At 55.2% G+C, this 57,671-nt stretch carries 53 protein-coding genes (1 of these 53 running past the window's edge); 18 read left to right on the top strand and 35 right to left on the bottom strand.

Annotated features, from left to right (window positions below; translation table 11 throughout):
• The 3 genes from iscS to trmJ form a co-directional block, all read right to left on the bottom strand.
• Positions 1–379 carry the 5' end (the start) of a cysteine desulfurase gene (iscS, locus tag IAE27_RS19455; RefSeq protein ID WP_004134936.1) on the bottom strand. It extends 836 nt beyond the left edge of the window, so the window shows 379 of its 1,215 coding nt (coding positions 1–379); it begins with the start codon at positions 377–379; its stop codon lies off the left edge, out of view.
• A 175-nt stretch (positions 380–554) separates the two neighbouring features.
• The gene (gene iscR / locus IAE27_RS19450; protein ID WP_004104510.1) at positions 555–1,046 is read right to left on the bottom strand and encodes a Fe-S cluster assembly transcriptional regulator IscR; all 492 of its coding nucleotides are present in this window, start codon (positions 1,044–1,046) and stop codon (positions 555–557) included.
• 251 nt (positions 1,047–1,297) lie between these two features.
• Positions 1,298–2,035, bottom strand: a complete 738-nt coding sequence (gene trmJ, locus IAE27_RS19445; RefSeq protein ID WP_004114430.1) for a tRNA (cytosine(32)/uridine(32)-2'-O)-methyltransferase TrmJ — start codon at positions 2,033–2,035, stop codon at positions 1,298–1,300.
• Positions 2,036–2,155: 120 nt separating this feature from the next.
• Here trmJ and suhB point away from each other — a divergent pair, with 120 nt between their 5' ends.
• From suhB to IAE27_RS19430, 3 genes are all read left to right on the top strand, one after another.
• On the top strand, positions 2,156–2,959 hold the full coding sequence (gene suhB, locus IAE27_RS19440; RefSeq protein WP_004104514.1) for an inositol-1-monophosphatase: 804 nt from the start codon (positions 2,156–2,158) through the stop codon (positions 2,957–2,959).
• 116 nt (positions 2,960–3,075) lie between these two features.
• Complete coding sequence (locus tag IAE27_RS19435; RefSeq protein WP_108704690.1) at positions 3,076–3,732, top strand: hypothetical protein; 657 nt, start codon at positions 3,076–3,078, stop codon at positions 3,730–3,732.
• Positions 3,733–3,914: 182 nt separating this feature from the next.
• Positions 3,915–4,799 carry an alpha/beta hydrolase gene (locus IAE27_RS19430; protein WP_115239318.1) on the top strand — a complete coding sequence of 295 codons (885 nt, stop codon included), beginning with the start codon at positions 3,915–3,917 and terminating at the stop codon, positions 4,797–4,799.
• Here IAE27_RS19430 and IAE27_RS19425 read toward each other — a convergent pair.
• From IAE27_RS19425 to IAE27_RS19415, 3 genes are all read right to left on the bottom strand, one after another.
• Positions 4,789–5,475, bottom strand: coding sequence for a hypothetical protein (locus IAE27_RS19425; RefSeq protein WP_083307714.1), 687 nt, complete (start codon positions 5,473–5,475; stop codon positions 4,789–4,791). The two genes, IAE27_RS19430 and IAE27_RS19425, sit on opposite strands and share 11 nt — an antisense overlap.
• Before the next feature lie 250 nt (positions 5,476–5,725).
• Positions 5,726–6,706, bottom strand: a complete 981-nt coding sequence (locus tag IAE27_RS19420) for a nickel/cobalt transporter (protein ID WP_070555721.1) — start codon at positions 6,704–6,706, stop codon at positions 5,726–5,728.
• Positions 6,697–7,335: a DUF1007 family protein gene (locus tag IAE27_RS19415; RefSeq protein ID WP_049592885.1), complete on the bottom strand. Its 639-nt coding sequence runs from the start codon at positions 7,333–7,335 to the stop codon at positions 6,697–6,699. Before IAE27_RS19415 ends, IAE27_RS19420 begins: the two co-directional genes overlap by 10 nt.
• A gap of 124 nt (positions 7,336–7,459) precedes the next feature.
• On the opposite strand from IAE27_RS19415, the gene csiE reads away from it, so the two are divergent.
• A complete protein-coding gene (csiE, locus tag IAE27_RS19410; RefSeq protein ID WP_154022962.1) occupies positions 7,460–8,737 on the top strand; it encodes a stationary phase inducible protein CsiE in 1,278 nt (425 codons plus the stop codon).
• On the opposite strand, the gene IAE27_RS19405 is transcribed toward csiE, so the two are convergent.
• The 4 genes from IAE27_RS19405 to IAE27_RS19390 form a co-directional block, all read right to left on the bottom strand.
• Positions 8,734–9,867 (bottom strand): 3-phenylpropionate MFS transporter, encoded by a 1,134-nt coding sequence (locus IAE27_RS19405; RefSeq protein ID WP_004104522.1) that lies wholly within the window; start codon positions 9,865–9,867, stop codon positions 8,734–8,736. The genes csiE and IAE27_RS19405 overlap by 4 nt on opposite strands.
• Positions 9,868–9,944: 77 nt before the next feature.
• On the bottom strand, positions 9,945–10,781 hold the full coding sequence (locus IAE27_RS19400) for an aldose 1-epimerase (protein ID WP_115239317.1): 837 nt from the start codon (positions 10,779–10,781) through the stop codon (positions 9,945–9,947).
• Positions 10,781–12,217, bottom strand: coding sequence for a sugar porter family MFS transporter (locus IAE27_RS19395; RefSeq protein WP_016809513.1), 1,437 nt, complete (start codon positions 12,215–12,217; stop codon positions 10,781–10,783). Before IAE27_RS19395 ends, IAE27_RS19400 begins: the two co-directional genes overlap by 1 nt.
• Positions 12,218–12,287: 70 nt before the next feature.
• Positions 12,288–15,563 carry a DUF5107 domain-containing protein gene (locus IAE27_RS19390; protein ID WP_200092791.1) on the bottom strand — a complete coding sequence of 1,092 codons (3,276 nt, stop codon included), beginning with the start codon at positions 15,561–15,563 and terminating at the stop codon, positions 12,288–12,290.
• 112 nt (positions 15,564–15,675) lie between these two features.
• Here IAE27_RS19390 and IAE27_RS19385 point away from each other — a divergent pair, with 112 nt between their 5' ends.
• Together IAE27_RS19385 and IAE27_RS19380 are read left to right on the top strand one after the other, a co-directional pair.
• Entirely contained in the window at positions 15,676–16,872 is a 1,197-nt protein-coding gene (locus tag IAE27_RS19385) for an ROK family transcriptional regulator (protein ID WP_017145536.1), read from the top strand.
• A gap of 73 nt (positions 16,873–16,945) precedes the next feature.
• Positions 16,946–17,368, top strand: coding sequence for a DoxX family protein (locus IAE27_RS19380; RefSeq protein WP_070555753.1), 423 nt, complete (start codon positions 16,946–16,948; stop codon positions 17,366–17,368).
• Positions 17,369–17,423: 55 nt separating this feature from the next.
• On the opposite strand, the gene glyA is transcribed toward IAE27_RS19380, so the two are convergent.
• Entirely contained in the window at positions 17,424–18,677 is a 1,254-nt protein-coding gene (gene glyA / locus IAE27_RS19375; RefSeq protein ID WP_004104543.1) for a serine hydroxymethyltransferase, read from the bottom strand.
• Positions 18,678–19,002: 325 nt separating this feature from the next.
• Between glyA and hmpA the strand changes: the two genes are divergently transcribed.
• Entirely contained in the window at positions 19,003–20,193 is a 1,191-nt protein-coding gene (gene hmpA, locus IAE27_RS19370; protein ID WP_154022964.1) for an NO-inducible flavohemoprotein, read from the top strand.
• A 58-nt stretch (positions 20,194–20,251) separates the two neighbouring features.
• Here the strand turns inward: hmpA and glnB are convergent, their stop codons facing one another.
• From glnB to purL, 5 genes are all read right to left on the bottom strand, one after another.
• Positions 20,252–20,590: a nitrogen regulatory protein P-II gene (glnB, locus tag IAE27_RS19365; RefSeq protein ID WP_002914032.1), complete on the bottom strand. Its 339-nt coding sequence runs from the start codon at positions 20,588–20,590 to the stop codon at positions 20,252–20,254.
• A gap of 65 nt (positions 20,591–20,655) precedes the next feature.
• The gene (gene glrR / locus IAE27_RS19360) at positions 20,656–21,993 is read right to left on the bottom strand and encodes a two-component system response regulator GlrR (RefSeq protein WP_014230390.1); all 1,338 of its coding nucleotides are present in this window, start codon (positions 21,991–21,993) and stop codon (positions 20,656–20,658) included.
• On the bottom strand, positions 21,980–22,684 hold the full coding sequence (gene qseG, locus IAE27_RS19355; RefSeq protein WP_004114463.1) for a two-component system QseEF-associated lipoprotein QseG: 705 nt from the start codon (positions 22,682–22,684) through the stop codon (positions 21,980–21,982). Before qseG ends, glrR begins: the two co-directional genes overlap by 14 nt.
• Before the next feature lie 13 nt (positions 22,685–22,697).
• The gene (locus IAE27_RS19350) at positions 22,698–24,134 is read right to left on the bottom strand and encodes a sensor histidine kinase (RefSeq protein WP_094298922.1); all 1,437 of its coding nucleotides are present in this window, start codon (positions 24,132–24,134) and stop codon (positions 22,698–22,700) included.
• 671 nt (positions 24,135–24,805) lie between these two features.
• Positions 24,806–28,693, bottom strand: coding sequence for a phosphoribosylformylglycinamidine synthase (purL, locus tag IAE27_RS19345; RefSeq protein ID WP_200092789.1), 3,888 nt, complete (start codon positions 28,691–28,693; stop codon positions 24,806–24,808).
• Between the two features lie 174 nt (positions 28,694–28,867).
• Here purL and mltF point away from each other — a divergent pair, with 174 nt between their 5' ends.
• The gene (gene mltF, locus IAE27_RS19340; protein WP_032705131.1) at positions 28,868–30,484 is read left to right on the top strand and encodes a membrane-bound lytic murein transglycosylase MltF; all 1,617 of its coding nucleotides are present in this window, start codon (positions 28,868–28,870) and stop codon (positions 30,482–30,484) included.
• Here mltF and tadA read toward each other — a convergent pair.
• Both tadA and yfhb read right to left on the bottom strand, forming a co-directional pair.
• On the bottom strand, positions 30,481–30,987 hold the full coding sequence (tadA, locus tag IAE27_RS19335; protein ID WP_016809506.1) for a tRNA adenosine(34) deaminase TadA: 507 nt from the start codon (positions 30,985–30,987) through the stop codon (positions 30,481–30,483). The two genes, mltF and tadA, sit on opposite strands and share 4 nt — an antisense overlap.
• A gap of 58 nt (positions 30,988–31,045) precedes the next feature.
• The gene (yfhb, locus tag IAE27_RS19330; RefSeq protein ID WP_004104558.1) at positions 31,046–31,681 is read right to left on the bottom strand and encodes a phosphatidylglycerophosphatase C; all 636 of its coding nucleotides are present in this window, start codon (positions 31,679–31,681) and stop codon (positions 31,046–31,048) included.
• A gap of 209 nt (positions 31,682–31,890) precedes the next feature.
• Between yfhb and IAE27_RS19325 the strand changes: the two genes are divergently transcribed.
• Together IAE27_RS19325 and IAE27_RS19320 are read left to right on the top strand one after the other, a co-directional pair.
• On the top strand, positions 31,891–32,739 hold the full coding sequence (locus IAE27_RS19325) for a MurR/RpiR family transcriptional regulator (protein WP_004104559.1): 849 nt from the start codon (positions 31,891–31,893) through the stop codon (positions 32,737–32,739).
• A gap of 164 nt (positions 32,740–32,903) precedes the next feature.
• The gene (locus IAE27_RS19320; RefSeq protein ID WP_004114478.1) at positions 32,904–33,164 is read left to right on the top strand and encodes a YfhL family 4Fe-4S dicluster ferredoxin; all 261 of its coding nucleotides are present in this window, start codon (positions 32,904–32,906) and stop codon (positions 33,162–33,164) included.
• 45 nt (positions 33,165–33,209) lie between these two features.
• Here IAE27_RS19320 and acpS read toward each other — a convergent pair whose 3' ends face one another.
• From acpS to rseD, 12 genes are all read right to left on the bottom strand, one after another.
• Positions 33,210–33,590 carry a holo-ACP synthase gene (acpS, locus tag IAE27_RS19315; protein ID WP_004104568.1) on the bottom strand — a complete coding sequence of 127 codons (381 nt, stop codon included), beginning with the start codon at positions 33,588–33,590 and terminating at the stop codon, positions 33,210–33,212.
• Positions 33,590–34,321 (bottom strand): pyridoxine 5'-phosphate synthase, encoded by a 732-nt coding sequence (gene pdxJ / locus IAE27_RS19310; RefSeq protein WP_004104569.1) that lies wholly within the window; start codon positions 34,319–34,321, stop codon positions 33,590–33,592. The genes acpS and pdxJ overlap by 1 nt, the downstream gene beginning before the upstream one ends.
• Positions 34,322–34,332: 11 nt before the next feature.
• Positions 34,333–35,061 (bottom strand): DNA repair protein RecO, encoded by a 729-nt coding sequence (gene recO, locus IAE27_RS19305; RefSeq protein ID WP_024274566.1) that lies wholly within the window; start codon positions 35,059–35,061, stop codon positions 34,333–34,335.
• A 198-nt stretch (positions 35,062–35,259) separates the two neighbouring features.
• Complete coding sequence (gene era / locus IAE27_RS19300) at positions 35,260–36,165, bottom strand: GTPase Era (RefSeq protein ID WP_004104571.1); 906 nt, start codon at positions 36,163–36,165, stop codon at positions 35,260–35,262.
• A complete protein-coding gene (gene rnc / locus IAE27_RS19295; RefSeq protein WP_004104573.1) occupies positions 36,162–36,842 on the bottom strand; it encodes a ribonuclease III in 681 nt (226 codons plus the stop codon). The genes era and rnc overlap by 4 nt, the downstream gene beginning before the upstream one ends.
• Positions 36,843–37,066: 224 nt before the next feature.
• Positions 37,067–38,041 carry a signal peptidase I gene (lepB, locus tag IAE27_RS19290; protein WP_004104575.1) on the bottom strand — a complete coding sequence of 325 codons (975 nt, stop codon included), beginning with the start codon at positions 38,039–38,041 and terminating at the stop codon, positions 37,067–37,069.
• A 15-nt stretch (positions 38,042–38,056) separates the two neighbouring features.
• Entirely contained in the window at positions 38,057–39,856 is a 1,800-nt protein-coding gene (lepA, locus tag IAE27_RS19285; protein ID WP_004104577.1) for a translation elongation factor 4, read from the bottom strand.
• 185 nt (positions 39,857–40,041) lie between these two features.
• Positions 40,042–40,521, bottom strand: coding sequence for a SoxR-reducing system protein RseC (gene rseC, locus IAE27_RS19280; RefSeq protein WP_004104579.1), 480 nt, complete (start codon positions 40,519–40,521; stop codon positions 40,042–40,044).
• Positions 40,518–41,474, bottom strand: coding sequence for a sigma-E factor regulatory protein RseB (rseB, locus tag IAE27_RS19275; protein WP_004104581.1), 957 nt, complete (start codon positions 41,472–41,474; stop codon positions 40,518–40,520). Before rseB ends, rseC begins: the two co-directional genes overlap by 4 nt.
• Positions 41,474–42,124 carry an anti-sigma-E factor RseA gene (rseA, locus tag IAE27_RS19270; protein WP_004104582.1) on the bottom strand — a complete coding sequence of 217 codons (651 nt, stop codon included), beginning with the start codon at positions 42,122–42,124 and terminating at the stop codon, positions 41,474–41,476. The genes rseB and rseA overlap by 1 nt, the downstream gene beginning before the upstream one ends.
• Positions 42,125–42,156: 32 nt before the next feature.
• Positions 42,157–42,732: an RNA polymerase sigma factor RpoE gene (rpoE, locus tag IAE27_RS19265; protein WP_004104583.1), complete on the bottom strand. Its 576-nt coding sequence runs from the start codon at positions 42,730–42,732 to the stop codon at positions 42,157–42,159.
• 39 nt (positions 42,733–42,771) lie between these two features.
• The gene (gene rseD, locus IAE27_RS29990) at positions 42,772–42,870 is read right to left on the bottom strand and encodes a rpoE leader peptide RseD (protein ID WP_148720832.1); all 99 of its coding nucleotides are present in this window, start codon (positions 42,868–42,870) and stop codon (positions 42,772–42,774) included.
• A gap of 285 nt (positions 42,871–43,155) precedes the next feature.
• Between rseD and nadB the strand changes: the two genes are divergently transcribed.
• Entirely contained in the window at positions 43,156–44,775 is a 1,620-nt protein-coding gene (gene nadB / locus IAE27_RS19255; protein ID WP_070555730.1) for an L-aspartate oxidase, read from the top strand.
• Here nadB and trmN read toward each other — a convergent pair.
• Complete coding sequence (gene trmN / locus IAE27_RS19250; protein WP_004104592.1) at positions 44,760–45,500, bottom strand: tRNA(1)(Val) (adenine(37)-N(6))-methyltransferase TrmN; 741 nt, start codon at positions 45,498–45,500, stop codon at positions 44,760–44,762. The two genes, nadB and trmN, sit on opposite strands and share 16 nt — an antisense overlap.
• A 131-nt stretch (positions 45,501–45,631) precedes the next feature.
• Here trmN and srmB point away from each other — a divergent pair, with 131 nt between their 5' ends.
• Positions 45,632–46,963 carry an ATP-dependent RNA helicase SrmB gene (gene srmB, locus IAE27_RS19245; RefSeq protein WP_070555732.1) on the top strand — a complete coding sequence of 444 codons (1,332 nt, stop codon included), beginning with the start codon at positions 45,632–45,634 and terminating at the stop codon, positions 46,961–46,963.
• Between the two features lie 45 nt (positions 46,964–47,008).
• Here srmB and grcA read toward each other — a convergent pair whose 3' ends face one another.
• Positions 47,009–47,392, bottom strand: a complete 384-nt coding sequence (grcA, locus tag IAE27_RS19240; protein WP_004104596.1) for an autonomous glycyl radical cofactor GrcA — start codon at positions 47,390–47,392, stop codon at positions 47,009–47,011.
• A gap of 311 nt (positions 47,393–47,703) precedes the next feature.
• Between grcA and ung the strand changes: the two genes are divergently transcribed.
• Positions 47,704–48,393, top strand: coding sequence for a uracil-DNA glycosylase (ung, locus tag IAE27_RS19235; RefSeq protein ID WP_004104597.1), 690 nt, complete (start codon positions 47,704–47,706; stop codon positions 48,391–48,393).
• Positions 48,394–48,498: 105 nt separating this feature from the next.
• Here ung and IAE27_RS19230 read toward each other — a convergent pair whose 3' ends face one another.
• Positions 48,499–49,572 carry a tRNA/rRNA methyltransferase gene (locus IAE27_RS19230; RefSeq protein WP_004104598.1) on the bottom strand — a complete coding sequence of 358 codons (1,074 nt, stop codon included), beginning with the start codon at positions 49,570–49,572 and terminating at the stop codon, positions 48,499–48,501.
• Between the two features lie 203 nt (positions 49,573–49,775).
• Between IAE27_RS19230 and trxC the strand changes: the two genes are divergently transcribed.
• The 5 genes from trxC (at position 49,776) to IAE27_RS19205 (ending at position 55,499) form a co-directional block, all read left to right on the top strand.
• Positions 49,776–50,201 (top strand): thioredoxin TrxC, encoded by a 426-nt coding sequence (gene trxC, locus IAE27_RS19225; RefSeq protein WP_004104599.1) that lies wholly within the window; start codon positions 49,776–49,778, stop codon positions 50,199–50,201.
• 69 nt (positions 50,202–50,270) lie between these two features.
• Positions 50,271–50,969: a tRNA-uridine aminocarboxypropyltransferase gene (locus tag IAE27_RS19220; RefSeq protein ID WP_154022969.1), complete on the top strand. Its 699-nt coding sequence runs from the start codon at positions 50,271–50,273 to the stop codon at positions 50,967–50,969.
• A gap of 35 nt (positions 50,970–51,004) precedes the next feature.
• Positions 51,005–53,683 carry a bifunctional acetate--CoA ligase family protein/GNAT family N-acetyltransferase gene (locus IAE27_RS19215; protein ID WP_108704681.1) on the top strand — a complete coding sequence of 893 codons (2,679 nt, stop codon included), beginning with the start codon at positions 51,005–51,007 and terminating at the stop codon, positions 53,681–53,683.
• A 93-nt stretch (positions 53,684–53,776) separates the two neighbouring features.
• Positions 53,777–55,132, top strand: coding sequence for a CDP-diacylglycerol--serine O-phosphatidyltransferase (gene pssA, locus IAE27_RS19210; RefSeq protein ID WP_064398091.1), 1,356 nt, complete (start codon positions 53,777–53,779; stop codon positions 55,130–55,132).
• Between the two features lie 40 nt (positions 55,133–55,172).
• Positions 55,173–55,499, top strand: coding sequence for a YfiM family lipoprotein (locus IAE27_RS19205; RefSeq protein WP_004104604.1), 327 nt, complete (start codon positions 55,173–55,175; stop codon positions 55,497–55,499).
• Between the two features lie 2 nt (positions 55,500–55,501).
• Here the strand turns inward: IAE27_RS19205 and IAE27_RS19200 are convergent, their stop codons facing one another.
• Complete coding sequence (locus IAE27_RS19200; RefSeq protein ID WP_004104606.1) at positions 55,502–56,800, bottom strand: MFS transporter; 1,299 nt, start codon at positions 56,798–56,800, stop codon at positions 55,502–55,504.
• A 273-nt stretch (positions 56,801–57,073) separates the two neighbouring features.
• Positions 57,074–57,529 (bottom strand): DUF4385 domain-containing protein, encoded by a 456-nt coding sequence (locus tag IAE27_RS19195; protein ID WP_004114495.1) that lies wholly within the window; start codon positions 57,527–57,529, stop codon positions 57,074–57,076.
• Positions 57,530–57,671 lie beyond the last annotated feature (142 nt).

The following is a 57,671-nucleotide window of genomic DNA, read 5'->3' as shown; positions in this document are numbered from 1 at the left end:
GCGGGGCGAGGTAGGTCACTTCAAACCCTTCGCGCTCCAGCTGACGGCAGGTATCCAGCACGGCTTTGTGTTCGGTTTTGCTGGTGATGATGTGCTTGCCTTTTTTCTGATAAAAGTTGGCTGCACCTTTAATCGCCAGGTTATCGGATTCCGTCGCGCCGGAGGTAAAAACGATTTCGCGCGGGTCAGCGCCGACCAGCTCGGCAATCTGATTACGGGCGATATCTACCGCCTCTTCAGCCTGCCAGCCAAAACGGTGTGAACGAGAGGCCGGGTTACCAAAGGTCCCGTCCAGGGTCAGGAACTGCATCATTTTCTCGGCAACACGCGGGTCCACCGGCGTGGTTGCGGAGTAATCGAGATAGATCGGTAATTTCATTGCTCTATAAACTCCGTACATCGCTTCAATGCAAGGAATCAGGCAACCGGCTGGATGTACGACCGAGTACACAGGATGTCGGAGCATCCCGGCCTGATTCGAAAATCTTTTTATCTTTTTTACTCAGTTCGTTTCAGCTTGCAGCACCTCGCTGCAAGATGAAACTGAACGAGAACTACGCGCGCAGTTTGACGTCGATAGCGTCCTGAGCACGGGTATTACGCTGGGATTCATGGTTGTGCTGACGACCGGAGACATCGAGGATTTCCTGGTTATTCACCAGTTCGCCCAGCGTGATGTTATTCAGAAAACCGGTCAGTCGCTCGCTCAGATCGCGCCACAGCGCGTGAGTAAGGCACTTATCGCCGCCCTGGCAGCCGCCTTTACCCTGACAACGGGTGGCGTCAACGGATTCGTCTACTGCGCTGATAACTTCGCCAACCGCGATGCTACCCGCTTCTTTACCTAACAGATAACCGCCGCCTGGACCACGTACGCTGGAAACCAGACCATTTTTGCGCAGGCGAGAGAACAGCTGTTCCAGATAGGAAAGCGAAATTCCCTGACGCTCTGAAATATCAGCCAACGGAACCGGACCCGATTCAGAGTTGAGCGCAACGTCAAGCATCGCGGTCACGGCATAACGCCCTTTAGATGTCAGTCTCATGTCTTACTTAACCTCAAACTCGCCCCTGCCCGGGCTTTTTATTAATATGGGTATTGCATAGCAAGGGCAAGTCTGACATTCCCGAGTAAATTGGTCAACTATTTACTTGACTGTTTTAGTCAGGTATTTGGCTTTCCGTGCCGTTTCACTTCAGCGCGGCCTGACGCCCTCACTCCGCCCCTCTTCCACAGGGAGAGGGGAACCCGCAACGACCGTGCCAGCATCGCGCCGCCGGGCAACGGCGGGCACTATTATTCTTTATTTTTCTGCTGCTGCTCAATTGACGCCAGCATACCGCGCAGGATGTTCAGCTCCTGGCTTTCCGGACGGGCGCGAGTAAACAAACGGCGCAGTTTGTTCATCACCTGACCCGGGTGGCTGGCGCGAATAAATCCGGTTGCCAGCAGCGTCTGCTCCAGATGACCGTAGAAACGCTCTAAATCATCCACTAGCGGATACGGGGTTTCCTCATGCTCAACGACAGGTTCATTTTGTTCCTGCGCCGCCAGCCAGGCCATCCGGACTTCATAGGAGATAACCTGTACCGCCATCGCCAGGTTCAGCGAACTGTATTCCGGATTCGCGGCAATTGCCACGTGGTAGTGACACTTCTGCAGCTCTTCGTTAGTCAGGCCTACGCGTTCGCGGCCAAATACCAGCGCGATCGGCGCATGCTTCGCTTCAGCAACGCTTTTCAGACCGCATTCACGCGGATCGAGCATCGGCCACGGCAGCGTGCGGGAACGCGCGCTGGTTCCCACGACCAGGCTGCACCCCGCCAGGGCTTCATCGAGGGTATCAACGATGTTGGCATTGCCAATCACGTCGCTGGCTCCGGCCGCCAGAGCGATGGCCTGAGAATCAGGTTTAACCAGAGGATTGACCAGCCAGAGGTTGGTTAACCCCATGGTTTTCATTGCGCGGGCGACGGAGCCCATATTGCCGGTGTGTGAGGTTTCTACGAGTACGATTCGAATATTTTGCAGCATTATGGTTCTTCGGCTAAAGATTATTCGTGCATGCTATCATAAAACGGAGACATAAGCAGATTTCACTGTTACTATATGCGCCGTTTTTTCCCGTTCTTTAACATCCAGTGAGAGATACCGATGCATCCGATGCTGAACATCGCCGTGCGCGCAGCGCGCAAGGCGGGTAATTTAATTGCCAAGCACTACGAAACCCCTGACTCCGTAGAAACCAGCCAGAAAGGCAGCAATGATTTTGTGACCAACGTCGATAAAGCCGCAGAGGCGATGATTATCGAAACCATTCGCAAATCTTACCCGCAGCACACCATCATCACCGAAGAAAGCGGTGAGCACGCTGGTGAAGATCAGGATGTTCAATGGGTTATCGATCCACTGGATGGCACCACCAACTTTGTAAAACGTCTGCCCCACTTCGCCGTATCCATTGCCGTACGCATTAAAGGCCGTACTGAAGTAGCCGTGGTTTACGATCCAATGCGTAACGAACTGTTTACCGCAACCCGCGGTCAGGGCGCGCAGCTGAACGGCTACCGCCTGCGCGGCAGCAGCGCTCGCGATCTCGATGGCACGATCATCGCCACCGGCTTCCCGTTCAAAGCAAAACAGCACGCGACCTCCTACATGAACATCCTCGGCAACATGTTTACCGAATGCGCGGACTTCCGCCGTACCGGTTCCGCCGCCCTGGATCTGGCCTACGTTGCTGCTGGCCGCGTTGACGGCTACTTTGAAATCGCGCTGAAACCGTGGGATTTCGCGGCCGGCGAGCTGATCGCCCGTGAAGCCGGCGCTATCGTCTGCGACTTTACCGGCGGCCATAACTACCTGCTGACCGGCAACATCGTTGCAGGCAACCCGCGCGTTGTGAAAGCGATGCTGGCCAATATGCGCGAGCAGCTGAGCGAAGCACTGAAGCGTTAATTCCCATTGGCGGGTGCATCCTCTGTCACCCGCCATATATACCTATGTAATTTTCCCAGCGTCCCGCTTAAAATAAACCTGATTATCACAACTGGACGTGAAGATTAGGTACTTACATGAATATTACGCAAAAATATCAGACAATCCCGGATGTAAATACGCTACGTAATCATCTGATGCTGTATGCAAAAATTGATTTTTTGCTCAGTCTGGAGGACGAAGATGAAGATGGTGCTTATTATCACTACGATGATAAAGACTGGTTGCCCGGTGGGGATTATATTCGGGTCGATGATGGCTGCGGCGATCATGTTCATATTTTGATGACACCAAACGGCACCGTGATTAAGGGTTTTGCGCATGAGAGTAAACTTTCGCCCTACAATCCTCATCTCCCTGAATGGATCTCCCGCCATGATTTTTTTGCAGGGTTGCCTGAAGAGCTGAAGAAAGAAATCATAAACCCCTCTTTTGAGCCTGAATGCACAACTTTTGTGGTCTGGGCGCAGGAGGGAGATCGCTGGCAATTTGCAGCCATGGCTGAAGCGCTTAATGAATTTGATGGTAGTGCTGAATTCTTAGAACCACTAGCCGATCTGGCAAGCTATTACAACTTGCTCACAGAATATTATGAAGTAGAGCTAGACTGGGCGGCACTCGAAAAGCTCTATCACGGCGCACCTTTTACTGAATCAATTTTAGCGACGCTCTTCCCTGAGCAGGACCCGAATGCATTGCTGAACATGCTGGAAGAAAAGTTTGGCAACGCCTGAATGAGATCCCGCAATAACAGGAAATCCGGCTTGTCCGATTTCCTGTTCCACTAATTTAAGCAGCAAAGAAATCATTCCCCGGGCACTTTTCCGAAACATCCCCTATAGCTTTACATTATCCCTGCAATCTCACACGATCCCTGACCTGATAGAAAGAAATGATGTTCAACAAGGATGTAATAATGACTTTTCCCGGCGGCAAGCGCGGCGCCAAATACTTTTTTATTCTGTTTATTGTGGCAGTATGCGTTTATCTACTGCCTCGCGTCGCCATCAATGCTTTTTACTATCCGGATAATGAAGTCTATGGGCAGGATCCCTGGTCTGCCGAATCCGTTACATTCACCGCTAAAGACGGTACCCGCCTGCACGGCTGGTTTATTCCATCAGCTACTGGCCCTACAGATAATGCGGTCGCAACGGTGATACATGCCCACGGGAATGCCGGAAATATGTCGGCGCACTGGCCGCTGGTCAGCTGGCTGCCGGAACGCAATTACAACCTTTTCATGTTCGACTATCGTGGATTTGGCAAATCTCAGGGCACGCCTTCGCAACAAGGCCTGTATGACGATACGAAAAGCGCTATCGACTATGTGCGCCAGCGCAGCGACGTGAACCCACAGCGTCTGGTGCTGCTGGGGCAAAGTCTGGGAGGCAATAACATTCTTGCCGCAATTGGCTACTGCATGCATTGCGTTAACGAACGTTCGGCAAAGCGCTCGGGGATCCGCGCCGTTATTCTCGACTCAACTTTTGCATCCTATTCGTCTATCGCCAATCAGATGATCCCCGGCAGCGGCTTTTTGCTCAATGATAGCTATAGCGCAGACCGAAATATCGCATCCATCAGCCCTATCCCGCTGCTGATTATTCATGGTAAAGCGGACCATGTGATCCCTTGGGAGCATAGTGAAAAACTCTATCAACTAGCTCTCCAACCGAAGCAGAAAATCCTTATTCCGGATGGCGAGCATATTGACGCATTTTCCGAACGCCACGGCGATCGCTACCGTGATGAGATGGTGCGCTTTATGCAAAACGCGCTGTCAGAAGCTAAGAATTAAGCAAGGATGACACAATCCGCACCGCGGTATTTATCGCCATACACAATATCGCCACGCCGTTAAACAGGGCGAAATGCGCGCGCCATTTCTGGCCTCCCGCCTCACCAACCAGGCGACGTATCAGGCAGGCTATCCCGCCGGTGGCGAGTCGGGACAATAAAATGCCCACCATGACCGGCGCAAACAGCAGCCACCCCAACGGCACATAGTCATTTTCGCTTGCGCCGTGCAGCAGCAATACGATCTGAAACGGCAAATAAAACCCCAGCGCGAAAATCAGCGGTAGCCGAAGATTGCTGATTGGGATTTCAGGTGTTTTCACCAGGCGCCAGGCATCATGAACCAGCGTCAACCCCAGAATCAACGTGGCGAAATAGCAGATGTAATTGAAAATTGAGATAAAACGCAGCAGCGTATCTCTGGGGATATCCTGCATAAACCCAACGCGCCAGAAAATAATGATGAAGAAACCGCACTGCGGGCGCCAGCTACGGACTATCCAGACAAAAAAATGTCTGCGCGTGGGGTGGTTATGCAGCATCCAGGCAACAAGCGGCATCTTACCGTGACCCGGGTGGAAAAAAACCAGCACGAAACCGGCAATCAGCAGCTGGCCGTGTACAGCAAAGGGTACGCTTTCCCAACCCGTTTGTCTCAGGCTAATCAGATTATACAAAGCCGTATATATGCGGGGGAGATCGACAGGCCACCAGCTTGCCAGCTCAGGCCAGAAGTAGATGAGAGATAAGCCGACGAGCAGCCCTGCCGCAGCGGAAAGCCCAAGCGAGTATTCAGAGTTTGCCGATTAATTAACGGCCATAATGACTACTTGTCACAACCTGATTGCAAAACTGAACGCTAAAGCATCGGCTGGTGAGCCACAATCAACCGCCGATATTTTAGGATTCCAGCTCGGTAAAAAGGCATTAAAACGGCCTTAATCCCCCGCTGGCCGGAACCGCGCTGCTCCACATCACTATCGCCGCCGCCAGTAAGATCACGCCGCCGGCCAGCGCCAGCGTTGCCCAGCCAATCTGCTTCCACAGCGCCGGCGCCCGGCCGGCGCTCAGCCTGACCGCCAGCTGACGGAAGCCATGCACCAGCAGGGCCAGCGCGCTAATCGTTAACGAGGTACCTGCCGCCATCGCCATCGCGGCCGCCATGCCCCAGCTAAATACGCCGATAACCTTGCTGAATAACAGCACCATAATCGCTCCGGAGCAGGGCCGCATCCCCATTGACAGCACGATAGCCAGCCGAGCCCGCCAGTCCTCGCCGCTTTGCAGCTGTTCCGGCGCCGGCAGATGCTGATGCCCGCAGCCGCAGTTGGCGTGATGAACGTGATGCGCGGTGAAGGCGGTGAATGTCGGCCGGCGCAGCAGTACGCGCAGCTTTTTTAGCGCACGCCAGCACAGCAAAAGGCCCAGCGCACCGACCAGCAGATAGCTTCCCTTTTCCAGCCAGAAGCTGCTCAGATGCAGCTGTCTTGCCGGCAGCCGCAGCAGCGTCAGTACCACCACCACTAAGGCGATGGCCACCAGTCCCTGCAGCAGCGAGGCGGCCAGGGTCAGGCCGATGCTCGATTTCAGCTTCGACGGATGGGTTGCCAGCCAGGTGGTTATGACCACCTTGCCGTGCCCCGGCCCCAGCGCATGCAGGACGCCGTAGGCGAAGCTAAATCCCAGCAGCGACAGCCCGGCAGCGGCAGGATTCTCCGCAACCGCCTGCAGAAGCCGACTCAGTTCGACATTCAGCGCGCGCTGCCAGACCGCGCTTTGCAGCAGCACCTGCGGCCAGGCCCGCCATAGCCAGAAGCCAGCTCCGGCTGCCAGCAGCAGAAACAGCGCCAGCGGCCACAGCTGGCGCCAGCGCGGCGAACGGCCGTTTTGTGCAAAAATCACTGACATTGCAGCGTCACCTTTTGCGCGAAGTAGCTCCCCAGTTCCATATCCTCCGGCGGCGCATCCGCTTTATCCAGCGACTGCGCATAGGACAACATTTTTTCGTTAGGCTTCGGCGTCATCACTTTTGCCGTGCAGCTTGTCTTCATCGCCGTCGGTAGAGTGAAGTCTGCGTCCTGGTCATAATACATATCAACATAATAGGTCGGGTCGTAGGTGGAAAAGGTGAAGGTTTGCCCGGCCATCGGCTGCGGCTTCGCCAGCGGCAGAGTAAAAGAGAGTACCGCCTGATGGCCGCTGCGCTCAAGGCCATAGCCATCGGGCCGATTATCAAACTTCACTCTCTCGCCGTTATGCCACAGCTCGCTGAAATAGTGCTGGCCCAGCACGTTCGCCATCACTTCCGCCGCCAGCTTTTTCCAGATTTCGCTACCGGGTTTGGCGTTGCCCGCATCATAGAGCAGATCGGCGGAGGTGATTTCATCCATCGTCCAGCGCATTTTAAAGCCGGTAAGCTGCCCATTTTCCGCTACGGCCTCGGTTTGCAGACTAATGAAACTGTGCGGATGCGCCGCCGCAGATAGCGATAAAAACATGAAAAACGCTACGCTGACGCATTGTTTCACTCTCTTCATCTGTTCCTCGCGTGAAAAATTCTGTGAACCCCGCCAGCAATCCTGATGTAAAGACCCGGAAATGCCCTGTTCACCCGCAATACATTAACTACTCTTAACGAAAACCCTAACTGGAACTAACCGGATGATGACAGTGATTGAACCACCATCTGTGCTTTCCAGTCCACAGCGCCGTAGCCAGGTGCTCCTGATGTTTTATCTGCCCGGGCAGTCCGTGACGCCCGAATGGCTGGGTAACCTCACCCAGGTTGATGAGGATACCGCCCGGCAGGACATCGCGGAGACGGGACGCGAAATTCAGCGTTATCACCGCTTGACCCTGACTTCACAAGCGGACGGCAGCTATCGGATGGAAGGCGCCGCGCTCGATCAACGCTTATGCCTGCTGCACGGCCTGCGCCGCGGGCTGCGCCTGTGCCCGCATTTTGTCAGCCACCATTTTACCCCGGCTCTGAAAACGCAGCTTAAACAGCAAGGTATCGCACGCACGCTCTATGATGACACCAATCTTCAGGCATTGGTCAACCGCTGCTCGCGCGCCCTGAACCGGCAGTTTGACTGCCGCGACGTGCATTTTCTGCGTCTTTATTTACAGTATTGTTTGCTGCAGCACCACCTTGGGCAGAGTCCCTCTTTCACTCACGAGCAGCAGCGCTGGGCGCAGGCCGCCGCCGAATTTGCCCTCGCGGAGGAGATTGTCCGCCACTGGCAGCGGCGGGTTGCGGCAGCGCCCCACGCAGGAGAACAGCTGTTTTTGACCCTGCTGTTTATGCTGTTGAAAACTCCCGATCCTCTTCGCGATGGTCATCAGCAGGATCGACGTCTGCATCTGGCTATATCTGGCCTGATTCACCGCTTTCAGAACCTGGCGGGTCGTCCGTTTAGCGATGAACAGGGGCTCAGCGATCAACTCTATATCCACCTCTCGCAGGCGTTACATCGCAGCGTTTTCGCTATCGGTATCGATAACGCGCTGCCGGAGGAAATTGGCCGTCTTTATCCCCGCCTGATGCGCACCACCCAGGCCGCACTGGAGGAGTTTGAAGCCAGCTGGCAAGTGCGGTTTAGCCAGGAGGAAGTCAGCCTGATCGCGGTGATTTTCGGCGCATGGCTGATGCAAAAAAGCGATCTGCAAGAGAAGCAGGTGGTGCTGCTTACCGATGATAATCCGGATCTTGAGCAGTCGCTGGAGCAGCAGCTGCGCGAGTTAACCCTGCTGCCGCTCAATATCAAGTATTTGAGCGTGAGCACCTTTCAGAAAGAGGGCGCCCCGAAGGAAGTGACGCTGATCGTCACTCCCTATACCACCGCGCTACCGCTGTTTTCACCGCCGCTGTTTCATGCTGAAGAGGCGTTCAGCGATCATCAGCAGCAGCAGATTTGCAAAATGCTGGAGGCCTAGGCTACCGCTTTTGGCCTCACCACCAGCGCCGGTAAGGCCACCAGCGCCATTACCCAGAACACGCCCTGGTGCAGATGCTGGTAGAGGAAACCGGCAAATACCGTCATCACCGCAATGCTGCCGCCCATCGCGACAGCGGAGTAGACCGCCTGCAGGCGGATCACTTCGCTGCCCTGACGCGCTGCGATATAGCGCATCGCCGCCAGATGGCACACCGTAAAGGTGCCGCAGTGGAGGATCTGCGCGACGATAAGCCAGGGTAGCGCCGTCGTCCAGCCCATCAACGTCCAGCGAATCAGCCCGCACACCGCGGACAGCAGCAGTAGATCGCGGGCGCTAAAGCGACGGAAGACTTTTTTGCTCAGCGCGAAAATCACCACTTCCGCCACCACGCCAAGCGACCACAGATAGCCAACCGCGGAGGCCGAATACCCCGCCTCCTGCCAGTAGATAGCGCTAAATCCGTAGTAGGCGGCATGCGCTCCCTGCAGCAAACAGACGCAGGCGAGGAAGCGCCAGCTTTGCCGCACCAGCGTAAGCCAGGCCGCCAGGCCGGCCGCTTCCTGCTGGCGGGACTCTCCCTGCGGCTGCACCGACGGTTTCAGCAACATGCCGAGCAGCATTGAAGCAATGCCGACGCTGAGCATCACCAGTATCATCCGGTAGTCATACAGGCTGACCAGCTTCCCGGTTAGCGCCGAACCAATGACGAAAGCTATCGATCCCCACAGACGCACGCGCCCGTAGTCCATGGTGATCTGCTTTTGCCAGGTATTCGCCAGCGCGTCGGTGAGCGGCACCAGCGGCGAGAAAAAGAGGTTAAAGCCGACGATAATCACCATCAGCCAGGCGACATGGTGGCCGACCCAAAATGCGAGCGCAAAAAGCAGCGTCAGCAAAGCCAGAATGCGTAGAGAAGAGATCAGTCGGGACGGGTCGCTGACCCGCGGCGCAATCAGCAGGCTGCCAAGAAAACGCGACACCAGCCCGGCGCCGAGCAGCATACCGATGGTTTCCGGCGTCAGGCCAAGTCCGGAAAGCCAGACGCTCCAGAAAGGCAGGAAGATACCGTAGCTAAAGAAATAGGTGAAGTAACTAAGCGCCAACCAGCGCGTGGAGTGTAAGACCATGATTCCCTCCCGAATGGAGGCGACAGTCTGGCGATAAAGCGGGGCGGGTGCAAGATGCCCTCGCCCCAAAAATGGCGCTACTCGCGCCCCTGAACGTCTATTTTTAGCGAAAAATTCAGCGTATCTCCGGTGCCCAAAACCCGCAGCCCCGGCTGGCCTTCCATGTTATGGGCGTTTACCGGGTGAGTTTGCGGCTCGAGGCAAAGGAACGGTTCACCCTGCATTCTAAAGAGCATCAACCACGAAGTTTGCGAAAGAATTGCGATATTCATCACATTACTTACTATCCTCGCTCGTCCACTCCAGCCGGAATAGCCGACGTTTAGCCAGCGATCCTCACCGTACTGCGGGTGACTGAAATCGGCATAGCCGGGAAGAGGGCTTTGCCAGTCCAGCGGAAGGTGCTGTTCCCCTTCCGGCCAGTAGCCACTGGCGGCAAACTGCACCGTGCTGCGCTTATCAAAGGAGAAAAAGGGATGAAAACCGCAGCCGTAGGGGATAGGCGTGCTACCGCAGTGGGTAAGCGTCAGCGACGCTATCAGTTGGTTACGCAGCAACTGATAGCGGATCTGCGCCAGGTAATCGAAACCGCAGACATGTTGCCGACGCAGCTGCAACGCGCAAAAATCGCCGCCGCGCGCAATGATATCCCAGCACTGCAGCCAACCGTCGCCGTGGAGAAAAAAATGCGCGTCGGCGTGGTGACGTGGCAGGACTATCTCGCGTCCCTGAAAAATAAAGCGATTTCCGGCAACGCGATTGGCCATCGGCAGCATCGGAAACATGCCGCCGGCGGGATTTTCATATAGCACCGGCGCCTGATATTGCCGCGAGAATAAACTTTGCACTTTGCCGCCCAGAGAAGAGACGCACATCCGCAGATGCGCGTTCTCCATAATCCACTCTTCCGCCATTAGCGCGTCTGCTCCTGCTTCGCCGCATTAACGCCCGTATGGCGTTGCGCCAGCTGTTCTTCCAGGGCTTCGAGAGTGATCCCCTTTGTTTCCGGCACGTTGCGCAGAATATAGAGATAGCCGGCAGCGCAAATGATGCCATACAGCAAGAAGCTGCCCGCCGCGCCCAGTCCGGCATTAAGCAGAGGGAAAGTGTAGGTTAACAAGAAGCAGGCAATCCACAGCGCCAGGGTACCTAAAGACATGGCGAGTCCGCGAACGCGGTTGGGGAAGATTTCCGCCAGCAGTACCCAGGTGACCGGCGCCAGGGTCAAGGCGTAAATGGCAATAGCCGCCAGCACCAGCAGCAGTACCGGCCAGCCCATAATGCCCATGGCGTAAGCGCCGGCAATCAGCACATAGATCAGCGTCAAGCCTGAAGCGCCAAGCAGCATCAGTTTACGGCGGCCGATTTTATCCACCAGCGGCAGCGCGGCGAGGGTAAATACCAGGTTTACAACCCCCGTCGCGACGATCGATTTAAGCGTGCTGTTAATATCGAAGCCCGCTGAGGCAAAAATCTCCTGTGCGTAGTTAAAGATGACGTTGATTCCGCACCACTGCTGGAAAACGGCGAGAACCATGCCAATGATCACGATCGGTTTCACCTGCGGAGCCAGCAGTGCGCCATAGGATACTTTATGGTTATCTTTTTCCAGCGTGTGCGCGATGTCGCGTAATATTCTGTCGGCATAGTCGGCAGAACCAATGCGTTCCAGCGCGGCTCGGGCACGCTCAGGCTTACCGGCTTTCATAAGCCAGCGCGGCGATTCGGGAACAAAAAACATCAGTACCAGAAACGCCAGCGCCGGAACCAGTTCTGCGCCGAACATCCAGCGCCAGCCCATCTGCCCGTTCCAGGTTTCTACAATCATTTGCTGCGTCGCCCCCGTCTCTACGGGTTCCGCAATCATCAGGTTAATAAGCTGAGCGGCCAGCACGCCAATCACGATAGTGAGCTGGTTGACCGCAACAAAGCGCCCTCTTTTTTCTGCCGGGCTGACTTCGGCGATGTAAAGCGGGCTGAGAGCGGATGCCAGACCAATCCCCACACCGCCCACAATGCGGTAAACCACAAACATGTCGAAACTGCTGGCGACCGCCGTCCCCCACGCCGACGCGCTGAACAGCACGGCGGAAAGTATTAAGGGCAGCTTGCGCCCGAGTTTATCGGCGCACCATCCCGAGATTAATGCGCCGAAAACGCAGCCCACCAGCGCCGAACTCATAGCCCAGCCGGATTGTGCCGGGTCGGTAATGGAAAACCAGGCTTCATAAAATGGCTTAGCGCCGCCGATGACTACCCAGTCATAGCCAAACAGTAAACCACCGCAGGCGGCGACCAGACAGATAGTCCAGACGTAGCCCATTTTGAGATGTGTCTGCGCGTTATTCATAATGATTCCTCTATAAGGGAAACGCAGGGAACAGTAGGGTACAGGCGAGCCAGGCCCGCCCATTTGAGGTTCAGGAAAAAATGCCGCTTTGCAGGGCATGACGAATCAGATGCGCCTTATCATGAGCCGGGTTCAGTTGCAGAAGCCGCTGCATCGCCTGCTGGCTGGCGGATACATTCCCCAGCCCCAGATGGCCCAGCGCTTCAATAAACAAGCAGTGCTGCTGATGTTGCTGTTGCGCTGAGACATCAAGCACCACCAAATCCGGAAGAGAGACGGCAAAGAAGTCGGCTTGCGGCACGTCATCCCGATGCTGCCCGGCCCAGGTGATAAAATTCTGGAAGTGCTGCTCGGCCTGCGCCGCGTTACCGCTCTTACGCAGCGCGATGCCCTGCCAGAAAAGGTAATCAGCGGGCTGATCGTTGTAGTAACGCCCGGCGTCCAGCGTTGAGCCTCCTTGTAGGGCAAGCTGATAATATTCCTCTGCCTGCTGCGCATCCCCAGCCTGTTCCGCGCAGTAGCCCAGCAAATACCAGATATCGTTGTCCGTCTGCCCGGGCAGTCGCCCCTCCCCCAGATTATCGGGATAGCGTAATGCGTCTTTCAGACAGTCCGCAGCCTGCGTAAACGCCTCGCGTTCAATAAACTGCAAAGCCCGATGCAGCTGATTGAGCAAATACTGACCGGTGATTTTCCCTTCCCCGCCTTCCCAGGGATGAAACACGCGCGTACCGAGAATAGCGGCGGCATCGGCATAATGGCCGGAAGCATTCCACAGGCTTAGCAGCTCAGCGGTCAGATTGTCCCGCTTCAGCACCACCGCTTTGCGCGCCGCCAGCTTCTCCAGTCGTTCGTTTACCGGCGTACCCAGTGATTTTTGCAGAAAATCAAGCTCAAAGAGGAAGCGCGCGTTTTCGGGCTCAAGCTCTACGGCGCGCTGTAGATAAGCCAGCGCCTGTGCCGCATCCTGTTGTTTATTCCAGGCGTAAACCCCGAGCAGGCGATGAGCGGGCGCATAGTCGGGTGATTTTGCCAGCGTCTCGCGCCAGCAGCTGACCGCCTCTTCATAGCGTCGTTTGCTGTACCAGAAGCAACCGAGCAGATAGCAGGCGAAAGCGCTGTCGCTCAGGGTTTGCAGCATCTGAACTTCATCGAGCGTATTGGGGAAACGCACTTTTTGCGGATGGCAGCGCTCGGCTTCGGCAATCAACCGTTGCCGTTTATTTGCGTCATCGCTTAACGAGGCTCGCCACAGCATCGGCAGCGCCTCCTGACAATCCAGTACCTCAAGCACCTCTTTCGCCGCCTGCTTCTGTCCGATAGAAAGCAGCCAGCCCGCCAGCAGGCTGCCGTTGATCCCTCTGCGCCCCGTTACCCGCAGCAGGCTCTCTCGCGCTTCGTCGCTGGGTTCAATCATCCAGCGCGCGCAGTGCAGCGGATAGCTCAACGGGAATTGTTTAAGGCAGGCGAAAATATATTCCTGCGCCGCTTTCGCCCCCCCGCTGTCCGCTAACGCCAGCGCTTTCAGCCCCATAGCCAGATGGTTGCTGGCGTTGAACTGCAGACTGGTGTTGACCTTTTCCAGCGCGTCGGCCGTATCACCGCGCTTCATCGCCAGACGCGCAAGCGACCACCATGCAGCATCGCGGCAGTTACCGCTCCAGGAGGCTTTGTAATAGTGATCCCAGGCACCTTGTTCATCTCCCTGCCTTTCCAGCGCGCTGCCAAGCAGCATACTGGCTTCGCCATCGCGCGGATTTTTATTCAGACGATGGGCGCGAAGTAGCGCGGCGCGGGCACATTGCTCCGCTAAAACCCAGTCGGCCTGGTTAAACGCCAGCGTCCCGAGGGCAACATTATTGCGATAATCCTGCGGATCGAGGGCTATCGCCCGGCGATAGTAATCTGCGGCATAGCGGCTGGCGTGATTGTATTGCTCAAGATGCTGGCCAATAAAATAGAGCTCATCACCGTTGTGAATCTCTTCCGGCATCGCTGGCGCTGAGGCCGGCTCGGGCAGCGGCGTCTGCTGAGTAATATGTTCGTGATAATCCAGCAGCAGTTGCTTGTCTGCACTTTTAACCTTGATGGTCAAGCGACCGGCGTCATGTTCCGGCAGCGTATGCCGCCAACTCTCGCCGGGCTTCAGCGTAAGCTGAGTTTCATACAGCGGCTGCTGTTCAGCACTGAGTTCAACAACGATATTTTCCAGCGGCGCAATGGCGTAAACGCCGAGCTGTAGCTGCTCAGACTCGCGAACCAGCTTCAGCGCCAGCTGCGTATTGGCATTTTGCACCATTCCCAGCTCGCTATAGGGAAGGAAATTTTGCACAAAAATCTTCTCTTCATAAGGCGCAAGCCAGGTAAAGTCAGGCTGGTTATCGGTGTAGACGCCAGTCATCAGCTCAATATAAGGGCCATTTTCGTCGGTCAGATTGCGGTCCCATGCCTGGCCAAAGTCGCCATAGCCCCAGCTCCACTGTTTTTTGCCCGGAGAGATGTGATGATCGGCAACATGCAGTAGCCCACCGCGCTCGTCATGGTGATAAGCACCGACAAAATCGTAATCCGATTTCTCCGCCATATACGAGGTGGGCACAGGAACGTTTTTATAACGGGAGATATCGACGCCCGCAGAATAGTCGACTTTGTAGTAGGTGCCGGTGGCAATAGGGAAAGCGGAAACATCGCGCTTGCCGTGATCGAACACGGCGGTGACGTCGGGCGGGAAAACGCTCTGGTGAGCATCGCCGCCTTTTACCGCCGGGTTGGCCCACCACAGGAAATGACGCGGCGTGGCGTTACCATTAAAGACCTTACCGGTAATTTCAATCAGCGCGCGGTCAGGATAAAGCGTAAACCCGGTCATGACCTGCAAACCGCGCATGGGCTCCGCTTCCCCCATCCATACGGTCTGCACGCCGTTTTCCCCGCACTGGATCGAAAAGTCGACCAGCATAAAGGTCGTCGGGCGATGATGCTGCGGCCAGTTGAACTCGATACCGCCGGAGATCCAGGGCCCCAGCAGCCCCACCAGGGCGGGCTTCACAACTTCATTGTAATACACGAAATCGCGCTGTTTAACCTTGTCATACGCCCGATGTATACGGCCGCCGAGTTCCGGTAACAGCATAATTCGAATGAAATCATTCTCCATCCATACTGCCTGATAATCGCGCATCTCACGTTCGCCGGTCAGGGTGTCAATCACGCCGTAGGGATAGACGTTACCGGAAGAACCTTGATAAACGCGTTTTTCCAGAAACATGGGGTTCGGATCCTCCGCCCCCGTTGTCCACGTAGGTAATGTAATTATTCCCTGCCAAACCTTAACCGAACCGTACATGACGCCTCCACTAAACAAAGTAAGGTAAAATTTGCTATGGAAGGAGTTTATATCGTCACTTAGCTGCTAAAATGCGCAATGCTCACGCAATATAGTTAAGGGAGTTAAGTGTATGCAGCGTACCGGTTTAAATAATGCCCGGGTCAGACAGGCCAATAAATCCATTTTTTTGGCTCATCTCTGGCGGGAGAAGCAGCTGAGTAAATCCCAGCTTTCTCAGCTCACCGGACTCTCTATTCCGGCGGTGAGCAATATTCTTGAAGAGCTGCTCAGCGAGGGACTGATCGATCACTCCACGGAAAAAATGAGCAAACGCGGCGTGAACAGCGGAAGCTACCAGATCCCCGCGCGCGGAGCCTGGACGCTATGCATGAATATTACGCCGACCAGTATTGAGTATCAGCTTGCCGATGCCCGTCTACTGGCGGTTGACGGCCACCAGCATTTGCCTATCGATGCCCCTACGCCGCAGGCCCTTCTGGAGGCCATCGTGGAATGCTGGCGGCGTATCCACCGCCTCTACCCGCAGCACAGCATCAATCTCGCCCTTGGCGTCCATGGTCAGGTTGATCCGATCACCGGCGTTTCACAAACCATGCCCCAGGCGCGCTGGAAAACGCCGATTGAAATAAAGTATCTGCTGGAAGAACAGCTCGGCGTGCAGGTACGGGTAGATAATGACTGCGTGATGCTGGCGCTGGCGGAGAAATGGCAGCATCCGGGCCCACAACCGGATTTTTGCGTGATCAACGTCGATTACGGTATTGGATCATCTTTTGTGATTAACGATCAGATTTATCGAGGAAGCCTCTACGGCAGCGGGCAGATTGGACACACGATTGTGAATCCTGACGGCAAAGCCTGCGACTGCGGGAGATATGGCTGTCTTGAAACCGTAGCCTCCCTCAGCGCGTTGAAAAAACAGGCGCGGATGTGGCTTAAAACCCAGCCTGAGGCGCAGCGATCTCCGGAGCAGTTAACCACGGCATCGCTCATTGAGGCCTGGGAACAGGGAGACGTGCATATTCGCGCATGGGTTGATAACGCCGCCAACGCTATTGGCTTAAGTCTTTATAATTTCTTAAATATTTTGAATATTAACCAGATCTGGCTATACGGTCGCAGCTGTGCTTTTGGCGAACAGTGGCTGGAGAGTATCGTCAAACAAACCGGCTTTAATCCGTTTGACCACGGCGATACGCCGAGAGCGCATGCCACCCAAATCGGTTTTGGCACACTGACCCGCGCTCAGCAGCTGATGGGGATCGGTTATCTGTATGTTGAGGAGCAACTGCAGACGCTGCGTTAATAGTCAGGGGACGTGGCGGAGCGCAAATTTGTGTATTACGTTTAAATCACACGCCTCTCATAACGAGCTGATTATGAACACTCTACGCTACTTTGACTTTGGTTCCTCCCGCTCTCTGCTGCTGCTGATTGCGCGTATCGCGGTAGTGGTGCTGTTTATTCTTTTCGGTTATCCCAAGCTGCTCGGCTTTAGCGGCACGGTGCAGTATATGGCCTCCTCCGGCGCGCCGATGCCAACGCTTGCGGCCATCATTGCCATTATTATGGAGGTGCCGGCGGCCATTTTAATTGTGCTGGGCTTTTTCACCCGCCCGCTGGCGGTGATCTTTATTTTTTATACTCTTGGCACCGCGGTGATTGGCCATCACTACTGGAATATGTCCGGCGATGTGGTACTACCGAACATGATTAACTTCTGGAAAAACGTCAGTATTGCCGGCGCCTTCCTGCTGCTGGCAATAACCGGGCCCGGAGCGATTTCGCTCGACCGCCACTAATTAACAGGCACAAAAAAGGCCGCATCAGCGGCCTTTTTTAGCTCAACGCTAACGCTTATGCATAGACCGGGAAGCGTGCGCAGATATCCAGCACTTTACCCTTCACGCGCTCAATGACCGCTTCGTCATTGATGTTGTCCAGCACGTCGCACATCCAGCCGGCCAGCTCTTTGACTTCTGCTTCCTTAAAGCCGCGACGGGTCACCGCCGGAGAACCGATACGGATACCAGAGGTCACAAACGGGCTCTTCGGATCGTTCGGCACGCTGTTTTTGTTGACGGTGATGTTGGCGCGGCCCAGAGCAGCGTCAGCTTCTTTACCGGTCAGGTTTTTATCGACCAGATCCAGCAGGAACAGATGGTTTTCAGTGCCGCCGGAAACCACTTTGTAGCCGCGGTTCAGGAACACTTCGACCATCGCTTTGGCGTTTTTCGCTACCTGCTGCTGGTAAACTTTGAACTCAGGCTCCATCGCTTCTTTCAGCGCGACGGCTTTCGCCGCGATAACGTGCATCAGCGGGCCGCCCTGGGCGCTCGGAAATACGGCAGAGTTCAGTTTTTTGTACAGCTCTTCGCTGCCGCCTTTCGCCAGGATCAGGCCGCCGCGCGGACCGGCCAGGGTTTTGTGGGTGGTGGTGGTCACGACGTGAGCATGCGGAACCGGGTTCGGGTAAACGCCTGCGGCGATCAGACCGGCAACGTGAGCCATATCGACGAACAGGTATGCGCCGATGCTGTCAGCGATTTCACGCATTTTTGCCCAGTCAACCACGCCGGAATAAGCCGAGAAACCACCGATAATCATCTTCGGTTTATGTTCCTGAGCCTGCTTAGCCATATCGTCGTAGTCAATTTTACCGGACTCATCGATACCGTAAGGGATGATGTTGTACAGTTTGCCAGAGAAGTTGACCGGAGAGCCGTGAGTCAGGTGACCACCTTGCGCCAGGTTCATACCCAGAACGGTATCGCCCGGCTGCAGCAGAGCGGTATAGACCGCGAAGTTCGCCTGGGAGCCGGAGTGCGGCTGCACGTTAGCGTAGTCAGCGCCGAACAGTTCTTTAGCGCGGTCAATCGCCAGCTGCTCTACGATATCGACGTATTCACAGCCGCCGTAGTAGCGCTTGCCCGGGTATCCTTCAGCGTATTTGTTGGTCAGCTGAGAGCCCTGCGCCTGCATTACGCGCGGGCTGGTGTAGTTTTCGGAGGCGATCAGTTCGATGTGCTCTTCCTGACGTACTTTTTCTTGCTCCATAGCCTGCCACAGTTCGGCATCATAATCGGCAATGTTCATTTCACGCTTTAACATCCGCATCTCCTGACTCAGCTAACAATAAAATTTCGGCCTAAAAAGGCGGTCCACCTGGACAACGGCCCACAGTATAACTGAATCATTCTGCGATAACAGGTCTTGACAAAGGATTTTACGCAAACGATTGGCTCCGCATTACACAAGGCTTTGAGCAATAAAGCACCTTCGATTATCAACGGATTTCTTTTCAGGTTTGTGATGCAAATAATTCATGTTGTAACTGTCTTAAGGTAAAGCGTTAAAGAACCATTTACAAAGCAGGGTTATTTTTATAAGATGCATTTAATATGCATCATTAAGATAACTTATAAAGGAAGCTGCTATGCTCGACGCCCAGACCATCGCTACGGTGAAAGCCACCATCCCCCTGCTGGTTGAAACCGGTCCAAAACTGACCGCTCATTTTTACGACCGCATGTTTGCTCACAATCCCGAATTAAAAGAAATCTTCAATATGAGCAATCAGCGCAACGGCGACCAGCGCGAGGCGCTGTTCAACGCGATTGCCGCCTATGCCAGCAATCTCGAGAACCTGCCCGCCCTGCTGCCGGCGGTAGAGAAAATCGCCCAGAAGCACACCAGCTTCCAGATTCAACCCGAGCAGTACAATATTGTTGGTACTCACCTGCTGGCGACCCTCGATGAGATGTTCAGTCCGGGCCAGGAAGTACTGGATGCCTGGGGCAAGGCCTACGGGGTGCTGGCCAACGTCTTTATTAATCGTGAAGCGCAAATCTATAATGAAAGCGCCAGCAAAACCGGCGGCTGGGAAGGCACCCGCGCATTCCGCATCGTCAAAAAAACGCCGCGCAGCGCGCTGATTACCAGCTTTGAATTTGAGCCGGTCGACGGCGGCGCGGTAGCGGAATATCATCCAGGCCAGTATCTGGCGGTCTGGCTGAAGCCGGAAGGTTTTCCGCATCAGGAAATTCGCCAGTACTCTTTGACCCGCAAACCCGACGGTAAAGGCTATCGTATCGCGGTTAAACGTGAAAACGGCGGCCAGGTTTCAAACTGGCTGCATGATTCAGCGAAAGAAGGCGACGTGATTTATCTGGCCGCGCCGGCCGGTGATTTCTTCCTCAACGTGGCGCCGGAAACCCCGGTCACGCTGCTCTCCGGCGGCGTCGGTCAGACGCCGATGCTGGCGATGCTGGATGTGCTGGCAAAAGCGCAGCATCCGGCGCAGATGAACTGGTTCCATGCGGCAGAGAACGGCGACGTACACGCCTTCGCGGACGAAGTTAAAACGCTGGGTGAAACGCTGCCGAAGTTTACTTCTCACGTCTGGTACCGCAGCCCGAGCGAAGCGGACCGTCAATCCGGCGCGTTTGACAGCGAAGGTTTGATGGATTTATCGGCCCTGGCCGACAAGATCGGCGACCCGCAGATGCAGTTCTATCTCTGCGGCCCGGTGGCGTTTATGCAGTTTGCCGCGAAGCAGCTGGTAGATCTGGGCGTGAGCAGCGGCAACATTCATTATGAGTGCTTCGGCCCGCACAAGGTGCTGTAAACGGAGCGATAAATGCAGGCGGCCCGGAAATTGCCGGACCGCCATCCGGTTTGACAGCTTAAATCGCCGCGTCGTCTTCTTCGCCGGTACGGATACGAATCACGCGCGCGACATCAAAGACAAAGATCTTACCGTCGCCGATTTTGCCGGTCTGCGCCGTACGGATAATGGTATCCACGCAAGTGTCGACGATATCATCGGTAACAACGATTTCGATTTTCACTTTCGGCAGAAAATCGACCATATACTCCGCGCCGCGATACAGCTCGGTATGCCCCTTCTGACGGCCAAAGCCTTTCACTTCCGTTACCGTCATCCCGGTGATGCCGACTTCGGCCAGCGCTTCACGCACGTCATCCAGTTTGAAGGGTTTAATAATCGCATCAATCTTTTTCATGGTGTTCCTGTTTTAGTCGCGTAACCGGTTGCTAACCGTATCATAACTTGCGCCATCATCCGGAGCTACTCTTTAAAGTCGTTAGCGTCGAGCTCGTGGCGCGACAGCAGCTTATAAAATTCGGTGCGATTGCGCCCCGCCATCCGGGCCGCATGCGTGACGTTCCCTTTGGTAATTTGCAGCAGCTTGCGCAGGTAATTGAGCTCAAACTGATTCCGCGCTTCGACAAACGTCGGCAGCGCGGTGTTTTCCCCTTCCAGCGCCTGCTCTACCAGGGCGTCGCTAATGACCGGCGAAGAGGTCAGCGCCACGCACTGCTCAATCACGTTCACCAGCTGGCGCACGTTGCCCGGCCATTTAGCGGCCATCAGCCGCTTCATCGCATCCGTGGAGAATGCGCGGACAAAAGGTTTATGGCGATCGGCAGACTGGCGCAGCAGATGGTTCGCCAGCAGCGGAATATCTTCCGTACGCTCAGCCAGCGGCGGGATTTTCAGATTCACCACGTTGAGACGATAGAACAGATCTTCACGAAATTCGCCTCGCGCCATGGCCTTAGGCAGGTCGCGATGGGTCGCAGAAATAATCCGCACATCAATATCGATATCGCGATTGCTGCCCAGCGGGCGCACTTTACGTTCCTGCAGAACGCGCAGCAGTTTCACCTGTAGCGCAACCGGCATATCGCCAATTTCATCAAGAAACAGGGTCCCGCCTTCCGCGGCCTGGAATAGCCCCTCGCGATTGCTGACTGCGCCGGTAAAAGCGCCGCGCGCGTGGCCGAACAATTCTGACTCCAGCAACTGTTCGGGAAGCGCGCCGCAGTTAATGGCGACAAAAGGTTTATCGCGGCGCGGGCTGGCGTTATGAATTGCCTGGGCGACAATCTCCTTGCCGGTACCGCTCTGGCCGTTAATCAGCACGCTGACGTCCGACTGCGCCACCATCCCGGCCTGCTCCAGCAGTCGCTCCATCAGCGGGCTACGGGTCACAATCGCCTGACGCCAGCGCTCGTCGGTGGTTGGCGCGCTCTGCTCCAGCGCGTCATCAATCGCTTTATAAAGGGCGTCTTTATCCACCGGCTTGGTGAGAAAGCTAAACACGCCCTGCTGGGTCGCGGCAACGGCGTCCGGAATGGAACCGTGCGCGGTGAGAATAATCACCGGCATCCCCGGCTGAACCTTCTGGATTTCGCTGAACAGCTGGAGTCCGTCCATCTCGTCCATCCGCAGGTCGCTGACCACCAGATCGACCTTGTCGCGGCTCAGCGTGCGCAGCGCCTCCGGCCCGCTCTCGGCGGTCAGTACGCTATACCCTTCGCTGACCAGACGCATACCCAGCAGCTTCAGCAGCCCCGGATCGTCGTCCACTAATAGCAGACGGGCGGGTTTACGGATCGTCATGAATCACCTCCGGGACTTTATCGCCGCCGTGCCCGGCGTCAGAGCTGAAGTTCCCGCCGGGTTTACGGCTGGAGAGCTGACGCTCGATATCGGTGAGATTCTCCAGCTTGCGGGTCGTCAGTTCGAGCTGACTGCGTAGCTCAATTTCCTGCTGGCGCAGCGTCTCCAGCTCCGCATCGTTTGACTGCTGCAGTTTGGCGTAGCGGGAACGCTCATCAATCAGCTGAAGCTGCCGGCCCTGAGCATCGCGCCAGAGCTGATAGAGCGGGCGCACCTGAGGGGCGATTTGCGGGCTGAAGCTATCCAGACTGGCGACCAGTTCCCGGCGCTCGTTAGGCGTAATTTTGGCATCAGCCAGTAAAATGCCGCGCTTAAAGGCATCCTGCCAGCTGTCGCCGCTGTGCAGCCGGGCCTCCGCCCGCGCCTGCACCGGAGCAAGACGATCGGCGCAGTCAATTCCACGCAGCCAGTAGAGCGGATTTTTGTCGCTGGCTTCGCTTTGCAGATTCCAGATATCAGCGCACTCCACCGAAAGAAAATCGGCGACCTGATGCTGCGGCAGCGCGGAGAGCGTTTTGCCATCCGCGGCGTGTGGTGATGTAGAGGCGGAACATCCCGCCAGCGCCAGGCAGGAAATGCCTGACAGCAGCCATCCCCTGAGGGGACGGACAAATGCGAAGAAGTGGGACATATTCACCCGATAGTTAGACGTTATTTTTTCCAGACTCGGCGACGGGGAGCGTGATACGAAAACAGATTAGCCCTGACTTCTCATCAACCAGGCTCAGCTCGCCCTGCATTTGCCGTACGCAGTCGCGGGCAATGCTCAGCCCCAGACCGCTGCCTTTTACCGCCCCTTTACGCTGGTGGCTTCCCTGATAAAAAGGCTCAAAAATCATGTTTCTTTCTGCGGACGGGATCGGCTCGCCGTCGTTAATGACGTCAATGCGCACCTGCTCGCCGTGCCGATAGCTATGGATTCGAATGTTACCGGATTCAGCACCATAGTGCACCGCATTGGAGTAGAGATTATCCAGTACGCTCACCAGCAGAGCGGGCTCCGCTTCGCAAAAACGCTCGCTGAGCAACAGTTCGGTATGCATCATTTTAGCTCTTGCCGGCAGGCTATGGGCAGAAACCACATTTTCCACCAGTTCGGCCAGGTTGACCGTCTCGCGCGCAATCGGGCCATCGGCCTGTTTGCGGTTATAGTCCAGCAGCTGCTCAATCAGCTTTTGCAGGTTGCGGCTGCTGTTATCCAGAATCTCCACGATCTCCTGCTGCTCGGGCGTCAGCGGCCCGGCCACCCGGTCAGCGAGCAGTTCCGTCCCTTCGCGCATGCTGGCCAGCGGCGTTTTCAGCTCATGGGAAAGATGGCGCAGGAACTGATGGCGCTGGGATTCCAGCCAGGCAAGGCGTTCGCTCAGCCAGATAATGCGTTTACCGACGGAGCGCAGCTCGCGCGGGCCGGTAAACAGCGCGGCATCGTCCAGCGATTTCCCCTCGCCCAGTCGGTTGATCATTCTTTCAATGCCCTTTACCGGGCCGATAATCATGCGGGTGAACAGCAGCACCAGCGCCAGGCTGAGCAGGAACAGCACCAGCGCCTGCCAGCCGAAGAACTGGCCGCGCTCGGCGATTTCCTGCTGCAGCTGCTGTCCACGCGAATAGACCACCGTCCGGGTTGCCTGGACCATGTCGCTATTGGCGGAAGCAAACGCTTCCAGGCTGACTGCTGACTTCGCCGCCGGGCCGCTATTTTTACACTGCAGCTCGGCCAGATCGTCGAGATCCTGACGCAGCGCCTGCCAGATTTTTTCATCAGGCAGAACGCCCGCGTGAGCGTCAAGCATTTCGCTGTAGCGTTGGCGTTGATTTTGATAGACCCGCGCCAGCGTCGGATCGTCCAGCACGCAGTACTGCCGGTAGCTACGCTCCATTTCCAGCGACGCGTTAATCATCGCCTCGCTGCGGCGGGCGTCGATAAGGGTGGTGCGATTAATATGCGCCGCCTGGGCGCTGAGGGCGTTAAGGCTTTGCCACGCCTGCCATGCCAGCACCAGCAGCGGAAGCAGGATCAGCACGAAGGATAGCGTGACCAGCTGGCGCAGCGAACGGGGGAAAAGGGAGAGTCGCTTCACGGATAGGGTCTCAATCATTAGCTCACTACGATGCTACCTGAATATACCCAATATACTCTATGGATTTTGAGTTACAGGAAGGCGGCAAAGCTGAGAATCCCCGGGAGCTTACTCAAGTAAGTGACCGGGGTGAACAGATGCGGCCAACGCACCTGTAGCACAAAAGACGACGAGTATAATAAAGCCAGGCTACGGGAGCCTGGCTTTATTAAGAAATGAGGCGGTGCCTTACTCGACGTTTCGCCCGATGACTGATAAAGCAGAGCTGTTATCAGGAGTTGGACGGCAGGCACCTGTTTGTGCGTCATTCGAAGTTTATGTAGCGCGTCCCGAAGGGGCTGACATAAGAAGGTGAATGAGCCACTGGTTATAATTATGCACGAACTATGCCACATCTCAAAACATTTTATTAACACAATGAAATATAATGTCTTTTTACTATTTATGGGCACGGATGATGATGGTCGCTTTTTGTACAAAGTGTCGCTGATTAGCAACATCGGGTGAATGATTCAGTGATGCCTTTATGAATCAATAAGTTAAATGTCACCTTTTGACGACACCACCATAGCGCGTTTGTCGGCGATCCCCGACACCTGCTTTCGAAGTACCCCACAAATAAAAAAGCCCCCTGCGTGGGCAGGAGGCTTAATTCGATTTGTAAACGATTTTTAGCCCAGCTGTTTACGCGCGTTGCGGAAAATACGCATCCACGGGCTGTCTTCGCCCCAGTTTTCCGGGTGCCAGGAGTTCGACACGGTGCGGAACACGCGTTCCGGGTGCGGCATCATGATGGTCGCGCGCCCGCTTTCGCTGGTTACCGCAGTGATACCGTTCGGCGAACCATTCGGGTTGGCCGGATAGTTTTCCGTCACCTTACCGAAGTTATCGACGAAGCGCAGCGCCACCAGGCCTTTACTTTCCAGCTGCGCCAGATGCGCGCCATCGCGAACTTCCACCTGCCCTTCACCGTGGGATACGGCAATCGGCATCATCGATCCCACCATACCTTGCAGCAGCAGAGACGGGCTCTGCGTCACCTCAACCAGGCTGAAGCGCGCTTCAAAGCGGTCAGACTGGTTACGCACAAAGCGCGGCCACAGGTCGCTGCCCGGGATCAGCTCGCGCAGATTAGACATCATCTGGCAGCCGTTGCACACGCCCAGCGCCAGGGTCTGCGGACGATGGAAGAAGGTGGCAAACTCGTCGCGAACCCGCTCATTGAACAGAATCGATTTCGCCCAGCCTTCACCGGCGCCTAAAACGTCACCGTAGGAGAAGCCGCCGCAGGCCACCAGCGCCTGGAAATCAGCAAGACCGGTACGGCCCGCCAGTAGGTCGCTCATGTGCACGTCGATGGCATCAAAGCCGGCGCGATGGAACGCCGCGGCCATTTCTACATGGGAGTTCACGCCCTGCTCACGCAGCACCGCGACCTTCGGACGCGCGCCGGTGGCAATATAAGGCGCAGCGATATCCTCATTGATATCAAAGGAGAGCTTCACGTTGAGCCCAGGATCGACATCGTTGGCTTTCGCCTCGTGCTCCTGGTCAGCGCATTCCGGGTTATCGCGCAGACGCTGCATTTGCCAGGTGGTTTCTGCCCACCACATGCGCAGCGTGGTGCGGCTTTCGCTGAATACCGGATGACCGTCGGCCTCGATGACGAAACGATCGCCCGCCGTAGCCTGGCCAATATAGTGAACGCAATCCGCCAGGCCATGAGCGGCCAACGTGGCTTCCACGGCCTGACGATCGGCGGCACGAACCTGAATGACGCCGCCAAGCTCTTCGTTAAACAGCGCGGCCAGGCGATCCTCGCCGAGCGCGGCGATATCAACGTTGACGCCGCAGTGGCCGGTAAAGGCCATCTCGGCCAGAGTGACCAGCAGACCGCCGTCGGAACGGTCGTGCCAGGCCAGCAGCTTATCTTCAGCCACCAGCGCCTGCATTGCGTCCCAGAAGCCTTTCAGCTGCGCGACATCGCGAACGTCGGCAGTCACATCGCCAAGCTGACGATAAACCTGCGCCAGCGCGGTCGCGCCCAGCGCATTGTTCCCCTTGCCTAAATCAATCAGCAGCAGGGCGTTGTCTTCGGTGGAGAGCTGTGGGGTGACGGTACGGCGTACGTCTTCCACGCGGGCAAAGGCGGAAATCACCAGAGACAGCGGAGAAGTCATCTCGCGCTGTTCAGCCCCTTCCTGCCAGCGGGTTTTCATCGACATGGAGTCTTTACCCACCGGAATAGTCAGTCCCAGAACCGGACAGAGCTCTTCGCCCACCGCTTTTACCGCTTCATATAAACCGGCGTCTTCGCCCGGGTGACCGGCAGCGGCCATCCAGTTTGCCGACAGCTTCACGCGATTGAGCGCGCCAATCTGCGTCGCCGCGATGTTGGTCAGCGCCTCGCCAACAGCCAGACGGGCGGAGGCGGCGAAGTCCAGCAGCGCCACCGGCGCACGTTCGCCAATGGACATCGCTTCGCCGTAGTAGCTATCGAGGCTGGCGGTGGTGACCGCACAGTTAGCCACCGGAACCTGCCACGGCCCCACCATCTGATCGCGCGCCACCATACCGGTGACGGTGCGATCGCCAATGGTGACGAGGAAGGTTTTCTCCGCGACCGTCGGCAGGTGCAGCACGCGATTCACCGCGTCGGCAATCGTGATGCCCTGGCGTTGCAGACTCTGGCCCTGCGCTTTCAACGTCTGCACGTCACGGGTCATTTTCGGCGTTTTGCCCAGCAGCACGTCAAGCGGCAGGTCGATCGGACGATCGTCAAAGTGGGCATCATCAAGGCTCAGATGCAGCGCTTCGGTTGCTTCGCCAATCACCGCGTACGGCGCGCGTTCGCGGCGGCACAGCTCATCAAACAACGGCAGTTGCTCAGGCGCGACCGCCAGCACATAACGTTCCTGCGATTCGTTACACCAGATCTCCAGCGGGCTCATGCCCGGCTCATCGCTGAGGATATCGCGCAGCTGGAATTTACCGCCGCGTCCGCCGTCGCTGACCAGCTCAGGCATGGCGTTCGACAGACCGCCAGCGCCGACATCGTGGATAAACAAAATCGGGTTGGCGTCGCCCAGCTGCCAGCAGCGGTCGATAACCTCCTGGCAACGACGTTCCATCTCCGGGTTATCGCGCTGTACGGAGGCGAAATCGAGGTCGGCATCGGACTGGCCGGAGGCCATTGAAGAGGCCGCGCCGCCGCCGAGACCGATGTTCATTGCCGGACCGCCGAGAACAATCAGCTTCGCGCCGACGACAATTTCGCCCTTCTGCACGTGTTCGCCGCGAATGTTGCCGATTCCGCCCGCCAGCATAATGGGCTTATGGTAGCCGCGCAGCTCTTCGCCGTTGTGGCTGGTTACCTTCTCTTCATAGGTACGGAAATAGCCGTTGAGCGCCGGACGACCAAATTCGTTGTTAAACGCCGCGCCCCCCAGCGGACCTTCAGTCATGATATCCAGCGCGGTAACGATACGATCCGGTTTGCCGAAATCTTCTTCCCACGGCTGTTCAAACCCCGGAATCCGCAGGTTGGAAACCGAGAAACCCACCAGACCGGCTTTTGGCTTCGCCCCGCGTCCGGTGGCGCCTTCATCGCGAATTTCGCCGCCGGAACCTGTCGCCGCGCCCGGCCACGGAGAGATCGCCGTCGGGTGGTTATGGGTTTCGACCTTCATCAGAATATGCGCGTCTTCCTGGTGGAAGTCGTAGCGACCGGTTGCGTGGTCGGCAAAGTAGCGCCCCACGGCTGAACCTTCCATTACCGCGGCGTTGTCTTTATAAGCAGACAGCACGTAGTCCGGGGTTTTCTCGAAGGTGTTTTTGATCATTTTGAACAGCGACTTCGGCTGCTTTTCGCCATCGATGACCCAGTCGGCGTTAAAAATCTTGTGTCGGCAGTGCTCGGAGTTAGCCTGCGCGAACATATAGAGTTCGATATCGTTCGGGTTGCGGCCCAGCGTCTGGAAAGCATCCTGCAGATAGTCAATTTCGTCATCCGCCAGCGCAAGCCCCAGACGGAGGTTGGCGTCAATCAGCGCCTGACGCCCCAGGCCCAGCAGGTCAACGCTGGTGACCGGCGTTGGCTGATGATGGGCAAACAGTTTTTCACCCTCTTCCAGCGCGCCGAAAACGCTTTCCATCATGCGGTCATGAAGTTCGGCCGCCACCAGCGACCACTGTTCATCGTTGAGGCTGCTGGCTTCGACGTAATACGCGACGCCGCGCTCAAGGCGCACAATCTGAGACAGGCCGCAGTTATGGGCGATGTCGGTAGCTTTAGAAGACCAGGGAGAGATGGTGCCGGGACGGGGGGTAACGAGCAGTAGCTTGCCGGTTGGGGTATGGCTGCTTAAGTTCGGGCCATACTTGAGCAACCTTGCCAGACTCTCGCGATCGTTGTCGCTGAGCGGGGCGCTAAGGTCGGCAAAATGAACGTACTCGGCATATATCGTGCTGACCGGAAGGTTGGCCGCCTGGAAACGTGCCAGCAGTTTATTGATACGGAATGCCGACAGTGCAGGTGAACCACGCAAAATTTCCATCATAAGTCTCTCGTCTTCGAAGCTTTCATGGTGAGCCAGGGGGGAAACGGGCGCCATTATAGTGAATCCTGCGCCCCGACGAAACCGTTTGCGTAGAAATAAAATGATTGCCAGGGTTTATCAATAAATGTGACCCTCCTCGCGAATAAGTTGCCAACTGGCGCATTCTTAAGCAAAATGCCGCTCATTCCACGACAACCTTTTACTTATTCTGGTCATAGTCTGCTGAGGAACCCGAAGCTGCAGAAGATTAACTATCTGAAAAAATTAAAGATTAATTATCTGCTCATCGGCATTGTGACTCTCCTGCTGGCGGCTGCCCTGTGGCCGTCTCTCCCGTGGATGGGTAAGCCGGAAAACCGCGTGGCCGGGATCATGGCGCGTGGAGAACTGCGTATCAGCACCATTAATTCGCCAATGACCTTCGCGACCATTAACGATCGGACCTACGGTTTTGATTATGAGCTGGCGCAGCAGTTTGCCGACTACCTCGGCGTCGAGCTAAAAGTCACCGTCAGGCAGAATATCAGCCAGCTGTTTGATGACCTCGATGAAGGCAAAGCCGATATGCTGGCTGCCGGCCTGGTCTACAATTCCGAACGGGTGAAGAACTATCAGGTCGGGCCAACCTACTACTCCGTTTCGCAACAGCTGGTTTATCGCAAAGGCAGCCTGCGTCCGCGCAGCCTGGCAAATCTTACCGCCGACCAGTTGGCGATTGCTCCCGGACACGTGGCGATTAACGATCTTCAGGCCCTAAAAAAGCAAAAATACCCCGATCTCGACTGGCGCGTGGACGAGAAACGCGGGACGACGGCGCTGATGCAGGCGGTTATTGATGGCAAACTCGACTATACCGTTGCTGATTCGGTCGCCGTCAGCCTGTTCCAGCGCGTCCATCCGGAGCTGGCCGTCGCGCTTGATATCAGCGACGAGCAGCCGGTCACCTGGTTTAGCGAAAAAGGTGAGGACAACTCCCTGCCGGCAGCAATGCTCGATTTCTTCAATAATATTAACGAGGACGGCACACTGGCGAGGCTGGAGGAGAAATACCTTGGTCACGGCAACGATTTTGATTATGTAGACACCCGTACCTTCCTGCGCGCCGTGGAAAGCGTGCTCCCGGACCTGCAGCCAATGTTTGAAAAATATGCCCGTCAGATAGACTGGCGGCTGCTGGCGGCTATCTCATGGCAGGAATCGCACTGGGATCCGCAGGCCACCTCCCCGACCGGCGTTCGCGGCATCATGATGCTGACCCGCAATACTGCTCAAAGTCTGGGCCTGACCGATCGCACCGACGCCGAGCAAAGCCTCGACGGCGGCATGCGTTATTTACAGGATATGATGAATAAAGTGCCGGAGTCGGTCCCGCAGGATGAACGCATCTGGTTTGCGCTGGCGGCTTACAATATGGGCTACGCGCATATGCTCGACGCAATGGCGCTGACGAAAAAGCAGAAAGGCAACCCGAATAGCTGGGCCGATGTGAAGCAGCGTCTGCCGCTGCTAAGCCAGAAAAACTACTACAGCCGGCTGAAGTACGGCTTTGCACGCGGCCACGAAGCCTACGCCTACGTCGAAAATATCCGTAAATATCATATTAGCCTCGTGGGCTATCTTTCTGAAAAAGAGAGAAAGGACGCCCAGATAGCGGCACTAGGCGAGCACTATCCGGCAGTCATGCCGGAGGAGCTGGGTAAGGAAGAGCAGTACGCCATGTCCTTTTTCAGCTTCCGCGCAGAAACGCTGGTGGACAACGCGAAGCTGAAAATCCCCGGTACGGGGCATTAACCTTCCGCTTGCCGGCTAGCTCGCTTCAGCGCTTTTTTCTCTTCGCGTCGCCAGCGGAAAAAATCGCTCAGCATGCCGGAACAGGCCTCAGCCAAAATGCCTTCCGTTATCTCGACCCGATGGTTCATTCCCGGGTGGTGCAGCACGTCGATGAGCGACCCGGCTGCGCCGGTTTTCGCATCTCTGGCGCCAAAAACCAGCCGAGAGATGCGACTATGAACCATCGCCCCGGCGCACATCACGCAGGGTTCAAGGGTAACGTACAGCGTTGCGTCAATCAGACGATAGTTTTGCTGCACCAGCCCGCCCTGACGCAGCGCCATAATTTCGGCGTGCGCGGTCGGATCGTGACGTCCGATTGGCCGATTCCAGCCTTCGCCGATGACCTGATGATTATGCACCAGTACCGCGCCGACCGGCACTTCGCCCTCTTCCCAGGCGCGTTTCGCCAGCGTCAGAGCGTGACGCATCCAGTATTCATCATTTAATTCATGGTCAGACAAAGCGGGCACTCCTGCAGAAAAGCGGGGCGCATTATACATGGACGTTATGTATTACACACTATTCTAACTGCTGAAGATCGCCCTGCGGCGTCACCCGCCAGCGGTGCTGGCAAAAATAGAGCAGCGGGTTATCCTGCTCGCTGTCGCTGTAGCCGCTGTACAATCGCAGCGGAGCGCCGATTTTTTGTTCCAGCTGCGCCACTTTTTCATTGCCGAGGCAGCGCAGGGTTAATCCCCAGCCGCCGCAACGACGCTCCATCCGGCTGGCGATCAGGTTCACTCGCGGCAGCCAGGGAGTATCAAAATAAACCTGCTCAACCAGCGACTGCGGCGAGCCGGTAATCAGCCAGACGTCCGCATCGGTGCTGGTCAGATAGTTGTTGAGCCGCGCCTGTACTACCGGGAACGCCGTGACGTGCTGGCGAAACCAGCGGGCGAAACTCGCCTCAAGGCGTTTCAGGTGACGCTCGCTGCGGCCAAAAGTTGACGCCCACAGCAGCAGGCTCATCGGCCAGCGCGCAGCGCGTCCGAACAGCATCAGCCCGGCGGCAATAACCGGTAATAAAGGAATCACCAGCAGGACATTTAGCGGCTGGTGGCGCAGGACATAGCGCAAAAAGCTGCCGAACATATCCTGCTGATGTAAGGTTCCATCCAGATCAAAGAAAACCACTCTCCGCGTACTGCTATTCAAAACCCACTCCCCTGAACGATCGCCTGATAACCAATAGCTTAGCAGTCTTAAGCTGCGAATAGCGAAAACATACGCTGTTGTTGAATCCGGATTAAGAAAACGCTTCTGCAGAGAAATCTGAAGCTCAGAATTTTTAATTCGCAGTAATCCTCTTATAATCGAATACAAAATTCTTTCAGTCGAGGGTGAAGCCGTCCTCCGGAGCCGCTATGAACTGTTTGACCCGTATTCGCCAGCGCTACCCAACGCTGGCCGCAAGCGATAAAAAACTGGCCGATTTCATTCTGGCCCAACCGGATAAAACCCGCCACCTTAGCTCACAACAGCTGGCGGGCGAAGCCGGGGTCAGCCAGTCAAGCGTAGTCAAATTTGCGCAGAAGATGGGTTTCAAAGGTTTTCCGGCATTAAAGCTGGCGTTAAGCGAAGCCCTGGCAAGCGCCCCTACGCCACAGTCCGTGCCGGTACATAATCAGATCCGCGGCGACGATCCTCTCCGTCTGGTAGGCGAAAAACTCATTAAAGATAATATCGCGGCCATGCACGCTTCGCTGGACGTCAACGCCGAAGAGAAGCTGTTCGAAGCCGTCACGCTATTGCGCCACGCCCGCCGGGTCATTATTACCGGTATCGGCGCGTCGGGGCTGGTGGCAAGAAACTTCAGCTGGAAGCTGATGAAAATCGGCATTAATGCCGTGTCAGAACAGGATATGCATGCGCTGCTGGCGACGGTACAGGCGATGTCGCCGGACGATCTGCTGTTGGCTATTTCCTACTCCGGTGAACGACGCGAGATCAACATGGCGGCTGGTGAAGCGTTACGAGTAGGAAGCCAGATCCTGGCGATCACCGGATTTAATCCCAACGCTCTTCAGCAACAGGCGACGCTGTGCCTGTATACCATAGCGGAAGAACAGGCTACGCGCAGCGCCGCGATCTCCTCTACCAGCGCGCAGATGATGCTGACCGATCTTCTGTTTATGGGACTGGTGCAGCAGGATCTTGAACGTGCCCCGGAGCGAATTCGCCATAGCGAAGCGCTGGTGAAAAAGCTGGTGTAACCCCGAGTGCCCTGCCCGCTGTCAAAAGCACACTCTCTTATTGGCTCAGAGCGGGCAAAATTTCTCTGCTGCGGAGGGTCGCCCCGCGGTTGAAAAGAGCTGGCCCGAGCGAAAAATGGGCGTATAATGCCCGCCCTGTTTGTGTTGTTTCTGAGAAATTCCTGATGGCGCTGTTAATCACCAAAAAATGTATCAACTGCGATATGTGCGAGCCGGAGTGCCCGAATGAGGCGATATCCATGGGTGATAGCATTTATGAAATTAACAGCGATCGCTGCACCGAATGCGTCGGCCACTATGATACGCCAACCTGCCAGAAGGTATGCCCGATCCCAAATACCATTCTGAAAGATCCGGCCCATAACGAGAATGAAGAGCAGCTGTGGGATAAGTTTGTCCTGCTGCACCACGCGGACAAACTGTGATATTGCCGGATGGCGGCGTTAACCGACCTCTCCGGCCTGTAACAATTAGCTTTCGATAATCACCGTGGCGCAGGCATAGTGACGCTCGTCGGCCAGCGTCACGTGAATGCTGCTTACGCCCATACGCTCCGCCAGACCCTTTGCCTCGCCCCACAATCGCAGCTTTGGCTTACCCAGCTCGTCGTTGTAAACCTCAAACTGATTGAACGCCAGCCCGTTGCGGATGCCGGTGCCAAGCGCCTTGGCCGCCGCTTCTTTAACGGCGAAACGCTTCGCCAGAAAACGGACCGGCTGCTGATGCTGTTCCCATATCGCCCATTCAAAATCGCTGAGTACGCGACGGGCAAGACGATCGCCGCTGCGGGCTATCACCGCGTCAATACGGGCAATTTCAACAATATCAGTACCCAGTCCGAGAATCGCCATCAGCCGCGAGCTTCCTGCATCAGACGCTTCATTTCCGCAACCGCTTCCTTCAGGCCGCTCATTACCGCCCGGCCAATAATCGCATGGCCGATGTTCAGCTCGTGCATTTCCGGCAGCGCGGCAATAGCCTTAACGTTATGGTACGTCAGGCCGTGACCGGCGTTGACCTTCAGCCCCAGGCTCGCGGCATAGGTTGCCGCTTTGGCGATACGTTCCAGCTCTTTTGCCTGTCCGGCGTCCGTTTGCGCATCAGCATAGCAGCCGGTGTGAATTTCGATATAAGGCGCGCCAACGTCCGCTGCGGCCTTAATTTGCGCGTGGTCAGCATCAATAAACAGGGAGACCAGAATACCGGCATCGGCCAGACGCTTACAGGCATCGCGCATTTTATCGAGCTGCCCCGCCACATCCAGTCCGCCTTCGGTTGTCACTTCCTGACGTTTTTCCGGCACCAGGCAGCAGAAATGCGGTTGAGTCTCACAGGCAATCTTCAGCATCTCTTCCGTCACCGCCATCTCAAGGTTCATGCGGGTATCCAGAGTCTGGCGCAAAATACGTACGTCGCGATCGGTAATATGGCGGCGATCTTCGCGCAGATGAACGGTAATACCATCAGCGCCTGCCTGCTCGGCGATAAAGGCCGCCTGTACCGGATCCGGATAAGCGGTACCGCGAGCGTTGCGTAATGTCGCTATGTGGTCAATGTTGACCCCTAACAGTAATTCAGCCATGACAATCCTCGTTAATCGTTATTTGTTTTATCGGCCCGTGCGGGCAAAAACTGACGAAACAGCTCGCGACTTTTTAACGGCTTCCCACCAAGATAGGGCTTCAGGGCGATTCGGGTGAAACGCTTTGCCGCGCGCAGCGCATCGCTGTCCGGAAATTCGCGGCTGGCCAGCGCCTTCAGATGGTGCCCGGTAAAGGTGTTGTTATCAATAACCACGCTGGCAATAAATCCTTTCTCTTCACGGTAGCGGTAGGTCATCGTATCGTCAACCGCCTCTCCGCTGCCGGCGCAGTGCAGGAAATCAACGCCATATCCCAGATGCCCAAGCAGCGCCAGCTCAAACCGCCGAAGCGCCGGTTCCGGCGAGCCTGTAGCGCCAGCCAGCGACTGGATACAGTGCAGATAATCGAAAAAGAGTTCCGAGAAGCGCGTTTCGTGCTCAAGCACGCGAGAGAGCAGTTCGTTGACGTAAAGTCCGCTGTAGAGCGTGATACCGCTGAGAGGGAGCGCCAGCGAGACGGCTTCCGCGCTGCGCAGCGTTTTAACTTCGCCGCGCCCGCCAAAGCGGAGCAGTAAGGGGGTAAAAGGCTGAAGAGCGCCTTTGAGGTTGGAGCGTTTGGAACGTGCGCCTTTTGCAACAAGGCGCACGCGCCCGGACTCTTCCGTGAAGACGTCCAGCATCAGGCTGGTTTCGCTCCAGGGACGACTATGCAGTACGAAAGCGCGTTGCCAGCCTTCCATCATACTCGTCGTCTTTCAAGCCGCAGGTGCGTTGGCTTCGCCCACTCACCCCAATCAATTACTGAAGTAAGCTCCCGGGGACTCGCGGTCTTGCCGCGCGACTCAGCCTCTGGCCTCGCTCCTTCGGAGCCAGCGCAAGCGCTGTTCAAAACACTTTGTGTTTTGTCCTGCACCTCGAAAGCCATAGAGTATCCAAACTTAAAGATCGTCGCCGTAACCGAGACTGCGCAGCGCGCGTTCGTCATCAGCCCAGCCGGATTTCACTTTCACCCAAAGCTCAAGGTGAACCGGCGCTTCAAACATATCCTGCATGTCTTTACGCGCTTCGATACCGATGGTTTTGATTTTGGCCCCTTTGTTACCAATCACCATCTTCTTCTGCCCTTCGCGCTCAACCAGAATCAGGCCGTTAATGTCGTAACCGCCGCGCTCATTGGTCACAAAACGCTCAATTTCGACGGTGACGGAATATGGCAGTTCTGCGCCAAGGAAACGCATCAGCTTTTCACGAATGATCTCGGAAGCCATAAAGCGCTGCGAACGGTCAGTGATGTAATCTTCCGGGAAGTGGTGAATCGCCTCCGGCAAATGCTTGCGCACGATACCGGCGATCGTATCAACATTCAGCCCCGTTTCCGCAGAAATCGGTACGATATCGAGGAAGTTCATTTGACTGCCGAGGAACTGCAGGTGCGGCAGAAGATCCGCTTTTTCCTGGACGTTGTCGACTTTGTTGACCGCCAGAATCACCGGCGCTTTACCGTCGCGCAGCTTGTTGAGCACCATCTCGTCGTCCGGCGTCCAGCGGGTCCCTTCAACCACGAAGATAACCAGCTCAACGTCGCCAATAGAGCTGCTTGCCGCCTTGTTCATCAGGCGGTTAATCGCGCGTTTTTCTTCCATATGCAGACCGGGGGTATCGACGTAGATCGCCTGATACGGGCCTTCAGTATGGATACCGACGATGCGGTGACGCGTGGTCTGCGCTTTTCGGGAAGTGATCGAGATCTTCTGCCCGAGCAGCTTATTCAGCAATGTGGATTTGCCCACGTTTGGACGACCAACGATGGCAATAAATCCGCAGTAGTTCTTTTCTTCGCTCATTCCAGCTCCAGCTTTTTCAGCGCCTGTTCGGCGGCAGCCTGCTCCGCCTTGCGACGGCTAGAACCCGTGCCAACCACCGGTTCACTCAGGCCGCTAACCTGGCAGTGGATAGTAAATTCCTGATCGTGCGCTTCACCGCGAACCTGTACCACCAGGTAAGACGGCAGCGGCAGATGACGCCCCTGCAGATACTCCTGCAAGCGCGTCTTCGGATCTTTTTGCTTGTCACCAGGGCTGATTTCGTCCAGACGGCTCTGGTACCAGGAGAGGATAAGGCGCTCAACGTTCTGAATATCGCTGTCGAGGAAAATCCCGCCGATTAAAGCTTCAACGGTGTCCGCCAGTATCGATTCACGGCGAAAGCCTCCGCTTTTCAGTTCACCCGGCCCAAGACGCAGGCATTCACCTAATTCGAACTCGCGGGCAATTTCTGCCAGCGTGTTGCCTCGTACCAGCGTCGCGCGCATGCGGCTCATATCGCCTTCGTCTACCCGAGGGAAACGATGATAGAGGGCGTTAGCGATCACAAAGCTCAATATTGAGTCGCCTAAAAACTCCAGGCGCTCATTGTGTTTGCTGCTGGCACTGCGGTGAGTTAATGCCTGTTGCAACAGCTCCTGATGATGAAAAGTGTAGCCCAGCTTCCGTTGAAGCCGATTAATTACGATGGGGTTCATGCGTTACCAATAGATGAATGCGTCAAAAATGCAGCACACGAAACCGACCTGAGTAAAAACCAACGCGGTTTCGTGTGCTGTGTCAATCTTACGAGAGACAACCTAAAACTTCGGGGGGATATTCTATACGCAACGACAAGGGATGTCGTTAGTTTGAATAGATTTAAATATTAAATAATTCACGCTGCCGTTATTGCGGCGGCAGCGTGAATAAGACAGGAAAATTAATGAATGCCGCCAATGCGCGATAAACGTACGCCGGTAGGCCATTCACCTTCCTGTTTTTCGAAACTCATCCAGATTGCGGTGGCTTTACCCACCAGATTCGCTTCCGGCACAAAGCCCCAATAACGGCTGTCGGCGCTGTTATCGCGGTTGTCACCCATCATAAAATACTGCCCCGGGGGGACAATCCAGGTTGCCAGCGGTAGCCCGGACTGGTGGTAATACATCCCAACCTGATCCTGCGCAATCGGCACGGTCAAAATGCGGTGCGTCACGTCACCCAGCGTCTCTTTACGTTCGGTCAGACGAATGCCATTCGCTTTGGTCTCGCCTTTCGGCAGTTGCCAGAAACCGCTGGTCGCTTCACCGCCGTTGCTGCGGGAGAAGGTCTGTACGAAATCGCTCGGCTCAACGTTGGAGTAAGTGACCGGCAGAGCGTTGCCGCAGGCCTGACCAGAACTGCAGCCCGGCTGGATAGTGACCTGTTTAGCAATCGGATCGTAAGTGACTTTATCACCCGGTAAGCCGACGGCCCGCTTGATATAATCCAGGCGCGGATCCTGCGGATATTTAAAGACAACGATATCGCCGCGCTTCGGATGCCCGGTTTCGATCAGCGTTTTCTGGTAAATCGGATCCTTAATGCCGTAAGCAAACTTCTCTACCAGAATAAAATCGCCGATTAGCAGCGTCGGCATCATTGAGCCGGATGGGATCTGGAAGGGCTCATAAATAAATGAGCGAACCACCAGAACAATCGCCAGTACCGGGAAGATGGAAGCGCCGGTTTCCAGCCAGCCCGGTTTCGGGCCCACCTTTTTCAGCGTTTTCTTGTCCAGCTGGTCGCCGGTCGCCGCCTGGGCAGCGGCCTGACTTTCGCGACGTTTTGGCGCAAAGATAAACTTATCCAGGCACCACAACAGACCCGTCACCAAAGTAGCGATGACCAGGATCAGGGCAAACATGTTCGCCATGCCAACTCCTTAGGGTTATTTGCCGTCTTTACCAACGTGCAGAATGGCGAGGAACGCTTCCTGCGGCAGCTCAACGTTACCGACCTGCTTCATTCGTTTCTTACCTTCTTTCTGCTTCTGCAGCAGCTTTTTCTTACGGCTGACGTCGCCGCCATAGCATTTCGCCAGGACGTTTTTACGCAGCTGTTTAACGGTAGAACGGGCAATGATGTGGTTGCCGATAGCAGCCTGGATAGCGATATCGAACTGCTGACGCGGGATCAGCTCTTTCATCTTCTCAACCAGTTCGCGGCCGCGATACGGCGCATTATCGTTATGCGTGATCAGCGCCAGCGCATCCACGCGCTCGCCGTTAATCAACACATCCACGCGCACCATATTGGAGGCCTGGAAGCGTTTGAAGTTGTAGTCCAGCGAGGCATAGCCGCGGGAAGTAGACTTCAGACGGTCAAAGAAGTCGAGCACCACTTCCGCCATCGGAATTTCATAGGTCAACGCAACCTGATTGCCGTGATAGACCATATTGGTCTGTACGCCGCGTTTTTCGATACACAGGGTAATGACGTTGCCTAAAAACTCCTGCGGCAGCAGCATATGACACTCGGCGATCGGCTCGCGCAGCTCCTGAATATTGTTCAGCGGCGGCAGCTTGGACGGGCTATCGACGTAAATAACTTCTTTCGAGGTGGTTTCTACTTCATAAACGACCGTCGGCGCCGTGGTGATCAGATCCAGGTCATATTCACGCTCAAGACGCTCCTGGATGATCTCCATATGCAGAAGACCCAGGAAGCCGCAGCGGAAACCGAAGCCCAGCGCGGTGGAGCTTTCCGGTTCGTAGAACAGAGAGGCATCGTTAAGGCTCAGTTTGCCCAGCGCATCGCGGAAGTTCTCGTAATCATCAGAACTGACCGGGAACAGGCCGGCGTAAACCTGCGGTTTAACCTTTTTAAAGCCTGGCAGCGCTTTTTCCGCCGGGTTGCGAGAGAGAGTCAGCGTATCGCCGACCGGCGCGCCGAGAATATCTTTGATGGCGCAAACCAGCCAGCCTACCTCGCCGCATTTCAGCTCGGTACGGTCAACCTGTTTCGGCGTGAAGATGCCCAGGCGGTCGGCGTTATACACCTGCCCGGTACTCATCACCTTAATTTTATCGCCTTTACGCATGGTGCCGTTTTTGATACGCACCAGAGAGACGACGCCGAGGTAGTTATCGAACCAGGAGTCGATGATCAGAGCCTGCAGCGGCGCTTCCGGGTCGCCTTCCGGCGGCGGAATGTCGCGCACCAGGCGTTCTAGCACGTCCGGCACGCCAACGCCGGTCTTTGCAGAACAGCGCACCGCATCGGTAGCATCGATACCGACGATGTCTTCAATTTCTTCCGCCACGCGCTCCGGATCGGCCGCCGGCAGGTCAATTTTGTTCAGGACCGGAACCACTTCCAGGTCCATTTCCATCGCCGTATAGCAGTTAGCTAGCGTCTGGGCTTCTACGCCCTGCCCCGCATCAACCACCAGCAAAGCGCCTTCACAGGCAGCAAGCGAACGAGAAACTTCATAAGAGAAGTCGACGTGGCCGGGCGTGTCGATAAAGTTCAGCTGATAGGTTTCGCCATCAGACGCTTTGTAATCGAGGGTGACGCTCTGCGCCTTGATGGTAATACCGCGCTCACGTTCAAGATCCATGGAGTCCAGAACCTGGGCTGCCATTTCACGATCGGAAAGGCCACCGCAAATCTGGATAATTCGGTCAGACAATGTCGACTTACCGTGGTCGATGTGAGCGATGATTGAAAAGTTACGTATATTCTTCATATTTAGAGTTAATTATGCCTTACGCGAATCATGAGGCCGCAGTACTGTGCCTGACGTTTTTTAATCCGAAAACGCCGCATTCTACACTACAACCACGAAACCAGGAAATGCTCTTACCGCTAGCATAGCTGGAGTAAATGACGAGTTCTTGCGTGAGTTGTAAATAAAGATAAGGGCCAGTGAAATCACTGACCCAATGGTGAGGAAGTCGTCTCGATGCGGACTAAATCTGGCGGTAAACCGACGCTAAGAATCACCGGCTGCCACGACTGCCGGGAAGCCAGGCCCGGCGAGAGGCCGCGCGCTACCAGAAACCCGCCGACGCCGCCCAGTATCGCCCCGCAGAGGGAGGCGAAATCATTGGCAAACAGCACCTGGAATATTGATGCCATTACGAACAAACCCACTAACGGCGCCATATAGACCAATACTGCCGACCCTAGCAGGCTGCTCTCGGCAATACCCAGCTCGACCTTTTGCCCGGCCGACAGCGGCTGTTCGCAGGGAACGCTAATGGTATGGCTGGTTTGCGGCCCTAGCTTATTCAGCACCCGGCTTCCGCAACCGGCGCGAGAAGCGCAGCTGCTGCAAGAGGCTTTGACATCGCAATGCACCAGCGCAACGCCATTGTCCCAGGAAACAACCGTCGCCCACTCTTTAATCATTGTACTGCCCTGAATTTGATACTGTCGGAAATCCGCTTGGCGGTTTGCGGAGGCAGCTCGCCAACAATGGTGATTTCTGCGTTATCACGCACGGTAGTCGCTACGGTACGACGGCCGGTACGCAGTAGCTGATCGGTGCTATTTGCCGTGGCGCGATTGATATTAATGGAGAAACTAAACAGCCCGTCGGAATACAATCGGGACTCTACCGGCCCATCGAAAGTGGGCAGGCGACGCTGGCTGCTGGACACTTCGGCAACACCCTGCGGCAGCCAGGTTGGCGCCCAGTTAAAGTTGGCCTTATTGCCCCCCTCCGGAACGGACAGCTGAGGAGGTAGATTAGCTTTAGACAGGGTTTCCATGCTGGCGCTGACATTATCGCCAACGTTGAAGGAGACCACCCGGAACTGCTCAAGCGTTTCGCCATCCCGATCAAGCAGATCCACCCGCAGCGGAAGCTTAGTTTCCGCATCCAGCCAGGCAATATAGCTATAGCGGGTACCATCGCGAGCCACGACGCGAACCACATCGCATAGACGATCGGCAATACGCGTACGCCCAACGGAAATGAAGTCGTAATAGGATGAAAGGCGTTTAAAGTCGGAGTAAACCAGCGAGGGCAGCGAATCAACAATATAGTCGCCGTTTAGCGTAAAAGGATCGAGCCCGGGTTCAAAGTAGCTAATCTCCGTTCCGCGCAGCACCACTTCCCGACGGGGGCCGTCGAGCTGGAGAAGCTGAGCCAGAGTGCGATTATCCAGTTTAGCGTGTCGATAGCGCAGCGACTCAACACCCTGCTTGTTGATGCTGACGAAAGAGAGCTCGTAATTAAGGGACTGGCTGGCCAGATTCATCTGCTGCAACAACGCCCCGGACGATGTATCAGCCGAGGCGTTGACGGAGAAGAACAGGCTGCCTGCCATGAGCGACATGGCACACCAAAGTTGCTTCATTACTGCGATTGCGTTCCTAAAGTTTGATAGCCCGGCACCTGAACAGCGGCTTGTTGAGTCTGGGCCTGGCCAAACTGCAGCTGTTCCGCATGCAGGCGACGCTGCAATTCATAATCCTGCAGCATAGCATTAATTCTGCGGCGCTGTTCCTGCACTTGAGCCTGCTGGCCGGTACCTGCTGAGGCATCCGCCGGTACGCCCAGGCTAACCGGGCTGGCCTTACCCATCATCGGCATGGTGTTAAACACCGGCGCTTCCGGCTGCTGAGAGGTATCAGACTGGCCATTATACTGTTGAACGCCAACAATCACAGCCAGAGACACGCAGGCGGCAACGCCCATCTGGGTGAGCGAACTGGCCCACGGGCGAACTTTTTGCCAGAAAGGCATCTGACGCCACTGGTGCGGTGCGGGCTGAGATTCCGGAATAAGAGGAACCGTCTGACGAACGGGCTCGTTTTCAATGGCGGCCATGACGCGAGCTGAGATATCAAAATGGAGCATCTCACTCGTATCGCCTCGCAGCGTATCGCGGATGAGATGGTAGCTCTCCCAGGTTTTTTGCATTTCAGATGAACGCTCCAGCTCATTGAGCAGTTCGTTATCCAGCGTTTCACCATCCATTAAGGCCGAAAGTTTTTCTTTCTGCATGCCTGATACCCTTTTCCAGTATTCCGCTATCGTCAACGCCTGATGAGCGGTTGAACTTTATTATCAATAGCTTCTCGCGCCCGGAAGATGCGTGAACGCACTGTGCCCACCGGACAATCCATGATGGCGGCTATTTCTTCATAGCTCATGCCATCCAGCTCCCGCAGGGTAATTGCCATGCGTAAATCCTCCGGAAGCGACTCAATGGTACGAAAGACTATCTGTCTCAGCTCTTCTGACAACATTAAGTTCTCAGGGTTCGAAATTTCTTTCAACGCCCCACCGCTTTCGAAGTTTTCAGCATCATTTGCATCAACATCGCTGGATGGCGGACGGCGCCCCTGAGCAACCAGATAATTCTTCGCCGTGTTTACGGCAATGCGATATAACCAGGTGTAAAAAGCACTATCCCCCCGGAAAGAATCCAGCGCACGCCATGCTTTAACGAACGACTCCTGAACAACGTCAGCGATATCGCCCGGCGGCACGTAGCGGGAGACCAGGCTTGCAACCTTATGCTGATAGCGTACCACCAGCAGGTTAAATGCTTTCTGATCTCCTTTCTGGACCCGTTCAACAAGGACCTGATCCGTTAACTGCTCGCTCATCCGAGGTAATGTCTCCCCAAACCCAATTCCCATGCGTATTCAAAAACACCACCCAATTACTGCATAAATGAGCAAGCAGAGGGTTGGAGTGTCTGAAAACAATAAAGTTCCGTTACGCCTTTGTTTTTCGTTCGGCACCGGCTGACGGATTGTTATCTCTCATTATATGTCCCGGTAGCTAAACGATATGTAAGATAATAAGAAAAAGCGCAAGACCCGCCAGAAGGGTAACGTAACCCGACTTTTATTTCACTATAAAATCTGAAGCTACCGAGCGGCTTCGCAAAACCTTTCGTAGACGTATCTCCCGCCACATTGTGACTCCATGTTTAGCCTGCACAACCAGCAGTAAAAAAAGTGTACGAATTATCGCTGTCTGGTGCTATTGTTCGGTAATCGTGTTTAGTAAATTAAACAAAGACTATGAATACAACTCCTGATTCCTCCTGTGATGTGCTAATTGTTGGCAGCGGCGCTGCTGGTTTATCTCTCGCCCTGCGCCTGGCGGAACGCTGTACGGTCACCGTTCTCAGCAAAGGCCCAATTAGTGAAGGGTCTACTTTCTATGCGCAAGGCGGCATCGCCGCCGTGTTTGATGAAACCGACAGCGTTGAATCCCACATCGAAGATACTCTGATTGCCGGAGCGGGTCTTTGCGATCGCCATGCGGTCTCCTTTGTTGCGCGCAACGCTAAACCCTGCGTTCAATGGCTTATCGATCAGGGCGTTTTGTTCGATACTGAGGTACGGGCAAACGGCGAAGCGAGCTATCACCTGACGCGCGAAGGGGGGCACAGTCACCGCCGTATCCTCCACGCCGCCGATGCGACCGGGAAAGCCGTAGAGACCACCCTGGTGAGCAAGGCGCTGGCCCACCCTAATATCCGGGTGCTGGAGCGCAGCAACGCCGTTGATCTGATTCTCTCCGATAAAATCGGCCTGCCGGGAACGCGGCGCGTTGTGGGAGCCTGGATCTGGAACCGTAATAAAGAAGCGGTTGAGACCTGCAGCGCAAAAGCTGTGGTGCTGGCGACCGGCGGCGCAGCGAAGGTTTATCAATATACGACCAACCCTGACGTCTCTTCCGGGGATGGTATTGCAATGGCCTGGCGAGCCGGCTGTCGGGTCGCCAATCTGGAATTTAATCAGTTTCACCCAACGGCGCTGTACCATCCGCAAGCGCGCAATTTCCTGTTAACGGAAGCGCTGCGCGGCGAGGGCGCACTGTTGAAACGTCCGGACGGCACACGGTTTATGCCGGAATTTGACGAGCGCGGCGAACTGGCTCCGCGCGACATTGTCGCCAGAGCGATCGATCATGAGATGAAGCGCCTGGGCGTTGACTGTATGTATCTCGATATCAGCCATAAACCGGCAGAATTTATCCGCCACCACTTCCCGATGATCTATGAGAAGCTGCTGGGGCTGGGCATTGACCTGACAAAAGAGCCAGTTCCTATTGTGCCGGCGGCACATTATACCTGCGGCGGCGTGATGGTTGACGATCATGGGCGCACTGATGTTGACGGGCTGTACGCCATTGGCGAAGTGAGCTACACGGGATTACACGGCGCTAACCGTATGGCTTCAAATTCATTGCTGGAGTGCCTTGTTTACGGCTGGTCCGCTGCCGAAGATATCGTTAAGCGTATGCCGTTCGCTCAGGCGGTCAATAAACTGCCTTCCTGGGACGAAAGCCAGGTCGAAATACCTGATGAACTGGTCGTAATACAGCACAACTGGCATGAGCTGCGCTTGCTGATGTGGGATTATGTCGGCATCGTGCGTACCACTCGTCGTCTTGAACGCGCCCTGCGCCGTATTACTATGCTGCAACAGGAGCTGGACGAATACTACGCCCGCTTCCGTGTCTCTAATAATTTGCTGGAGCTGCGTAACCTGGTACAGGTTGCTGAGCTGATTGTACGCTGTGCCATGCAGCGTAAAGAGAGCCGCGGGCTTCACTATACGCTGGACTATCCAGAGCAGCAGCCCGACAGCGGACCGTCGGTGCTCTCGCCGCTGGCTCACATAAAAAGATAAAAATCCTGGGTCAAAGCGGTAAATCCTTCGGAATATTGCTGCTCTGGCCCGCGGATAACTAATCTGTCGCTAAAGCACTCTTCCCCCGCCGACGGCGAAAAAGCCAGCAGAACCCGATGCGGCGGGCGCATTTCCGTTTCCGCGACATCCGTTCGTAGACGCAGATGCCAGCCCATATTCTGCGCCCGCTGCACAAACGCGTTACCGATGTCGACCGGAAGCACGACGCAGAAAAACCCCTCTTCCGTAATAAGTTCGGCGGCGCAGGTTAATAATGTTGCGTGATCGAGAGAGGAAGTGTATCGAGCCTGCTCGCGCTGCGAGGTGGCGCAAGGTACGCCTTCTGCGAAAAAAGGCGGGTTGCTGACAATCAGCTCATAGCGTCGGGTTTGCCGCGGCTGCCATTGTTGAATATCGGCCTGATGAATCTGCAGACGCCCGGCCCATGGAGAATCCGCGGCGTTTTCTCGCGCCTGTTGTGCCGCCTCTTCGTCCAGCTCCACGGCATCCACGATGACCGTTTCCCCGGTACGCTGCGCGAGCATCAGGGCTAACAGGCCGCTGCCCGCGCCGATATCCAGCACGCGCTTAACCTGCGCGATCGGGGCCCATGCGCCAAGTAAAATGCCGTCGGTACCCACTTTCATCGCACAGCGATCGTGGGCGACAAAAAACTGCTTAAACGTAAAACCATTGCGCGGCAGCGCGAACTTCGACTGGGACATCCTCGATAACCTTGCGGACAAAAACTCCTGAGCGTAAGGCTATGCACAATACCGGAGAACAGATAGCCTTACAAACAGATGAACATTGCGTCCGTAACGTCTATAATCGGCGGTCCACTCAGAGGTAGATCATGACTGTAACGACTTTTTCCGAACTTGAACTCGACGAAAACCTGCTGGACGCTCTCCAGGACAAAGGTTTCACACGCCCGACAGCCATTCAGGCCGCCGCTATTCCGCCTGCGCTTGATGGCCGTGATATTCTCGGTTCAGCCCCGACAGGCACCGGTAAAACGGCGGCGTATCTTCTGCCCGCGTTGCAGCATCTGCTCGATTTTCCGCGCAAGAAATCTGGTCCGCCGCGCATTCTTATCCTGACCCCAACTCGCGAACTGGCAATGCAGGTTGCCGACCACGCGCGTGAGCTGGCAAAACATACTCATCTGGATATCGCCACCATTACCGGCGGTGTCGCCTATATGAACCATGCTGAAGTGTTCAGCGAGAACCAGGATATTGTGGTCGCCACGACCGGCCGCCTGCTGCAGTATATTAAAGAAGAAAACTTTGATTGCCGCGCCGTTGAAACCCTGATCCTTGATGAAGCGGACCGCATGCTGGATATGGGCTTCGCGCAGGATATCGAACACATTGCCGGTGAAACCCGCTGGCGTAAGCAGACGATGCTGTTCTCCGCCACCCTCGAAGGTGACGCCATTAAAGATTTTGCTGAGCGCCTGCTGGAAGAACCGGTAGAGGTCTCGGCAACGCCCTCCACCCGCGAGCGTAAAAAAATTCACCAGTGGTATTACCGTGCCGATGACGTCAAGCACAAGACCGCTCTGCTGGTCCATCTGCTGAAGCAGCCGGAAGCGACGCGCTCTATCGTCTTCGTACGTAAGCGCGAGCGCGTTCATGAACTGGCGGGCTGGCTGCGTGAAGCGGGTATCAATACCTGCTGGCTGGAAGGCGAGATGGTGCAGGCGAAACGTAATGAAGCAATTAGCCGCCTGACCGATGGTCGAATTAACGTGTTAATCGCTACCGATGTTGCCGCACGCGGAATCGACATCGCGGACGTAAGCCACGTATTTAACTTCGACCTGCCGCGCACGGCCGATATTTACCTGCACCGTATTGGTCGTACCGGCCGGGCGGGTAAAAAAGGTACGGCTATTTCACTGGTTGAAGCCCACGATCATCTGCTGCTGGGTAAAATTGGCCGCTATACTGAAGAGCCGCTAAAAGCCCGCGTTATTGATGAGCTGCGCCCAACTACCCGCGCGCCAAGCGAGAAGCAAACCGGTAAACCGTCCAGGAAAGTATTAGCGAAGCGTGCAGAGAAGAAAGAGAAAGAAAAAGAGAAGCCGCGCGTGAAAAAACGCCACCGCGATACCAAAAACATTGGTAAGCGTCGTAAACCAAGCGGAGCGGATACCGCGCAGAAGCCAAACGAAGAGTAAAAAAAACGCCGGGATATCCCGGCGTTTTTACATCAAAGTTGAGTCTTACAGGCTTTCGGTAAAAGTACGGGCGATAACGTCGCGCTGCTGTTCCGGCGTCAGGGAGTTAAAGCGCACCGCATAGCCAGAAACGCGAATGGTCAGCTGCGGATATTTTTCCGGATGTTCAACCGCATCCAGCAGAGTTTCGCGACGCAGAACGTTCACGTTCAGATGCTGACCGCCTTCAACGCGAACTTCAGGTTTCACGTCTACCGGGATCTCACGGTATTCGATCTCGCCCAGATTGCTCACCGCAACCACGTCATCTTCAGCAAAACCGGCCTTTGCGCACAGGCAGCGGGCTTCGCCTTTTTCGCTATCCAGCAGCCAGAAAGAGTTCAGCAGGTCGTCATTTGCAGCTTTAGTAATTTGGATACCAGTAATCATTTTATGCCTCCCAGGCAGTGTTTGTTCGATTATTGGCCTTCGCGGCCAATTGGTAAAACCATTGTTGTATGAGTGTATATATATCAGCCGGGCATCCGGCATTCTTTGATTTAAATCAACAAAAACCCCATCATAAAAGTGGGTATAGGCAGATATTATTGTTTTACATCAAGTTACGCTACATCCTTCAGCAAAAAAATTTGTAAGTTTTCAATTTTTTTTGCACAAAGAACGCCAGTGGGATGGCGTAAATTTTGTGTTGTAGAAAGATGCAGTTAAGCTATGGCAATGACACTTTGCAGGAGAGCAAAATGACCACCCCATTAACCTGGCACGATGTGCTGGCAGAAGAGAAGCAGCAACCCTGGTTTGTTAATACCTTAAAAACGGTTGCTGAAGAGCGGCAATCGGGCATCACTATCTATCCTCCACAAAAAGACGTTTTCAACGCGTTTCGCTATACCGAGCTAAGCGACGTCAAAGTGGTGATCCTCGGTCAGGATCCCTACCACGGACCAGGCCAGGCACACGGTCTTGCCTTCTCTGTTTTACCGGGCGTTGCGACCCCTCCTTCTCTGCTGAACATGTATAAAGAGCTGGAAGGCACGATCCCGGGCTTTCAGCGCCCAAATCATGGTTATCTCGAAAGCTGGGCGCGTCAGGGGGTTTTGCTGCTTAATACCGTATTAACGGTACGCGCCGGGCAAGCGCACTCTCATGCTAGTCTCGGATGGGAAACCTTTACCGATAAAGTGATTTCACTGATTAACCAGCATCGGGAAGGGGTTGTATTTTTGCTGTGGGGTTCACATGCGCAAAAGAAAGGCGCGATTATCGATCGCCAGCGCCATTGCGTGCTCAAAGCGCCGCATCCGTCACCGCTCTCCGCGCACCGCGGCTTCTTCGGCTGTAATCATTTCGTCCTGGCGAATGAATGGCTGGCTGAACGCGGCGAAGCGCCTATTGACTGGCTACCCCGGCTGCCGGCTGAGAGCGAATAAAGCAGACCAGTGTTAAAAATCAATCACCACCTCCCAGGAGGTGATTTAAGGATGACAATGTAAATGCCAGCATTACGCTGGCATTTATCGTTCTGCGACAAGCTATCAAGCTTTGTTCTGTCGCCACCATTCTGCCAGCAGCACGCCGGTTGCCACGGAAACGTTCAGGCTTTCAACGTTGCCGGTGCCTTCGATAGCAATATTCAGATCGGCGCTGGAGATAGCGGCATCAGACAGACCGTCGCTCTCCTGCCCTAATACCAGCACCATCTTCTTCGGCAGCTCGGCTTTAAACAGCGGAGTCCCGTTATGGCTGGAAGTTGAAACAATCGCGTAGCCCGCTTTACGGAAGCGCTCAAGCGTATCGATAAAGCTGTCGCCCGTAATCGGTTCAACGTGTTCTGCCCCGCCTTCTGCGGTGCGAATCGCGGCACCGGACTCCATAACGCCAGCATCCTGCACAATTACGCCCTTAACGCCGAAGTGCGCGCAGCTGCGCATGATGGCGCCAAGGTTGTGCGGGTTGCCGACATCTTCCAGCGCCAGCACGCAATCTTCAGCGTCGGCTTTCGCCACCCACTGCTCAACAGAGGTGCCATGACGTTTTTTAATCAGGAAGCAAACTCCGCCGTGGTGTTCAGTGCCGGACGCTTTCGCCAGCTCTGCTTCATCAACGACGTGATAAGCTTTACGGTTAGCCGCCATCCAGCGCAGGGCTTCTTTGAAGCGCGGAGTCACGCTCTGGATAAACCAGGCGCGCACAATAGCGTCCGGACGGCTCTGGAAAAGCGCCTGGCAGGCATTTTCGCCGTAAACGCGGGTCTCTTCCGCGCGCTGGCGACGCAGCACTTCAGGATCGATAAAGCTTTTTCCGCTGATCCCGCCGTGATCCGCTTTTACCGGCGCCTCATCACCCGGCGCGCGGGATACGGTACGCCACGGAGAGGAACCCTCACCGCCGAAGCCTTCACGCTTGCGATCGTCACGTTTACGATCGCCACCGCGGCTGTCTCTTTCATCGCGCGCAGGGCGGTTACGACCGTCAACACGAGACTTTCCTGGGCGTCCCCCACCTTTCCCGGTACGCGGGTTATGGGTACGTCGGTCAGAATCATCATCACTGCGGACATACATCACTTTGACCTTGCCGCTTTTATTTTTCAGTTCGTCGTCGCTCATTCATTTTCTCCACCTGCGCTGCGCGAAGCGCGCAGATTACCCGATGTGCCATCACTTAGCCATTATTTCATTTAAAAGCCTGAGTCTATCGTAATCATTGAATAAAACTCATTGTCCTTTATTAGTACTGCATCGATAATATGTAACATTACAGAAACAAATCGGCCACGTGCCGCGCTGCAACCCATAACCAGAGGTTAGTTATGAATACCGTTTGTGCCAGTTGTCAGGCTCTGAACCGCATCCCCGACGATCGTAGCGCTGATGGCGCGAAATGCGGGCGCTGCGGCCACGATCTTTTTGACGGCGATGTGATCAACGCGACCGGGGCAACGCTGGATAAACTGCTGAAGGACGATCTGCCCGTTGTCGTTGATTTCTGGGCGCCGTGGTGCGGCCCCTGCCGTAACTTTGCGCCCATTTTCGAAGATGTGGCTGAAGAGCGCAGCGGCGAAATGCGGTTCGTGAAAGTGAATACCGAAATGGAACGCGAACTGAGCGCCCGCTTCCGCATCCGCAGTATCCCGACCATTATGATGTTCAAAAATGGCGAAGTCATCGACATGCTGAACGGCGCCGTACCAAAAGCACCTTTCGATAGCTGGTTGAACGAAGCCGGCCAGCAATAAACCCGACGGGGCACCGCTTGTGCCCCGTTTTTACCTCTGCGACAATGGCGTTTTTTCTTAGCGATCCCCATGACTGATAACGCCGTCCTTCGCCTTCGCGCCGAACGTCTCGCGCGCGCCACCCGGCCTTTTCTTGCTCGCGGCAACCGTATTCACCGCTGCCAGCGCTGTTTGCTGCCGTTGAAACAGTGCCTCTGCGCGACCCTTAATCCCGTTGCCGCCACCAGCCGTTTTTGCCTGGTGATGTTCGATACCGAGCCAATGAAGCCCAGCAATACCGGACGCCTGATTGCCGATATCCTGCCGGATACGGAAGCCTTTCAATGGTCGCGAACCGAACCGCCGCAGGCGCTTCTCGATCTCGTTGCCGACGCGAGATATCAGCCAACGGTGGTTTTTCCGGCCTCCTATGCCAGCGCCGGGCGCCGGGTACTTGACGCACCGCTTCCCGGCAAACCTCCGCTGTTTATTATGCTCGACGGCACCTGGCCCGAGGCGCGAAAAATGTTCCGCAAAAGTCCCTGGCTTGATGCGCTGCCGATGATTTCCGTTGATCTGTCCCGCGTCTCCGCTTATCGCCTGCGAGAAGCCCATGCAGAAGGCCAATACTGTACCGCTGAAGTCGCCATAGCGCTGCTGGATCTTGCGGGGGATGTCACCGCAGCCAGCGCACTTGGCGATCATTTCAGCTTATTCAGAACGCGCTATCTGGCAGGAAAAACGCAGCATAAGGGCGGTATCACAGCACAACTAACAGAAAACGTTTAAAATCATTCGGTCACTGGGGATCAAAGGAGACCGGAATGAGCCAACGAGGCCTCGAAGCATTGCTGCGGCCGAAATCGATCGCCGTTATCGGCGCATCAATGAAACCACAGCGCGCCGGTTATCTGATGATGCGCAACCTGCTGGCTGGCGGATTTAACGGCCCTGTCCTTCCCGTTACGCCGGCGTGGAAAGCGGTTCAGGGCGTACTGGCCTGGCCTGACGTCAACAGCCTGCCCTTTACCCCCGATCTCGCGGTGCTTTGCACCAATGCCCGAAGAAACCTTGAGCTTCTGGAAGCATTGGGGCAAAAAGGGTGTAAGACCTGCATTATTCTCTCTTCCCTACCCGAACAGTATCCCGCGCTGCTTGAATGCGCAGCCCGCTATCAAATGCGCCTGCTCGGGCCGAATAGTCTCGGCCTGCTTGCGCCCTGGCAGGGCCTTAACGCCAGCTTTTCGCCGGTTCCTATCCATCGCGGTAAACTGGCGTTTATTTCGCAATCGGCGGCCGTATCCAACACCATCCTCGACTGGGCCCAGCAGCGCGAAATGGGGTTTTCTTACTTTATTGCGCTCGGCGATAGCCTGGATATCGACGTTGATGACCTGCTCGATTTCCTTGCTCGCGACAGTAAAACCAGCGCTATTCTGCTCTATCTTGAACACCTTAGCGACGCCCGTCGCTTTGTCTCCGCGGCCCGTAGCGCGTCGCGCAATAAGCCTATCCTGGTGATCAAAAGCGGGCGTAGTCCGGCGGCGCAAAAGCTGCTGCACGTCAATTCCGGTATGGATCCGGCCTGGGACGCCGCTATTCAGCGCGCGGGTTTGTTGCGGGTTCAGGATACTCACGAACTGTTCTCTGCGGTGGAAACCCTCAGCCATATGCGCCCACTGCGCGGCGAGAAACTCATGATTATCAGTAACGGCGCAGCGCCGGCTGCGCTGGCGCTGGATGAGCTTTGGCTGCGCAACGGCAAACTTGCCGCTCTCAGCGAAGAGACCAGCGCTCTTCTCCGCCAGGCGTTGCCTGAAACCATGGATATCGCTAACCCACTGGATCTCCGCGATGACGCCAGTAGCGAGCATTACCTCAAAGCGCTGAACGTGCTGCTGGATAGCCATGATTACGACGCGCTGCTGGTGATCCATTCACCCAGCGCTGCTGCTCCGGGGACGGAAAGCGCGCTGGCGCTGATTGACGCCCTGAAGCGCCATCCGCGCGGTAAATACGTTACGGTTCTGACTAACTGGTGCGGTGAGTTTTCATCGCAAGAGGCGCGTCGTCTGTTTAGCGATGCGGGACTACCGACCTATCGCACCCCCGAAGGGACGATAACCGCGTTTATGCATATGGTGGAATACCGGCGTAACCAGAAGCAGCTCAGAGAGACCCCGGTACTGCCAGTCTCATTAGCCACTAACACAGCCGAAGCGCATAGTCTGTTACAACGCGCAATCAATGAAGGTGCCACCACGCTGGATACCCATGAAGTGAGTCCTGTTCTGCGCGCTTACGGTATTCATACTCTACCGACGTGGATTGCCGCAGATAGCGCCGAGGCCGTGCATATCGCCGAACAGATAGGTTACCCCGTCGCGCTCAAGCTCCGCTCGCCAGACATCCCCCATAAGTCGGAAGTCCAGGGGGTCATGCTTTACCTACGTACGGCTACCGAGGTACAGCAGGCCGCGGACGCGATTATCGATCGCGTCAAAATGACCTGGCCGCAGGCGCGTATTCACGGACTGCTGGTGCAAAGCATGGCCAATCGAGCCGGGGCGCAGGAGCTGCGGGTCGTCGTCGAGCACGATCCGGTTTTTGGACCGCTGATCATGCTGGGCGAAGGCGGCGTCGAATGGCGAGCAGAAGATCAGGCCGCCGTCGCACTCCCGCCGCTCAATATGAACCTTGCGCGCTACCTGGTCATCCAGGCCATCCAAAGCAAAAAAGTGCGCGGGCGCAGCGCGCTGCGCCCGCTCGATATTCCCGGCCTGAGTCAGCTACTGGTACAGGTATCGAATTTGATCGTCGACTGCCCGGAAATCCAGCGCCTCGATATCCACCCTCTGCTGGCTTCCGGTCACGAGTTTACCGCCCTTGACGTCACGTTAACTCTCGCGCCGTTCACTGGCGATAGTGAAAGCCGCCTGGCCATCCGCCCTTATCCGCAGCAGCAGGAGGAGTGGGTGGTGATGAAGAATGGCGAACGCTGCCTTTTCCGTCCCATACTCCCGGAAGATGAGCCGCAGCTGCTGGCCTTTATTGCGCAGGTCACGAAGGAAGATCTTTATTATCGTTACTTCAGCGAAATCAACGAATTTACTCACGATGATTTAGCTAACATGACGCAGATCGACTACGATCGAGAAATGGCCTTTGTTGCCGTGCGCACGACGGCTGAAGGGAATGAGATCCTCGGCGTGACGCGAGCGATCTCCGACCCGGATAACATCGATGCCGAGTTTGCCGTACTGGTGCGCTCTGATTTAAAGGGTATGGGTTTAGGCCGTAAGCTACTGGAAAAGCTCATTGCCTATACGCAAAGTCACGGTCTGCAGCGGCTGAATGGCATTACTATGCCTAATAATAAAGGCATGATTGGACTCGCCAGAAAGCTAGGATTCTCAGTTGATATTCAGCTTGAAGATGGAATTGTCAGTTTGTCTCTACAGCTTGTATCTGAGCAATTACAATCGGCTGGCCGCAATTGTTGACTACTTTAACGGGTAGTAATGGTATTATTGCCCGCTTACGTCGTCTGCATGGTACAGAAGACCCTTCAATAAACAGAGAAGAAACGCACTGTGATGTTGTCAAAATTTAAACGCAATAAACATCAACAACACCTTGCCCAACTCCCTAAGCTTTCTCAGTCAGTTGATGATATCGAGTTCTTTTACGCTCCGGCAGATTTTCGGCAAGCGTTACTGGCCAGGATAGCTCAAGCCACCCAGCGTATTTGTATCATTGCGCTCTATCTGGAACAGGATGATGGCGGTAAAGGAATTTTGCAGGCGCTGTACGACGCTAAGCGTCAGCGTCCCGAGTTAGATGTCCAGGTGCTGGTTGACTGGCATCGTGCCCAGCGCGGGCGTATTGGCGTCGCCGCGTCAAACACCAACGCCGACTGGTATTGCCGCATGGCGCAGGAGAACCCTGGCGTCGATATCCCGGTTTATGGCGTTCCGGTCAATACCCGGGAAGCTCTCGGCGTCCTCCATTTCAAAGGCTTTATCATTGATGATTGCGTTCTCTACAGCGGCGCCAGTCTGAACGACGTTTACCTGCATCAGCACGATAAGTATCGTTATGATCGCTACCAGTGCATTCGCAACGCGAAAATGGCCGATGTGATGTTTGACTGGGTTGCGAATAACCTGGTGCAAGGTCGCGGCGTTAACCGCCTTGATAAGGCCGATCGCCCAAAAAGCCCGGAAATCAAGAATGAAATCCGCCAGTACCGCCAGGAGCTGCGCGATAGCCGCTACCATTTCCCAGGCGATGCCGACGAAGAGCAGCTGTCGGTAACCCCGCTAGTTGGCCTGGGCAAGACGAGCCTACTGAATAAAACCATTTTCCATCTGATGCCCTGCGCTGAGCATAAGCTGACTATCTGCACCCCCTATTTCAACCTGCCGGCTCTGCTGGTACGTAATATCATTCAGCTGTTGCGGAGTGGCAAAAAAGTCGAAATTATCGTCGGCGATAAAACCGCTAATGATTTCTATATTCCGGAAGATCAGCCATTTAAAATTATCGGCGCGCTGCCCTATCTTTATGAAATTAATCTGCGGCGCTTCCTGAGCCGTCTGCAGTATTACGTGAATACTGACCAGCTCATTGTCCGTTTATGGAAAGATGATGATAACAGCTATCACCTGAAAGGCATGTGGGTTGATGATGAGTGGATGCTGCTGACCGGCAATAACCTGAACCCGCGCGCATGGCGGCTGGATTTGGAAAACGCGATTCTTATCCACGATCCAAAGCATCAGCTTGGTGCCATGCGCGAAAAAGAACTCAGCCTCATCCGTAAACATACCACGATCGTTAAGCACTATCGCGATCTACAAAGTATTGCCGACTACCCGATAAAAGTACGCAAACTGATCAGACGCCTGCGACGTATTCGAATCGACCGCCTTATCAGCCGTATTCTTTGAATTTCCGCCCCGCTCAGCGGGGCTTTTTCCTGGAATTTGTATGCGCAATATCATGCTTATTGCCCCGCTGTTACTACTGACCGGCTGCAGCCATATGGCCAATGATTCATGGAGCGGTCAGGACAAAGCCCAGCACTTCCTCGCCTCAGCGATGCTTTCTGCCGCAGGTAACGAATATGCCCAGCATCAAGGCTATAGTCGCGACCGGAGCGGCGCTATTGGCTTTATGTTTTCCGTGAGCTTAGGGGCATCGAAGGAGCTATGGGACAGCCGCCCGTCGGGGAGCGGCTGGAGCTGGAAAGATTTCGCCTGGGATGTGGCAGGCGCCACAACCGGCTATGCGGTATGGCAGCTGGCACATCAATAAATCTACAAGCGCAGCCCTTTACCTTTACGATGCAGCGTCAGAGAGACCAGAAAAGCAATCGCCCCCATGACGGTCACGTACCAGTAAAAAGCGTGCTCAATTCCCACAGATTTTAGCGACAGTGCGACATACTCGGCCGAGCCGCCGAATAGCGCATTGGCTACAGCGTAAGAAAGCCCAACGCCCAGAGCACGTACCTGGGCCGGAAACATTTCCGCCTTCAGAATGCCGCTGATTGAGGTGTAGAAACTTACGATCAGCAGGGCGCATATCACCAGAGCAAACGCCGCATACGGCGAACTCACGTTTTGTAGCGCATTAAGAATCGGCACGGTAAAGAGGGTGACTAACGCGCCAAAACAGAGCATTGAGGTACGACGGCCAATCTTGTCCGAGAGGGCGCCAAAAAGCGGCTGAACCAGCATATAAACAAATAAAGCAGCGGTCATAATCATGCTGGCGGTGCCCGCTGTCATACCCGCGGTATTGACCAGATATTTTTGCATATAAGTGGTGAAGGTATAAAAGCTTAACGACCCGGCGGCAGTAAAGCCCAGTACCATAATAAATGCCTTGCGGTTACGCCAGAGCCCTTTGAACGAACCAGCCTCTTTTAACGCGCGCGTTTCCTGCTTAGAAGTTTCGTCCAACTGGCGTCGCAGCCACAAGGCCACGATGGCCAGGACTGCGCCAAGGGCAAACGGAATACGCCATCCCCAGGCATGAAGATCTTCATCACTGAGGATCTGTTGTAATGCAACAACAACCAGCACCGCCAGAAGTTGACCACCAATCAGCGTGACGTACTGAAATGAGGCATAGAACCCTTTCTTACCTTCTACGGCAACTTCGCTCATATAGGTGGCGCTGGTACCGTATTCCCCCCCGACGGATAATCCCTGGAATAAACGTGCAAGCAGAAGCAGAGCCGGAGCCCAGGTTCCTATCGTTGCATAACCCGGCAGGCAGGCTATCACCAGTGAACCAAAACACATCATGCATACGGAAATCAGCATAGAAGTTTTGCGTCCACGACGATCAGCAATGCGCCCGAATATCCATCCCCCGATTGGACGCATCAGAAAACCGGCAGCAAACACTCCTGCCGTTTGTAACAATTGGGTTGTGGTATTCCCGGAAGGAAAGAAGATGTGCGCGAAATAGAGTGAGCAAAATGAATAGACATAAAAATCAAACCATTCCACCAGATTCCCTGACGATGCCCCAACAATGGCCCATATACGGCGCCGGGTATCGGCATGTTCCAGCGATTCACGTTCGCTAATACTGCTTTCTGTCATTGTAATTCTGCTCCAGCAAAGACTGCAATCTGCCTCATCGGGTGTCCCCGCGCCATCAGGCAAATCAGTTAGTAAATTAAATGTTATATAATTGTTATTTTTTAGTTTGTGATGCTATTCACATTTTTTTTCGTAATGTAGCTTTTCGCGATTAAAAATAGATTCTTAAGGATTAACAAAGTGAAATATGGTGAAGATCGGGCAATACAGTTTTTTATATAGGCTAAATCGCGGTAAATATTTATGCGGGGCGAGGAACATTGAGGTTGAAAATTACCCCCATTGAGCCTGATGTTTCTTTTTTCTCTGGAGATAATCTTCATCCTGCCGAAGTTTATCCCACCATTGTTTAAAGACTGCCGCAGCTGCTGCCTTAACAGGATCATTACCACGTGGATTCAGGCAGCCATCCTTCGCATATTTTTTACCACCTTTGTAATTGGCATAACGTCTTGCCCGGGTGTAGCCCATCTGAATAAATTTGCGCGCCATATCCATACCAACGAAATCATTCTGCTGTCGATAAAACTCGAAGAGCTGATAAATTTCCCTGGCAGATTCAGTCGCGGATGCTTCATCTTTATAGCGCCAGTAGGGAAGGATTTCGCTTTTATAGGGCTCAACCAACAACACGCCCTGTTCTCCTCTTCCTACCTGATAGAGCTCCGGGTGCTGGCGAAAATCGATGCTGGAAAAGTCTTGCTGGTAATTAAAAGGCTTAATGGCCATTATTTTCTCTCATGCCCACAGGTACATATTATAAGCCTGGTACATAAGTCTGGAATGTGGAGAAGGAATTACTCTGGATCTTATACAGGGAGACAGCATAAATCCGGCAGGATTCATGAGGGATATTGGATACAGGGAGAAC

The sequence above is a fragment of the Klebsiella sp. S69 genome, assembly GCF_016516145.1.
Classification (GTDB): Bacteria; Pseudomonadota; Gammaproteobacteria; order Enterobacterales; family Enterobacteriaceae; genus Klebsiella; species Klebsiella oxytoca.
Note: the sequence above shows the minus strand (reverse complement) of the source record. Positions and strands in the feature narration are given on the sequence as shown.

Excerpts from the sequence above, each read along its gene's own strand:
- iscR (WP_004104510.1), bottom strand. The coding sequence starts at position 1,046 with ATGAGACTGACATCTAAAGGGCGTTATGCCGTGACCGCGATGCTTGAC.
- trmJ (WP_004114430.1), bottom strand. The coding sequence starts at position 2,035 with ATGCTGCAAAATATTCGAATCGTACTCGTAGAAACCTCACACACCGGC.
- suhB (WP_004104514.1), top strand. The coding sequence starts at position 2,156 with ATGCATCCGATGCTGAACATCGCCGTGCGCGCAGCGCGCAAGGCGGGT.
- IAE27_RS19435 (WP_108704690.1), top strand. The coding sequence starts at position 3,076 with ATGAATATTACGCAAAAATATCAGACAATCCCGGATGTAAATACGCTA.
- IAE27_RS19430 (WP_115239318.1), top strand. The coding sequence starts at position 3,915 with ATGACTTTTCCCGGCGGCAAGCGCGGCGCCAAATACTTTTTTATTCTG.
- IAE27_RS19420 (WP_070555721.1), bottom strand. The coding sequence starts at position 6,706 with ATGTCAGTGATTTTTGCACAAAACGGCCGTTCGCCGCGCTGGCGCCAG.
- IAE27_RS19415 (WP_049592885.1), bottom strand. The coding sequence starts at position 7,335 with ATGAAGAGAGTGAAACAATGCGTCAGCGTAGCGTTTTTCATGTTTTTA.
- csiE (WP_154022962.1), top strand. The coding sequence starts at position 7,460 with ATGATGACAGTGATTGAACCACCATCTGTGCTTTCCAGTCCACAGCGC.
- IAE27_RS19405 (WP_004104522.1), bottom strand. The coding sequence starts at position 9,867 with ATGGTCTTACACTCCACGCGCTGGTTGGCGCTTAGTTACTTCACCTAT.
- IAE27_RS19400 (WP_115239317.1), bottom strand. The coding sequence starts at position 10,781 with ATGGCGGAAGAGTGGATTATGGAGAACGCGCATCTGCGGATGTGCGTC.
- IAE27_RS19395 (WP_016809513.1), bottom strand. The coding sequence starts at position 12,217 with ATGAATAACGCGCAGACACATCTCAAAATGGGCTACGTCTGGACTATC.
- IAE27_RS19390 (WP_200092791.1), bottom strand. The coding sequence starts at position 15,563 with ATGTACGGTTCGGTTAAGGTTTGGCAGGGAATAATTACATTACCTACG.
- IAE27_RS19385 (WP_017145536.1), top strand. The coding sequence starts at position 15,676 with ATGCAGCGTACCGGTTTAAATAATGCCCGGGTCAGACAGGCCAATAAA.
- IAE27_RS19380 (WP_070555753.1), top strand. The coding sequence starts at position 16,946 with ATGAACACTCTACGCTACTTTGACTTTGGTTCCTCCCGCTCTCTGCTG.
- glyA (WP_004104543.1), bottom strand. The coding sequence starts at position 18,677 with ATGTTAAAGCGTGAAATGAACATTGCCGATTATGATGCCGAACTGTGG.
- hmpA (WP_154022964.1), top strand. The coding sequence starts at position 19,003 with ATGCTCGACGCCCAGACCATCGCTACGGTGAAAGCCACCATCCCCCTG.
- glnB (WP_002914032.1), bottom strand. The coding sequence starts at position 20,590 with ATGAAAAAGATTGATGCGATTATTAAACCCTTCAAACTGGATGACGTG.
- glrR (WP_014230390.1), bottom strand. The coding sequence starts at position 21,993 with ATGACGATCCGTAAACCCGCCCGTCTGCTATTAGTGGACGACGATCCG.
- qseG (WP_004114463.1), bottom strand. The coding sequence starts at position 22,684 with ATGTCCCACTTCTTCGCATTTGTCCGTCCCCTCAGGGGATGGCTGCTG.
- purL (WP_200092789.1), bottom strand. The coding sequence starts at position 28,693 with ATGATGGAAATTTTGCGTGGTTCACCTGCACTGTCGGCATTCCGTATC.
- mltF (WP_032705131.1), top strand. The coding sequence starts at position 28,868 with ATGCCGCTCATTCCACGACAACCTTTTACTTATTCTGGTCATAGTCTG.
- IAE27_RS19325 (WP_004104559.1), top strand. The coding sequence starts at position 31,891 with ATGAACTGTTTGACCCGTATTCGCCAGCGCTACCCAACGCTGGCCGCA.
- IAE27_RS19320 (WP_004114478.1), top strand. The coding sequence starts at position 32,904 with ATGGCGCTGTTAATCACCAAAAAATGTATCAACTGCGATATGTGCGAG.
- acpS (WP_004104568.1), bottom strand. The coding sequence starts at position 33,590 with ATGGCGATTCTCGGACTGGGTACTGATATTGTTGAAATTGCCCGTATT.
- pdxJ (WP_004104569.1), bottom strand. The coding sequence starts at position 34,321 with ATGGCTGAATTACTGTTAGGGGTCAACATTGACCACATAGCGACATTA.
- recO (WP_024274566.1), bottom strand. The coding sequence starts at position 35,061 with ATGGAAGGCTGGCAACGCGCTTTCGTACTGCATAGTCGTCCCTGGAGC.
- era (WP_004104571.1), bottom strand. The coding sequence starts at position 36,165 with ATGAGCGAAGAAAAGAACTACTGCGGATTTATTGCCATCGTTGGTCGT.
- rnc (WP_004104573.1), bottom strand. The coding sequence starts at position 36,842 with ATGAACCCCATCGTAATTAATCGGCTTCAACGGAAGCTGGGCTACACT.
- lepB (WP_004104575.1), bottom strand. The coding sequence starts at position 38,041 with ATGGCGAACATGTTTGCCCTGATCCTGGTCATCGCTACTTTGGTGACG.
- lepA (WP_004104577.1), bottom strand. The coding sequence starts at position 39,856 with ATGAAGAATATACGTAACTTTTCAATCATCGCTCACATCGACCACGGT.
- rseC (WP_004104579.1), bottom strand. The coding sequence starts at position 40,521 with ATGATTAAAGAGTGGGCGACGGTTGTTTCCTGGGACAATGGCGTTGCG.
- rseB (WP_004104581.1), bottom strand. The coding sequence starts at position 41,474 with ATGAAGCAACTTTGGTGTGCCATGTCGCTCATGGCAGGCAGCCTGTTC.
- rseA (WP_004104582.1), bottom strand. The coding sequence starts at position 42,124 with ATGCAGAAAGAAAAACTTTCGGCCTTAATGGATGGTGAAACGCTGGAT.
- rpoE (WP_004104583.1), bottom strand. The coding sequence starts at position 42,732 with ATGAGCGAGCAGTTAACGGATCAGGTCCTTGTTGAACGGGTCCAGAAA.
- nadB (WP_070555730.1), top strand. The coding sequence starts at position 43,156 with ATGAATACAACTCCTGATTCCTCCTGTGATGTGCTAATTGTTGGCAGC.
- trmN (WP_004104592.1), bottom strand. The coding sequence starts at position 45,500 with ATGTCCCAGTCGAAGTTCGCGCTGCCGCGCAATGGTTTTACGTTTAAG.
- srmB (WP_070555732.1), top strand. The coding sequence starts at position 45,632 with ATGACTGTAACGACTTTTTCCGAACTTGAACTCGACGAAAACCTGCTG.
- grcA (WP_004104596.1), bottom strand. The coding sequence starts at position 47,392 with ATGATTACTGGTATCCAAATTACTAAAGCTGCAAATGACGACCTGCTG.
- ung (WP_004104597.1), top strand. The coding sequence starts at position 47,704 with ATGACCACCCCATTAACCTGGCACGATGTGCTGGCAGAAGAGAAGCAG.
- IAE27_RS19230 (WP_004104598.1), bottom strand. The coding sequence starts at position 49,572 with ATGAGCGACGACGAACTGAAAAATAAAAGCGGCAAGGTCAAAGTGATG.
- trxC (WP_004104599.1), top strand. The coding sequence starts at position 49,776 with ATGAATACCGTTTGTGCCAGTTGTCAGGCTCTGAACCGCATCCCCGAC.
- IAE27_RS19220 (WP_154022969.1), top strand. The coding sequence starts at position 50,271 with ATGACTGATAACGCCGTCCTTCGCCTTCGCGCCGAACGTCTCGCGCGC.
- IAE27_RS19215 (WP_108704681.1), top strand. The coding sequence starts at position 51,005 with ATGAGCCAACGAGGCCTCGAAGCATTGCTGCGGCCGAAATCGATCGCC.
- pssA (WP_064398091.1), top strand. The coding sequence starts at position 53,777 with ATGTTGTCAAAATTTAAACGCAATAAACATCAACAACACCTTGCCCAA.
- IAE27_RS19205 (WP_004104604.1), top strand. The coding sequence starts at position 55,173 with ATGCGCAATATCATGCTTATTGCCCCGCTGTTACTACTGACCGGCTGC.
- IAE27_RS19200 (WP_004104606.1), bottom strand. The coding sequence starts at position 56,800 with ATGACAGAAAGCAGTATTAGCGAACGTGAATCGCTGGAACATGCCGAT.
- IAE27_RS19195 (WP_004114495.1), bottom strand. The coding sequence starts at position 57,529 with ATGGCCATTAAGCCTTTTAATTACCAGCAAGACTTTTCCAGCATCGAT.